The sequence below is a fragment of the Pseudomonas sp. RA_35y_Pfl2_P32 genome, assembly GCF_963970735.1.
In the GTDB taxonomy this organism is placed as follows: domain Bacteria; phylum Pseudomonadota; class Gammaproteobacteria; order Pseudomonadales; family Pseudomonadaceae; genus Aquipseudomonas.
The window spans coordinates 1-55,488 of sequence record NZ_CAXAQF010000028.1 but is presented as its reverse complement, the minus strand read 5'-3'; the positions used below and the strand labels follow the sequence as shown (position 1 = coordinate 55,488).

The 55,488-nt window shown below is 62.7% G+C and carries 55 protein-coding genes and 1 pseudogene (1 of these 56 only partly in view); 29 read left to right on the top strand and 27 right to left on the bottom strand.

The features are described 5' to 3' along the window. Window positions 1-675: the beginning of an autotransporter assembly complex protein TamA gene (locus AACY45_RS24130; protein WP_339547783.1), read on the bottom strand. It extends 1,053 nt beyond the left edge of the window; the window shows 675 of its 1,728 coding nt (coding positions 1-675); the start codon lies at window positions 673-675; the stop codon falls past the left edge of the window. A 65-nt stretch (window positions 676-740) separates the two neighbouring features. Further along, window positions 741-1,391 carry a GNAT family N-acetyltransferase gene (locus tag AACY45_RS24125; RefSeq protein ID WP_339547782.1) on the bottom strand — a complete coding sequence of 217 codons (651 nt, stop codon included), beginning with the start codon at window positions 1,389-1,391 and terminating at the stop codon, window positions 741-743. Window positions 1,392-1,566: 175 nt separating this feature from the next. Here AACY45_RS24125 and xthA point away from each other — a divergent pair, with 175 nt between their 5' ends. Together xthA and AACY45_RS24115 are read left to right on the top strand one after the other, a co-directional pair. Then, window positions 1,567-2,403, top strand: coding sequence for an exodeoxyribonuclease III (xthA, locus tag AACY45_RS24120; protein WP_339547781.1), 837 nt, complete (start codon window positions 1,567-1,569; stop codon window positions 2,401-2,403). A gap of 54 nt (window positions 2,404-2,457) precedes the next feature. Further along, a complete protein-coding gene (locus AACY45_RS24115; protein ID WP_339547779.1) occupies window positions 2,458-3,795 on the top strand; it encodes a phosphate ABC transporter substrate-binding/OmpA family protein in 1,338 nt (445 codons plus the stop codon). A gap of 22 nt (window positions 3,796-3,817) precedes the next feature. Here AACY45_RS24115 and cobF read toward each other — a convergent pair whose 3' ends face one another. After that, a complete protein-coding gene (gene cobF / locus AACY45_RS24110; protein WP_339547777.1) occupies window positions 3,818-4,576 on the bottom strand; it encodes a precorrin-6A synthase (deacetylating) in 759 nt (252 codons plus the stop codon). Further along, entirely contained in the window at window positions 4,573-5,160 is a 588-nt protein-coding gene (locus AACY45_RS24105) for a histidine phosphatase family protein (protein ID WP_339547775.1), read from the bottom strand. Before AACY45_RS24105 ends, cobF begins: the two co-directional genes overlap by 4 nt. A 195-nt stretch (window positions 5,161-5,355) precedes the next feature. On the opposite strand from AACY45_RS24105, the gene AACY45_RS24100 reads away from it, so the two are divergent. From AACY45_RS24100 to AACY45_RS24090, 3 genes and pseudogenes are all read left to right on the top strand, one after another. After that, a complete protein-coding gene (locus tag AACY45_RS24100; protein WP_339547773.1) occupies window positions 5,356-6,372 on the top strand; it encodes an arginine N-succinyltransferase in 1,017 nt (338 codons plus the stop codon). A 31-nt stretch (window positions 6,373-6,403) separates the two neighbouring features. Continuing rightward, a pseudogene (astA, locus tag AACY45_RS24095) lies at window positions 6,404-7,437 on the top strand (arginine N-succinyltransferase). A gap of 45 nt (window positions 7,438-7,482) precedes the next feature. Then, a complete protein-coding gene (locus AACY45_RS24090) occupies window positions 7,483-7,734 on the top strand; it encodes a helix-hairpin-helix domain-containing protein (RefSeq protein ID WP_339547771.1) in 252 nt (83 codons plus the stop codon). Between the two features lie 260 nt (window positions 7,735-7,994). On the opposite strand, the gene AACY45_RS24085 is transcribed toward AACY45_RS24090, so the two are convergent. Beyond that, a complete protein-coding gene (locus tag AACY45_RS24085) occupies window positions 7,995-8,879 on the bottom strand; it encodes a LysR family transcriptional regulator (RefSeq protein WP_166591917.1) in 885 nt (294 codons plus the stop codon). A 148-nt stretch (window positions 8,880-9,027) separates the two neighbouring features. Here AACY45_RS24085 and AACY45_RS24080 point away from each other — a divergent pair, with 148 nt between their 5' ends. Genes AACY45_RS24080 through AACY45_RS24070 form a run of 3 tightly spaced genes read left to right on the top strand, consistent with a single transcriptional unit; the run spans window position 9,028 to window position 11,632 of the window. Then, the gene (locus AACY45_RS24080) at window positions 9,028-9,726 is read left to right on the top strand and encodes a CoA transferase subunit A (protein WP_339547769.1); all 699 of its coding nucleotides are present in this window, start codon (window positions 9,028-9,030) and stop codon (window positions 9,724-9,726) included. Window positions 9,727-9,764: 38 nt separating this feature from the next. Further along, window positions 9,765-10,424: a CoA transferase subunit B gene (locus AACY45_RS24075; RefSeq protein WP_095169307.1), complete on the top strand. Its 660-nt coding sequence runs from the start codon at window positions 9,765-9,767 to the stop codon at window positions 10,422-10,424. 26 nt (window positions 10,425-10,450) lie between these two features. Then, complete coding sequence (locus AACY45_RS24070; RefSeq protein WP_339547765.1) at window positions 10,451-11,632, top strand: acetyl-CoA C-acetyltransferase; 1,182 nt, start codon at window positions 10,451-10,453, stop codon at window positions 11,630-11,632. Between the two features lie 207 nt (window positions 11,633-11,839). Here AACY45_RS24070 and AACY45_RS24065 read toward each other — a convergent pair whose 3' ends face one another. Further along, on the bottom strand, window positions 11,840-12,715 hold the full coding sequence (locus AACY45_RS24065) for a LysR family transcriptional regulator (RefSeq protein ID WP_339547764.1): 876 nt from the start codon (window positions 12,713-12,715) through the stop codon (window positions 11,840-11,842). Between the two features lie 133 nt (window positions 12,716-12,848). Between AACY45_RS24065 and AACY45_RS24060 the strand changes: the two genes are divergently transcribed. Beyond that, on the top strand, window positions 12,849-13,739 hold the full coding sequence (locus AACY45_RS24060) for a DMT family transporter (RefSeq protein WP_339547763.1): 891 nt from the start codon (window positions 12,849-12,851) through the stop codon (window positions 13,737-13,739). A gap of 28 nt (window positions 13,740-13,767) precedes the next feature. Here AACY45_RS24060 and AACY45_RS24055 read toward each other — a convergent pair whose 3' ends face one another. Further along, window positions 13,768-14,304, bottom strand: a complete 537-nt coding sequence (locus AACY45_RS24055) for a DUF4174 domain-containing protein (protein ID WP_339547762.1) — start codon at window positions 14,302-14,304, stop codon at window positions 13,768-13,770. A gap of 531 nt (window positions 14,305-14,835) precedes the next feature. On the opposite strand from AACY45_RS24055, the gene AACY45_RS24050 reads away from it, so the two are divergent. After that, complete coding sequence (locus AACY45_RS24050) at window positions 14,836-15,882, top strand: class I SAM-dependent methyltransferase (RefSeq protein WP_339547761.1); 1,047 nt, start codon at window positions 14,836-14,838, stop codon at window positions 15,880-15,882. 50 nt (window positions 15,883-15,932) lie between these two features. Here AACY45_RS24050 and AACY45_RS24045 read toward each other — a convergent pair whose 3' ends face one another. The 4 genes from AACY45_RS24045 to AACY45_RS24030 form a co-directional block, all read right to left on the bottom strand. Continuing rightward, the gene (locus tag AACY45_RS24045; RefSeq protein WP_339547760.1) at window positions 15,933-16,718 is read right to left on the bottom strand and encodes a sulfite exporter TauE/SafE family protein; all 786 of its coding nucleotides are present in this window, start codon (window positions 16,716-16,718) and stop codon (window positions 15,933-15,935) included. A gap of 234 nt (window positions 16,719-16,952) precedes the next feature. Then, the gene (locus AACY45_RS24040) at window positions 16,953-17,690 is read right to left on the bottom strand and encodes a tellurite resistance TerB family protein (protein ID WP_339547759.1); all 738 of its coding nucleotides are present in this window, start codon (window positions 17,688-17,690) and stop codon (window positions 16,953-16,955) included. A gap of 140 nt (window positions 17,691-17,830) precedes the next feature. Next, complete coding sequence (locus AACY45_RS24035) at window positions 17,831-18,142, bottom strand: AzlD domain-containing protein (protein ID WP_339547794.1); 312 nt, start codon at window positions 18,140-18,142, stop codon at window positions 17,831-17,833. Beyond that, the gene (locus AACY45_RS24030; RefSeq protein ID WP_339547758.1) at window positions 18,142-18,840 is read right to left on the bottom strand and encodes an AzlC family ABC transporter permease; all 699 of its coding nucleotides are present in this window, start codon (window positions 18,838-18,840) and stop codon (window positions 18,142-18,144) included. The genes AACY45_RS24035 and AACY45_RS24030 overlap by 1 nt, the downstream gene beginning before the upstream one ends. Before the next feature lie 249 nt (window positions 18,841-19,089). Between AACY45_RS24030 and pcsA the strand changes: the two genes are divergently transcribed. Beyond that, window positions 19,090-19,809: a phosphatidylcholine synthase gene (pcsA, locus tag AACY45_RS24025; RefSeq protein ID WP_339547757.1), complete on the top strand. Its 720-nt coding sequence runs from the start codon at window positions 19,090-19,092 to the stop codon at window positions 19,807-19,809. A gap of 18 nt (window positions 19,810-19,827) precedes the next feature. On the opposite strand, the gene AACY45_RS24020 is transcribed toward pcsA, so the two are convergent. After that, window positions 19,828-21,399 (bottom strand): L,D-transpeptidase family protein, encoded by a 1,572-nt coding sequence (locus AACY45_RS24020; RefSeq protein ID WP_339547756.1) that lies wholly within the window; start codon window positions 21,397-21,399, stop codon window positions 19,828-19,830. Between the two features lie 146 nt (window positions 21,400-21,545). Here AACY45_RS24020 and AACY45_RS24015 point away from each other — a divergent pair, with 146 nt between their 5' ends. Beyond that, complete coding sequence (locus tag AACY45_RS24015) at window positions 21,546-22,259, top strand: murein L,D-transpeptidase catalytic domain family protein (RefSeq protein WP_339547755.1); 714 nt, start codon at window positions 21,546-21,548, stop codon at window positions 22,257-22,259. Window positions 22,260-22,312: 53 nt separating this feature from the next. Next, window positions 22,313-22,714, top strand: a complete 402-nt coding sequence (locus AACY45_RS24010) for a hypothetical protein (RefSeq protein ID WP_166592355.1) — start codon at window positions 22,313-22,315, stop codon at window positions 22,712-22,714. Between the two features lie 3 nt (window positions 22,715-22,717). Here AACY45_RS24010 and AACY45_RS24005 read toward each other — a convergent pair whose 3' ends face one another. Together AACY45_RS24005 and AACY45_RS24000 are read right to left on the bottom strand one after the other, a co-directional pair. After that, the gene (locus AACY45_RS24005; protein WP_339547754.1) at window positions 22,718-23,818 is read right to left on the bottom strand and encodes a polyamine ABC transporter substrate-binding protein; all 1,101 of its coding nucleotides are present in this window, start codon (window positions 23,816-23,818) and stop codon (window positions 22,718-22,720) included. An 82-nt stretch (window positions 23,819-23,900) separates the two neighbouring features. Then, window positions 23,901-24,716, bottom strand: a complete 816-nt coding sequence (locus AACY45_RS24000) for a carbon-nitrogen hydrolase family protein (protein ID WP_339547753.1) — start codon at window positions 24,714-24,716, stop codon at window positions 23,901-23,903. 377 nt (window positions 24,717-25,093) lie between these two features. Here AACY45_RS24000 and ppnN point away from each other — a divergent pair, with 377 nt between their 5' ends. Beyond that, window positions 25,094-26,467: a nucleotide 5'-monophosphate nucleosidase PpnN gene (ppnN, locus tag AACY45_RS23995; protein WP_339547752.1), complete on the top strand. Its 1,374-nt coding sequence runs from the start codon at window positions 25,094-25,096 to the stop codon at window positions 26,465-26,467. Between the two features lie 32 nt (window positions 26,468-26,499). Here the strand turns inward: ppnN and thpR are convergent, their stop codons facing one another. From thpR to AACY45_RS23980, 3 genes are read right to left on the bottom strand one after another with little or no spacing between them, the layout of a single operon-like run. Next, a complete protein-coding gene (gene thpR, locus AACY45_RS23990; protein ID WP_339547751.1) occupies window positions 26,500-27,036 on the bottom strand; it encodes an RNA 2',3'-cyclic phosphodiesterase in 537 nt (178 codons plus the stop codon). Between the two features lie 15 nt (window positions 27,037-27,051). Beyond that, window positions 27,052-27,615 (bottom strand): YceI family protein, encoded by a 564-nt coding sequence (locus AACY45_RS23985; RefSeq protein WP_445261218.1) that lies wholly within the window; start codon window positions 27,613-27,615, stop codon window positions 27,052-27,054. Window positions 27,616-27,634: 19 nt separating this feature from the next. Beyond that, window positions 27,635-28,180 carry a cytochrome b gene (locus tag AACY45_RS23980; RefSeq protein WP_339547750.1) on the bottom strand — a complete coding sequence of 182 codons (546 nt, stop codon included), beginning with the start codon at window positions 28,178-28,180 and terminating at the stop codon, window positions 27,635-27,637. Between the two features lie 163 nt (window positions 28,181-28,343). On the opposite strand from AACY45_RS23980, the gene AACY45_RS23975 reads away from it, so the two are divergent. Beyond that, window positions 28,344-29,021, top strand: a complete 678-nt coding sequence (locus AACY45_RS23975) for a type 1 glutamine amidotransferase domain-containing protein (protein ID WP_339547749.1) — start codon at window positions 28,344-28,346, stop codon at window positions 29,019-29,021. Between the two features lie 96 nt (window positions 29,022-29,117). Continuing rightward, the gene (locus AACY45_RS23970; protein WP_339547748.1) at window positions 29,118-30,059 is read left to right on the top strand and encodes a class I SAM-dependent methyltransferase; all 942 of its coding nucleotides are present in this window, start codon (window positions 29,118-29,120) and stop codon (window positions 30,057-30,059) included. A gap of 18 nt (window positions 30,060-30,077) precedes the next feature. Here AACY45_RS23970 and AACY45_RS23965 read toward each other — a convergent pair whose 3' ends face one another. The 3 genes from AACY45_RS23965 to AACY45_RS23955 all read right to left on the bottom strand — a co-directional run bounded on the left by AACY45_RS23965 (window position 30,078) and on the right by AACY45_RS23955 (window position 34,357). Then, window positions 30,078-32,642, bottom strand: a complete 2,565-nt coding sequence (locus AACY45_RS23965) for an EAL domain-containing protein (RefSeq protein WP_339547747.1) — start codon at window positions 32,640-32,642, stop codon at window positions 30,078-30,080. A gap of 450 nt (window positions 32,643-33,092) precedes the next feature. Then, window positions 33,093-33,785: a GNAT family N-acetyltransferase gene (locus AACY45_RS23960; protein WP_339547746.1), complete on the bottom strand. Its 693-nt coding sequence runs from the start codon at window positions 33,783-33,785 to the stop codon at window positions 33,093-33,095. A gap of 47 nt (window positions 33,786-33,832) precedes the next feature. Continuing rightward, a complete protein-coding gene (locus tag AACY45_RS23955; protein ID WP_339547745.1) occupies window positions 33,833-34,357 on the bottom strand; it encodes a DUF3087 family protein in 525 nt (174 codons plus the stop codon). A gap of 189 nt (window positions 34,358-34,546) precedes the next feature. Between AACY45_RS23955 and AACY45_RS23950 the strand changes: the two genes are divergently transcribed. Then, entirely contained in the window at window positions 34,547-34,864 is a 318-nt protein-coding gene (locus AACY45_RS23950) for a DUF2388 domain-containing protein (RefSeq protein WP_339547743.1), read from the top strand. 31 nt (window positions 34,865-34,895) lie between these two features. On the opposite strand, the gene AACY45_RS23945 is transcribed toward AACY45_RS23950, so the two are convergent. The 5 genes from AACY45_RS23945 to AACY45_RS23925 all read right to left on the bottom strand — a co-directional run bounded on the left by AACY45_RS23945 (window position 34,896) and on the right by AACY45_RS23925 (window position 40,708). Then, window positions 34,896-35,609, bottom strand: a complete 714-nt coding sequence (locus AACY45_RS23945; RefSeq protein ID WP_339547741.1) for a tRNA (adenine(22)-N(1))-methyltransferase — start codon at window positions 35,607-35,609, stop codon at window positions 34,896-34,898. Window positions 35,610-35,626: 17 nt separating this feature from the next. Continuing rightward, a complete protein-coding gene (locus tag AACY45_RS23940) occupies window positions 35,627-36,175 on the bottom strand; it encodes a cupin domain-containing protein (RefSeq protein ID WP_339547739.1) in 549 nt (182 codons plus the stop codon). Between the two features lie 202 nt (window positions 36,176-36,377). Then, window positions 36,378-37,661, bottom strand: a complete 1,284-nt coding sequence (locus AACY45_RS23935; protein WP_339547791.1) for an NAD(P)/FAD-dependent oxidoreductase — start codon at window positions 37,659-37,661, stop codon at window positions 36,378-36,380. Between the two features lie 54 nt (window positions 37,662-37,715). Next, window positions 37,716-39,206 carry an aldehyde dehydrogenase gene (locus AACY45_RS23930; RefSeq protein WP_339547738.1) on the bottom strand — a complete coding sequence of 497 codons (1,491 nt, stop codon included), beginning with the start codon at window positions 39,204-39,206 and terminating at the stop codon, window positions 37,716-37,718. Window positions 39,207-39,331: 125 nt separating this feature from the next. Continuing rightward, a complete protein-coding gene (locus AACY45_RS23925; RefSeq protein WP_095171042.1) occupies window positions 39,332-40,708 on the bottom strand; it encodes a glutamine synthetase family protein in 1,377 nt (458 codons plus the stop codon). A gap of 281 nt (window positions 40,709-40,989) precedes the next feature. Here AACY45_RS23925 and AACY45_RS23920 point away from each other — a divergent pair, with 281 nt between their 5' ends. From AACY45_RS23920 to AACY45_RS23900, 5 genes are all read left to right on the top strand, one after another. After that, on the top strand, window positions 40,990-41,751 hold the full coding sequence (locus AACY45_RS23920; protein WP_339547736.1) for a gamma-glutamyl-gamma-aminobutyrate hydrolase family protein: 762 nt from the start codon (window positions 40,990-40,992) through the stop codon (window positions 41,749-41,751). Window positions 41,752-41,987: 236 nt separating this feature from the next. Beyond that, window positions 41,988-43,130, top strand: coding sequence for an ABC transporter ATP-binding protein (locus tag AACY45_RS23915; RefSeq protein WP_339547735.1), 1,143 nt, complete (start codon window positions 41,988-41,990; stop codon window positions 43,128-43,130). 29 nt (window positions 43,131-43,159) lie between these two features. Next, complete coding sequence (locus AACY45_RS23910; protein ID WP_339547790.1) at window positions 43,160-44,041, top strand: ABC transporter permease subunit; 882 nt, start codon at window positions 43,160-43,162, stop codon at window positions 44,039-44,041. Then, window positions 44,038-44,922, top strand: a complete 885-nt coding sequence (locus AACY45_RS23905) for an ABC transporter permease subunit (protein ID WP_339547734.1) — start codon at window positions 44,038-44,040, stop codon at window positions 44,920-44,922. Before AACY45_RS23910 ends, AACY45_RS23905 begins: the two co-directional genes overlap by 4 nt. Before the next feature lie 88 nt (window positions 44,923-45,010). Next, window positions 45,011-46,108: a polyamine ABC transporter substrate-binding protein gene (locus tag AACY45_RS23900; RefSeq protein WP_339547733.1), complete on the top strand. Its 1,098-nt coding sequence runs from the start codon at window positions 45,011-45,013 to the stop codon at window positions 46,106-46,108. A gap of 140 nt (window positions 46,109-46,248) precedes the next feature. Here AACY45_RS23900 and AACY45_RS23895 read toward each other — a convergent pair whose 3' ends face one another. Next, window positions 46,249-48,612 (bottom strand): DNA polymerase II, encoded by a 2,364-nt coding sequence (locus AACY45_RS23895; RefSeq protein ID WP_339547730.1) that lies wholly within the window; start codon window positions 48,610-48,612, stop codon window positions 46,249-46,251. A gap of 601 nt (window positions 48,613-49,213) precedes the next feature. Here AACY45_RS23895 and AACY45_RS23890 point away from each other — a divergent pair. From AACY45_RS23890 to AACY45_RS23865, 6 genes are all read left to right on the top strand, one after another. Next, window positions 49,214-49,543: a hypothetical protein gene (locus AACY45_RS23890; RefSeq protein WP_339547729.1), complete on the top strand. Its 330-nt coding sequence runs from the start codon at window positions 49,214-49,216 to the stop codon at window positions 49,541-49,543. 217 nt (window positions 49,544-49,760) lie between these two features. Continuing rightward, window positions 49,761-50,201, top strand: coding sequence for a CBS domain-containing protein (locus AACY45_RS23885; RefSeq protein ID WP_339547727.1), 441 nt, complete (start codon window positions 49,761-49,763; stop codon window positions 50,199-50,201). A 162-nt stretch (window positions 50,202-50,363) separates the two neighbouring features. Then, the gene (locus AACY45_RS23880) at window positions 50,364-50,960 is read left to right on the top strand and encodes a paraquat-inducible protein A (RefSeq protein WP_339547726.1); all 597 of its coding nucleotides are present in this window, start codon (window positions 50,364-50,366) and stop codon (window positions 50,958-50,960) included. Next, the gene (locus AACY45_RS23875; protein WP_339547724.1) at window positions 50,957-51,601 is read left to right on the top strand and encodes a paraquat-inducible protein A; all 645 of its coding nucleotides are present in this window, start codon (window positions 50,957-50,959) and stop codon (window positions 51,599-51,601) included. Before AACY45_RS23880 ends, AACY45_RS23875 begins: the two co-directional genes overlap by 4 nt. Then, window positions 51,582-53,237, top strand: a complete 1,656-nt coding sequence (locus AACY45_RS23870) for a PqiB family protein (RefSeq protein ID WP_339547723.1) — start codon at window positions 51,582-51,584, stop codon at window positions 53,235-53,237. The genes AACY45_RS23875 and AACY45_RS23870 overlap by 20 nt, the downstream gene beginning before the upstream one ends. A 16-nt stretch (window positions 53,238-53,253) precedes the next feature. After that, a complete protein-coding gene (locus AACY45_RS23865) occupies window positions 53,254-53,808 on the top strand; it encodes a PqiC family protein (RefSeq protein ID WP_339547722.1) in 555 nt (184 codons plus the stop codon). 9 nt (window positions 53,809-53,817) lie between these two features. Here the strand turns inward: AACY45_RS23865 and AACY45_RS23860 are convergent, their stop codons facing one another. After that, on the bottom strand, window positions 53,818-54,867 hold the full coding sequence (locus tag AACY45_RS23860) for a hypothetical protein (protein ID WP_339547720.1): 1,050 nt from the start codon (window positions 54,865-54,867) through the stop codon (window positions 53,818-53,820). A 132-nt stretch (window positions 54,868-54,999) separates the two neighbouring features. On the opposite strand from AACY45_RS23860, the gene AACY45_RS23855 reads away from it, so the two are divergent. Continuing rightward, on the top strand, window positions 55,000-55,353 hold the full coding sequence (locus AACY45_RS23855; protein WP_339547718.1) for a DUF2784 domain-containing protein: 354 nt from the start codon (window positions 55,000-55,002) through the stop codon (window positions 55,351-55,353). The last annotated feature ends 135 nt before the right edge of the window (window positions 55,354-55,488 follow it).

The window sequence follows — 55,488 nt, the reverse complement described above, 5'->3', positions numbered from 1 at the left end:
TTCGGCGATCAACTCGGAATCATAAGGGGCGCCACTTTTGAACGGCACCATGCGTTGCAGCAGGTCCTCGTCGAAGGGGGCATCGCCGGTGAAGCTGACCTTGCCCAAGGCGTAACGCGGGCCGCTGTCATAGACCAGCTCGATGTCGGCGACACCGGCCCGAGGGTCCACGGCGAGTTTCTGACTGGTAAAGCGGCCGCTGAAAAAACCGAACCGCGAGGCCTGGTTCTGGATCAGCCGCTTGGCGTCTTCGTAGTGGCCATGGTTGAGCACGGCACCGGGCTTGAGCACATCGCTCTGGGGCACACGAAAGGATTTGAGGGTGGCGGCCGGCCCCAGGATCTGAATGGTCACGTTGCGCAGGCGTACCGGCTCGCCGGGGTCGATGTTCAACACCAGTCGAGGCGACTTGCCGTCTTTGACTTCACTTTCGATCTGCGGCTGGTAGTAACCCAGGGCCTGGGCGGCCTTGCGCGCCTGCTCCTCAGCCCCGCGACTGAAGCGCAACAGGGCTTCTTCATCGCGGTCGCCGAGATCGCCGATATAGCCTTCGATGTTGGCCTTCAGCGCATCATTGGACGGTTTGATCCTGACGTCCAATTCACTTTGCGCCAGGGCGGCTGCACTGCTGATCAGCACGAGCACGCCACTGGTAAATCTTCCTGGAAACTTCATAGGCGCGGATGCTATCACGAGCGTGGGAGCGTGATAGAGCGAACATTCTGAACAAAAGTTCGACCTCAAGCTGTTGCGCTATGCAACACCTGGGGATTGGCGTGGAAAAACACGTGCTCAAGCACAGGTCCTACAGCCACCTCTCCAATTTCCTCATACCCCTGACGCTTATAGAACTCCAGATAACGCGGATTCCCCGTGTCCAGCACCACACCCTGGGAATGTTCGTCCACCGCGCACCAATTGTGCACGGCCAGCAGCAGTTGTTCGCCGAAATGCTGGCCCTGGAATTGCGGATGAATCCCCAGCAACGGCAGCACATGCACCGAGTCCGAGGGCACGCAGGCTGCGACAGCCGCGTGATACTCCAGATAACGCCGGGTGCAGCGAAAACCGGTGCTGAGCACCATGCGCAGGCGCCACGCCCAGCTTTCGGTAATGCCCAGGCGCCGTTGCGGCGGGGCGATGAGTGCAATGCCGATCAGGCGGTCATTGACCAGCAGGCCGATGGCCGGCAATTCCTGGAAAAAATGCTGCTTGACCAGTTCGCGCACCGTCGCCCGTACCCGTTGCTCATAACCGGGCCGTTCGGCCTCAAAGAGGAACTTGAAGGTGGGTTCGTGGCGGTAGGCCTGGTACAGCAACGAGCGCGCTTCGCGCGAATAGCCGCTGTCGAGCCGATGGATGTCCGCGATGGCGGTCGATGTTTCAGGCATGACGGTGTATCTCCCCTTGGCGCGGCGCAAATGACCTCGCTCCTGTAAGTACGAGCCCGGCACTGCAGTGATCGTTCCCACGCCCACAGACACTAGCAGCGCATAGGCACTACCGCCACGCTGGCTCCGATCCTACATGTCAGCTAGCATCGCAGTTTTGCCAGGACTGCCGACCATGAAGATCGTCTCGTTCAACATCAATGGCCTGCGCGCCCGCCCCCATCAATTGGCGGCACTGATCGAGAAGCACCAGCCGGACGTCATCGGCCTGCAGGAAACCAAAGTCCACGACGACCAGTTCCCACTCGCCGAAGTCCAGGCGCTGGGCTACCACGTGTATTACCACGGGCAGAAAGGCCACTATGGCGTCGCCCTGCTCTCGCGCCAGGAACCACTGGCGATCAACAAGGGTTTTGCCAGCGATGAAGAAGACGCCCAGCGCCGCTTCATCTGGGGCACCTTCGCCGATACCAACGGAACGCCAGTGACCATCATGAACGGCTATTTCCCACAAGGTGAAAGCCGCGACCACCCCACCAAGTTCCCGGCCAAGGCGCGGTTCTACAGCGACTTGCAGAGCCTGCTGGAAACCCAGTTCAGCAACGACCAACCGCTGGTGGTGATGGGTGACGTGAACATATCCCCGGAAGACTGCGACATCGGCATCGGCCCGGACAACATGAAACGCTGGCTGAAGACCGGCAAGTGCAGCTTCCTGCCGGAAGAGCGCGAGTGGATGGCCCGCCTGAAAAACTGGGGCCTGGTCGACAGCTTCCGTCACCTCAACCCCGACGTCGCCGACCGCTTCAGTTGGTTCGACTACCGCAGCCGCGGCTTTGAAGACGAACCCAAGCGTGGCCTGCGCATCGACCTGATCATGGCGTCCCAAGGCTTGCTGCCACGGATCAAGGCCGCAGGCGTGGACTACGACCTGCGCGGCATGGAAAAACCTTCGGATCACGCGCCGATCTGGCTGGAGCTGAGCGAGTCCACCCCTGTCACATCTGCGTAACCTGAATGTCTTAATGTCCCGGCACCTCCCTTGCCCGCCAAAGGTGCCGGCTCCATGTTGCGTGCCCTGTTAACGCTGCTGTTCTGCAGCCTGCTGTCCCCGTCCACCTTCGCCACCGCGCTGCCGATACCCGGCAACGGTGTGGTGTTGCGTATCCAGGGCTCCAACACCATCGGGGCGGCGCTGGGACCGGCACTGGCCAAGGGTTTGATGGAAGAACAAGGCTTGCTCAAGGTTCACCGCGAGCCCTCGGGCAACGCCAACGAACAGCGGCTAGTGGGCCAGACGGCCCAGGGGCAACGGGTCGTCATCGACATCGCCGCCCACGGTTCCAGCACCGGTTTCCTCGCCCTGCACAGCGCCAACGCCGATCTGGCGGCATCTTCGCGCCCGATCAAGGACAACGAACGGGTGGCACTGGCGGCCCTTGGCGACCTGAAAAGCCCCGCGGCCGAACAGGTGGTCGCCATCGACGGCCTGGCCATTATCCTGCACCCGCACAACCCGTTGAACCAGTTGAACACTGAGCAACTGGCGCGGATTTTCAGTGGCGAGATCCCCACCTGGGAAGCACTCGGCGGCGTCGGCGGCCCGATACAGCTCTACGCGCGCGATGATCAGTCGGGCACCTACGACACCTTCAAGGACCTGGTACTCAGTGGCCGTGGCAAAGCCCTGGCCGGCTCGGCAAGGCGTTTCGAATCCAGTGAACAGCTGTCCGACGCCGTCAGCCAGGACCCTCAGGGCATCGGTTTCATCGCCCTGCCCTACGTGCGCCAGGCCAAGGCCGTGGCGATCGTCGACGGTGCCTCGCAACCCATGCTGCCACTCACCAGCCTGATCGCCACCGAGGACTATCCGTTGTCACGGCGGCTGTACTTCTATCTGCCACCGACCACGCACAATCCCTGGGCCGCGGCACTGGTGCGCTTTGCCCAAAGTCGCCAGGGCCAGGCGCTGGTGGCCGCCAACGGATTTGTCGCGCAGACCGTGCAGGCCATGGATGTCACGGCCAGCCGGCAGATGCCCGAGGGTTATCAGGCGCTTGCTGCCAAGGCGCAACGGCTGACGGTCAACTTTCGTTTCGAGGAAGGCAGTGCCAGCCTGGACAACAAGGCGCGCCAGGACCTGTCCCGGGTACTCGACTACCTCAAGCTGCACGCCAAGCTGGACCGGCAGGTAACCCTGGTGGGTTTCGGTGACGCCAAGGCCGATCCGCAGCGCGCCGCCCTGCTCTCGAAACTGCGGGCCATGGCGGTGCGCCGTGAACTGGTGAAGGGCGGCGTGGTACTGCGCGACATCCGCGGTTTTGGTGCGCAAATGCCGGTGGCCGCCAACCGTGACGATGAAGGCCGGATCAAGAATCGCCGGGTCGAGGTCTGGGTCAACTGACGTCCTGGCCGGTTCACCGCCGCTACTCGGGTTTGCGGATCAGGTAGGTGTCCATGATCCAGCCATTGGCCTGTCGCGCCGCTTTTCTGACTCGCTCGATCTCGTCGGCGACGTCCTTGAGTTTCCCGGCAATGAGGATTTCATCTGCGGTGCCCAAGTAGGCCCCCCAGTAAATCTGCTGCTCCTGATCGGCCACCTGATGGTAGGCATCTTCCGCGTCCAGCATCACCACCAGGCTGTCGGCCTCACTCACGTGCCCCGCGGCCAGGCGCCGCCCGGTGGTGATCTCGATGGAGCGGCCGATGCGATTCAACGGCACCTTGTGCCGCGCGGCCAGGGCCTGGACGCTGCTGATGCCGGGGATCACCTCATAGTCGAAGGAGCAGCGACCCGCGGCGAGAATCGCCTGCAGGATCCGCAGGGTGCTGTCGTACAAGCCCGGATCGCCCCACACCAGAAACGCCGCGCATTCGTCGTCGGCCATTTGCTCGTTGATCAGCTGTTCGAAGGTCCGCTGTTTGTCGCGATTGAGCGCCTGCACACTGCGGGTGTAATCGAGATCGTCAAGCTTGCGTTGTGGGCTGTGGGCCTCGACAAAGCGGTACCCCGGCTGGCTGATATAGCGGGCACAGATTTCCCGCCGCAGGTCGATCAGGCTGTCCTTGCTCGGGCCCTTGTCCATCAGGAAAAACACATCGACCCGGTTCAATGCCTTGACCGCCTGCATCGTGAGGTAGTCAGGGTCGCCGGCACCCATGCCTATCACCAGGATCTGCTTCATGCCAGGGGTTCCTCGACGGGGGCGCCACTGTCCATCAGGCGTAGGCGCCAGCGGCCGTTGAAGCGCAGTTCAGTGGCGGACAAGGGTTCGACATCGATCATCTGGAAGGCAGCGGGCGGGCACTGCAGCACATGGATCAGCGCCGCGCGAATCACCCACGGGTGGGTAACGGCCAGGTAATGCCCGGGGCGACTGCCGAGGCTGTCGAGCCAGTGCCCGACCCGCTGGCACAGCTGCACCAGCGATTCGCCGCCATGGGGCGCCGAGTGCGGGTCGCCGAGCCAGGCCTGTAGCGCCAGCGGCTCGTGCTGTTGCAGGTGGTCGATGGACACGCCGCGCCAACGACCGAAATCACAGTCATCCAGCGCCGGCACATGTTGCAGGTCATTGCCGAACAACGCCGCGGTCTGCCGGACACGGGCCTCGCCACCGCCAAGTAACTGTGGGGCCCGCTTGAAGGCGCCGGCGCGACTGCCCCGGGCGGCCTGCCAGTCCATTTCCAGTGGTTCGTCCAGGGGCAATCGCGCCCGCTTCTGGGCGACGGTGCGAGCGTGGCAAATCAAGGTCAAACGGGTTACCGACACGCAGGTTCACTCGCAGGCAGGGACAGGAATAACTCGCCGAACGGCTAGCATAATGCTGCGCCACCTGGGGATGATCAACTAGTATGGCCCGCGGTCGACGGAGGTTGACCCAGCGCACTTGCAACGCGTGGAACCCGACAGTGATCGTCAAGCCTGGCACCCGCGGCCAGGTCGTTCTGAAACAGGAGTACATCCATGCTGGTCTTACGCCCAGTCGAGCCATCCGACCTGCCCCAGTTACAGCAACTGGCGCGCGACAGCCTGGTAGGGGTCACGTCCCTGCCCGACGACAGCCACTGCCTGCTGCAGAAAATCCTCGACTCCCAGCGCTCCTTTGCCAGCCCTGTGCAGAGCAATGGCCCGGAGAGCTACTGCTTCGTCCTGCAGGACCTCGATCACCCGCGTTTGCTCGGCTGCGCGGAAATCGTCGCCACCGCCGGCCACCAGCAACCGTTCTACAGCCTGCGCCACCGCCCCTACATCAGCGCCTCCCGGGAACTGAAGGTCCATCATGGCGTACCGGCGCTGTCGTTGTGCCAGGACCTCAGCCCCCACACCTTGCTGCGCGGCTTGCACATCGACCCCGACCTGCAGCACACGGCGTTCTGCGAACTGCTCTCGCGGGCCCGGCTGATGTTCATTGCCGCGCATCCGCAGCGCTTTGCCGAGGCGGTGATTACCGAGATCGTCGGTTACAGCGACGCGGTGGGCGAGTCACCCTTCTGGAATGCCCTGGGCAAACACTTCTTAAACCTGTCCTATGTCGAGGCCGAGCGCCTCTGTGGGTTGCAGGACCGCAGTTTTCTCGCCGAACTGATGCCCCATTACCCGATCTATGTACCGATGCTCACCCCAGACGCCCAGGCGTGCATTGGCCGGGCCCATCCCGCGGGCCAGGAGGCCTTCGACATCCTCGAGCGCGAGGGTTTCGAAACCAACAGCTACGTGGACCTGTTCGACGCGGGCCCGACACTGTTTGCACGCACCCCAAGCATCCGCTCCATTGCCCACAGCCGCACGGCGATCGCCCGCCGGGGCACGCCGGAGGTGGGCCAGACTGCCTACCTGATCTGCAATGACGCCCTGGACGGCTTTCGCGCGATGCTGGTCGAGCTGGATTGGAGTGCCGACGAACCGGTCACCCTCGACGCCGCCACGCTGGCGGCCTTGCATCTGACTGACGGCAGCCCGCTGCGGTTGGTCGCCCTATGAAGCTGACCTCCGCAGACCAGGGAGCCGGGCGATGATCGTGCGCCCGGTGCACAGCAGCGACCTGCCAGCCGTGCTGGCCCTGGCACATTGCGCGGGCCCGGGGTTCACCAGCCTGCCGGCCAATGAAGAGCGCCTGGCCCACCGGATCCGCTGGGCCCAACGCACCTTTGCCAGCCAGGTTGAACGGGCAGACGCCGATTACCTGTTTGTGCTCGAGGACGACGACCAGCAAGTGATCGGGGTCAGCGCGCTGGGCGGCGCCGTGGGCCTGCGCGAGCCCTGGTACAACTACCGCGTCGGGCTGACGGCCAATCGCTCGACCCGCCTGGGCATCGAACAACAGTTGCCGACCCTGTTTCTCAATAATGAAATGACCGGCCAATCGGAAGTCTGCTCGTTGTTCCTGCACCCGCTGCATCGCCAGGGCCACAACGGTCGCCTCCTGTCATTGGCACGCCTGTTGTTTGTCGCCGAGTACCCGCAGTTGTTCGGCGAAAAACTGATAGCCGAGTTGCGCGGCAGCGCCGACGCGCAGGGCGGCTCGCCGTTCTGGGACAGCCTGGGTCGACACTTTTCCAAAGGGATTTCAGGCATGCCGATCATCTGTCGGCGCTGGGCAACAAAGCGTACATCGCCGAATTGATCCCGCGTCAGCCGCTGTACACCTGCCTGCTCACCGAACAGGCCCGGGACGTCATCGGCAAGGCCCATGAAAACGCCGAGCCGGCCCGCAGAATCCTGGATGCCGAAGGGTTCGTCCATCAGGGTTATGTCGACCTCTTTGATGCGGGCCCCGTGATCGAAGCCCCGATCGGCGCTATCCGGGCGGTGCGCGATAGCCAGCCCCTGACCCTGGCGCTCGGACCACCCGATGACCAGGCGCCGGTCTGGTTGATCCACAACCGCCGCCTGGAAAACTGCCGCATCACCGTCGCCCGCGCGCGGCGCGAGGGCTGCAACCTGCTGGTGGATCGGCCGACCGCCCGCCGCCTGCAATTGCAACCGGGCAGCCAGGTGCGCGCGGTAGCCCTATACGCCGAACAGCAACAGCCCACCGCGGCATGAACCGGGTCGCGAGCCCACAGTGACACTCACCCAAAAGGAGCCAATATGGGATTTTCAACGCAAGAAAAACAAACACTGTTAAGCGTCAAGGGGGTTGGCCCGACGGTGGTCCAGCGCCTTGAACAACTGGGGTTCACTACCTTGCTGCAACTGAGCCAGGCCAATGCCCGCGAGATCGTGGTTCAGGCGTCGGCCGTGGTCGGCTCCACCTGCTGGAAGAACAGCCCGCAGGCCCGTGCCGCGATTGAAGCAGCGATCGACAAGGCACGACAAGCCAGTGAAGCAAGCCAGGCCTGAAGGCTGGCAGACTGACAACAAAAAGCCCGCGTCTGACGGGCTTTTTGTCTATGGGGTCAAATCCTTTTGTCTGATCAATCTGCACCTGCGAATGTCAGAATTTCGTGAAAAGTAACGCCATCGCTGAAAAAAAAGACAGACGGCCCTGCCCCTTTGACAACGGCTCGCGCAAGCGCCGAAGCGTATGGAGCGGGCCGTGGAAAAATCCGACTCGCCCTGGACGTTTCGAGCCCCATCCTGCAAGTGTCAGGACAAGAGGACTACAGGCGCACTTCGCCCTTGAGGATGTCAAACAGGGCCTGGGCGGCCGCCGACAGTTCGTGGCCGGGCTTGGTCAGGATGCCGATGGCGCGCTCGACCACCGGTTCCCCCAACGTAATGCAGTGGGCCCCCAGTTCGCGCATTTGCTCGGCACACAAGGCGGGCACGGCGCTGACCCCCAGACCGCTGGCGACCATGCGCCCGACCGTCGCCAGTTGGTGGCTTTCAAAGGCCACCGGGAGGCGGGTCTGGCGCGCCTGCAGGTGTTCTTCAAGCATCACCCGCACCGTGGACGGGCGCTGCAAGGTAATGAAGGGTTGCTCCAGCAGGGTGTTCCAGTCGATTTCGCTGAGGCCGGCCAGTGGCGAATCACTGGGCACCACCGCGACAAAGCGGTCGACGTAAAGCGCAGTGAACTGCAGTGAAGAACTCTGCATCGGCTCGAACGCCACGCCCAACTCCACCTGGCGGTCGCGCACCATCTCCAGCACCTGCTCGTTGATCACGTCGTTCACGGTCACATTGACTTTCGGGTAACGCGCGCGGAAGGTCTTGAGGATCGGCGGCAGCAGGTTGCCGGCGAACGAAGGCATCGCCGCCAGGGTCACCCGCCCGCGCTGCAGGGTGAAGCGCTGGCGCATTTCATCCTCGGCGTTGTCCCAATCGGCAATCAGGCGCCGGGCCAAGGGCAGCAGGGACTCGCCTTCGGGGGTCAGCGCGACGTTGCGCGTGGTGCGGCTGAACAGCCGTCCACCCAGGCTTTCTTCCAGGGCCTTGATGGTCAGGCTCAAGGCCGACTGCGACAGGTGCAGCCGCTCGCAGGCCACGGCAAAGCTCAAACTCTGGGCCACGGCCAGAAACGCGCGGATCTGCTTGACGGTCATCTGGGTTCCTTAATATGAAGCACGCCACGGATTAACGAGTTTTATCTATTAATCCACCTTAAAAATCAACTTATCAAATGAATCGGATGGCGCAACACTCAACCCCATACGGCTAGCCAGCCGCCCACAAAGAATAAAAGAGGTGCATATGGCAGGTTTCGACAAGCGCGTGAGTTCCTACGAAGAGGCCCTCGCCGGCCTTGAAGACGGCATGACCGTGATCGCTGGCGGCTTCGGCTTGTGCGGCATTCCGGAAAACCTGATTGCCGAAATCAAACGCAAGGGCACGCGCGACCTGACCGTGGTTTCCAACAACTGCGGCGTCGACGGTTTTGGCCTCGGCGTGCTGCTCGAAGACCGGCAGATCAGCAAGGTCGTGGCGTCCTACGTCGGTGAAAACGCCCTGTTCGAAAAGCAACTGCTGAGCGGCGAAATCGAAGTGGTGCTGACCCCTCAAGGCACCCTGGCGGAAAAAATGCGCGCCGGCGGTGCGGGCATTCCAGCGTTCTTCACCGCCACCGGGGTCGGCACGCCTGTGGCCGAAGGCAAGGAAGTACGCGAGTTCCACGGCCGCCCGTACCTGATGGAAGAGTCCATCACCGGTGACTTCGCCATCGTCAAAGGCTGGAAAGCCGACCACTTCGGCAACGTGATCTATCGCCACACCGCCCAGAACTTCAACCCGCTGGCCGCCACCGCCGGCAAGATCACCGTGGTCGAAGTCGAAGAGATCGTCGAGCCCGGCGAGCTGGACCCTGCGCACATCCATACCCCTGGCATCTACGTTGACCGGGTGATCTGCGGCACGTTCGAAAAACGCATCGAACAGCGCACCGTGCGCACGTGATCCACGCCCCCAGCCCGACGAACAACGGAGAATAAAAAATGGCTCTTACCCGCGAACAAATGGCTCAGCGCGTCGCCCGCGAAATGCAGGACGGCTACTACGTGAACCTGGGCATCGGCATTCCGACCCTGGTCGCCAACTACATTCCCGAAGGCATGGAAGTCATGCTGCAGTCGGAAAACGGCCTGCTCGGCATGGGCGCCTTCCCGACCGATGACCAGGTCGACGCCGACATGATCAACGCCGGCAAGCAAACGGTAACCGCGCGCATTGGCGCATCGATTTTCTCTTCCGCCGAATCCTTCGCGATGATCCGCGGCGGCCACATCGACCTGACCGTGCTCGGCGCGTTCGAAGTCGACGTACAAGGCAACATCGCCTCCTGGATGATCCCGGGCAAACTGGTCAAGGGCATGGGCGGCGCCATGGACCTGGTGGCCGGTGCCGACAACATCATCGTCACCATGACCCACGCCTCCAAGGACGGTGAGTCCAAGCTGCTGAGCCATTGCAGCCTGCCATTGACTGGCGCCAACTGCATCAAGCGGGTCCTGACCGACCTGGCCTACCTGGAAATCGAAAACGGCGCCTTCATCCTCAAGGAGCGCGCACCGGGTGTCAGCGTCGAGGAAATCGTCAGCAAGACCGCCGGTAAACTGATCGTTCCGGAGCACGTTCCAGAAATGCAGTTCGCCTGAACCCCATCCCCTTGAGGAGAAATTCGATGCAAGAAGTCGTGATTGTCGCCGCCACCCGGACTGCCATCGGCAGCTTCCAGGGTTCGCTGGCCAACATCCCGGCACCGGAACTCGGTGCCGCGGTGATTCGCCAGTTGCTGGCACAGACCGGTCTGGCCGCCGACCAGGTCGATGAAGTGATCCTGGGTCAGGTTCTGACCGCAGGCTCGGGCCAGAACCCGGCGCGCCAGGCCTCGATTCTCGCCGGCCTGCCTCACACGGTGCCGGCGCTGACCCTGAACAAGGTCTGCGGTTCGGGCCTCAAGGCCCTGCACCTGGGTGCCCAGGCCATCCGCTGCGGCGACGCCGACGTGATCATCGCCGGTGGCATGGAAAACATGAGCCTGGCGCCGTACGTATTGCCGGCCGCCCGCACCGGCCTGCGCATGGGTCACGCGAAGATGGTCGACAGCATGATCAGCGACGGCCTGTGGGATGCGTTCAACGATTACCACATGGGCATCACCGCCGAGAACCTGGTGGACAAGTACAACCTGAGCCGTGAGGAACAGGACGCCTTCGCCGCCGCGTCCCAGCTCAAGGCCACGGCCGCCATCGAAGCCGGGCGTTTTGCCGATGAGATCACCCCGATCCTGATTCCTCAGCGCAAAGGCGATCCAGTGTCCTTTGCGGTCGACGAACAACCGCGCGCCGAAACCACCGCCGCCTCCCTGGCCAAGCTCAAGCCGGCGTTCAAGAAGGATGGCAGCGTCACCGCCGGCAACGCCTCTTCGCTCAACGACGGCGCCGCCGCCGTGCTGCTGATGAGTGCGGAAAAAGCCAAGCAACTGGGCCTGCCCGTACTGGCGAAGATCGCCGCCTACGCCAATGCCGGTGTCGACCCGGCGATCATGGGCATCGGCCCGGTATCGGCCACCCGCCGCTGCCTGGACAAGGCCGGCTGGAACCTGGCGCAACTGGACCTGATCGAAGCCAACGAAGCATTCGCCGCGCAGTCCCTGGCGGTTGGCAAAGAGCTGCAGTGGGATGCGAGCAAGGTCAACGTCAACGGTGGCGCCATCGCCCTCGGCCACCCGATCGGCGCCTCGGGCTGCCGCGTGCTGGTGTCATTGCTGCACGAGATGATCAAGCGCGACGCCAAGAAAGGCCTGGCCACCCTGTGCATCGGTGGCGGCCAAGGCGTGGCATTGGCCATCGAACGAGACTGATTCACCCCGCACCTGAGGGAGCAGGCCGGCACATTCAACCTTGATGGCGCCTGACACACCGCCATCGCGAGCAAGCTCGCTCCCACCAAGGCCCGGCGGGTGATCGCACTGTGGGAGCGGGCGCCCGCTTGCGGCTTGCCTGCGATGAGGCCGGCCCATTCAACATCGAGGGCGCCTGATACATTGCCATCGCGAGCAGGCTCGCGCCTACACGCTGGCCGTGGCGAATTCTTCCTGCAGCATCGTGACGAACGCTTCCCGGGCCGGGTGGTGCCGGGAGTGTTCGTGCCAATAGAACAGGTTGTCGATGGCCGTCAGTTCCGGGAACTCGTAGCTGGCCCAACCAGCACCCGGGCCGTACTGTTCGAATATCCCCCGAGGCACCAGCGCCACACCGCCCCCCGCACTGACGCAGCCAACAATGCTGCCGTAACTGGCAATGCTGATGATCGGCAAGGCTTCCCCCTGCCCTTGCAACCAGCGCTCCAGCGCTGCCCGGTACGGACACCCCGAAGGCCACATGAAAATCGACTTGCCGCGCAGGTCGGCGGCCTCGCGCAAAGGCCCCAAGGAAGGCGAAGCGATCAGCACCAGGTCTTCGCGGTACATGAGCTTGCGCTTGAGCAGCGGTCGCTCGACGTCGACCGCCACAATCACCCCGTCGAGCTTGTGCAGGAGCGTGTCCTCGAGCAACTGTGCCCAGGGCCCGGTTGTCAGCTCCAGGGCAACCGCCGGATATCGCCCATGAAACCGGGCCAACAGCCTGGGCAGGCGGCCGCTGGCCGATGACTCGATCGCGCCAATGCGCAGCGGCCCGGACGGCGGCGCCCCGGGGTCTACGGCACGCTTGGCTTCCTCCGACAGCGCCAGGATCTGCGCAGCGTAGGTCAGGAAGATTTCGCCGGCCGGGCTGATCTGCAAACCCCGCCCCGCCCGGTAAAACAGCTCGACGCCCAGTTCGCTTTCCAGCGACTTGAGGCGCGCGGTGATGTTCGAGGGCACGCAATGCAGCGCCTGCGCGGCACGGGCAATGCTGCCGGTCTGGACAACCGTCTTGAACATGCGAATCTGCGCCAGCTCCATACATCACCCAAAGTGAACAATCAGCTCATGTTAAGTCAGTTGTAGTGAATAGGTAAGGCTCCAATACTCAACGGGCAGAAGCCGTCACCTCGTCACGGTCTTCGTTGCGCACCTGACCTGGCAGGCGTACCTCATGCCCACTCGCTCAACCCTGAACATCCTCCTTGCCATGCTGTTTGTGATCCTCTGCTGGGGTTACTCGCCGACGGGTATCCGCATCGCTTTGAGCGCCTATGACCCGGGGCACCTGGCGCTGCTGCGGTTTCTCGTGGCCTCGTTGTTGATGGCGGTGATCGCAGTCTGCAAGGGCATCGCGTTACCCCGTCTGCGCGACGTGCCCCTTCTGTTCTTGCTGGGTTTGTTTGCGGTGAGTCTGCACCACATTGCGCTCAACTTCGGCCAACGCGGGGTCAGTGCCGGCGCCGCCAGTGTGCTGGCGCAGTCGACACCGCTGTTCAGCGCGCTGCTGGCACATTTCATCTTCAACGACCGTGTCAGCGCCTGGCGTTGGGGGTGTGTGGTGTTGGGAATGTGTGGGGCCGGCATCGTGGTCGTCGGTGATCGCGGCCTGGGCCGTATCGACCCCCACGGCTTGTTGATCCTGCTGGCGGCGCTGTCCTGGAGCCTGTACTTCGCCCTGTACAAACGCCATTGCCAGCGTTACAGCGGCCTGACCATGGTCTGCTACACGGTGTGGTCCGGCACCCTGCTGTTGCTGGTGTTCCTGGCGGGCCTGGGCACTGCGGTGGCCAGGGCCCCGCTGCAGGTTCACGTGGCGGTGGCGATTCTCGGGGTGTTCCCCAGTGCCCTGGCCTATCTGGCCTGGGCCTTTGTATTGCGCCAGGTCGAGGCCAGCCGCGCTGCGATGGCGCTGTACCTTACGCCTCCCGCCGCCATGCTGATTGCCGCCTTGCTGGGAGAACGGCCGGGGATGATGGTGATGATGGGAGCGCTGGTGGTGCTGATCAGCGTGCTGGCGATGAACCTGGAGCAACGGTGGGGGGTGGCCTGGTCAAATCGCTGACCGACCTGGGGCCAGCCCCCCTGCGGTTTCAGTCATCCAGCGGCTTCGGTGGTTTCGCCGGCTTGGCAGGTTTGTCGGCCTTGCTGCCCTTGGCCGCAGGCGTTGCGGCGACCGGAGGTGCCGGTGGCGTCGCTTCTTTCTCGGCGGCAGGCAACTGGTCGACGGTCTCGAACAGCGTCTTGGCGTCTATCGGGCCCAGGTGTTCAAGCTTTTTCTCGCCGTCCTTGCCCACCAGGATGACTTTGGTCTCACCGCTGACCCCCAGTTTCAGTTCGCGAATCAGCGCCATGGTGGTTTGTGCATCCAGGTCCTTGCCATCGCGCTGGCCCATCAGTCTGACCACGGTGTAGAGCACCATGCTGCGGTCCTGGAAGGCTTTTTTGGTGGCTGGGTCGTCGAGGGATTTTTTCAGGTTGACCAGCGTCGGGTCGATGCTACTGGGAGCGATGACAATCAGCGGGCGGCTCTTGCCGCGTTCCTGGGCCAGTGGCGTGTCGTTGTCGGCGGCGAACAAAGGGCCCGCGACAGCCAGCAGAGTAGCGAGGGTCAGTGACCGAATGAGCATGCGCATCTCCTGTTGATTTCCACGCTTATGATTGCGCATCAAGGCGAAAGATCCAGTTTCGATGTCGGAAATTTCTATCGCCATGTTGCCAAGCTTAGGTCAGCAGGGTTAATCCGCCACTGACCGTCCTCACCGCATCCGCCCAATGAAACGGATGTTTTGTGCAAAGTACCAGGCAAGACCAACGGCCAGGCGCACCCCTACAGTGCGTACTACACTGATAGGGTTCCCAATAGGGGGACGTAGCCAAATCCGCGTCCGTCAGCAGCGTGCCTGCCCATTACCACGTTCATGACGCTGGAACCAATGGCCACTTCGTAAGCGTCCTGTGGGGCCCTGCCCCACAGCGACAACTCTGCAGGACGACGACTTCGCGTCCAACACGCCCGGGCATGGTCTATGCCCGGGCATTCGCGTGGCAGTTGGTTTGCCCACGGTCGTCCCGGTCATCCATCCGACCACCGCCTGACAGGCTGCAGTCGCTGCAGGATGTACCTGGTTCAGCGGCGGCCTTTTTCAGGAGGCGCGGTTATGGACGAAGGCAAACTGCAGGACTTCATGGGCAAGCTGGTCACCGACATGGGCGGTGCCGCGATGCTCGCCAATGTGATCGTCGGCGAAGAACTGGGCCTGTACCGGGCCATGGCGGACAGTCAGCCGGTGACTCCCGAGGTGCTGGCCAGCAAGACCGGCTGCAATGCCCGGCTGCTGCGTGAATGGCTCAGCGCCCATGCGGCCTCTGGCTACATGGAGCACGCCAACGGGCAGTTCCGCCTGCCGGAAGAACAGGCCATGGCGCTCGCTCACGAGGACTCGCCGGTGTATGTCGCCGGCGGTGCCGGGGTGATAGCCGCCCTGTACCACGACAAGGACAAGCTGCTGGCGGCCATGCGCGGCGATGGAGCGTTGGCCTGGGGCGATCACCACCCGTGCATGTTCAGTGGCACCGAACGCTTCTTCCGACCCGGCTACCGCGCCCACCTGGTGGATGAATGGCTGCCCGCCCTGGAAGGCGTGGTCGACAAGCTCAAAGCCGGCGCCAAGGTGGCGGATATCGGTTGCGGCCACGGGGCGTCCACCGTGGTCATGGCCAAGGCCTTCCCCGCCTCGACCTTCATCGGCTTCGACTACCACGCCCCCTCCATCACCACCGCCAACCAACGCGCCGAAGAAAGCGGCGTGGCCGACCGCGCGCAGTTCATCCAGGGCACGGCGAAAAACTACCCGGGCCACGACTATGACCTGGTCTGCTATTTCGACTGCCTGCACGACATGGGCGACCCGGTGGGCGCGGCCAAGCACGCCTATCGATCACTCAAGGCCGATGGCAGCGTGCTGTTGGTGGAGCCTTTTGCCAGCGATCAACTGGACCAGAACAACACCCCGGTAGGTCGCTTGTTCTACGCCGCCTCGACCTTCATTTGCACGCCCAATTCGCTGTCCCAGGAAGTGGGCCTGGGGCTGGGGGCGCAAGCAGGCGAGGCACGGTTGCGCGAGGTGTTCAGCGAGGCTGGGTTCCAGCACTTCCGCCGGGCGGCGCAAACCCCGTTCAACCTGATTCTGGAAGCGCGAAAATAACGGAGCAATGGCCAGGCACTGCGGCAACAGTGCCTGGCCAGGGCGCTGAATCAGAACGCCAGCTTGTAGCCGATGAACACCAGCATGGCCGCCAGGCAAGGACGCAGCACGCCGTCGGAGACTTTGCCGGTCAGGTGGCTGCCGATGTAGATCCCCGGCAGCGACCCCATCAACAGGAACCCCAGCAGGTGCCAGTCCATGTTGCCCATGCTCGCATGGCCAAGGCCGGCGACCAGGGTCAAGGGCACGGCGTGGGCGATTTCGGTGCCCACCAGGCGCTTGGTGACCAGGAACGGGTACAGCAGGAACAGCGCCACCGTGCCCAGGGCACCGGCGCCAATGGACGTCAGCGCCACCATCACCCCGAGCAATGCACCGGTGCCGATAGTCAGCAAATTGAGCTTGCGGTCGCTCAGGTGGTAGTGGTCGCCCGCGTGTTTATGGGCAAAGGCCAGCAACTGCTTCTTGAAGAAAATCGCCAGCGCGGTCAGCAGTAGCACAAACCCCAGGGCCTGCTTGATGATCGCGTTGGTCGCCTGGGCATCGTTGTTGAAGTAGGTGAGAAACAGCAGGGTCAGGGCCACGGCCGGGACACTGCCAGCGGTCAGCCAGCCGGTGATTTTCCAGTCGATGTTCTTGTTCTTCTGATGAACCAGCACGCCACCGGACTTGGTGATTGCCGCGTACAGCAGGTCAGTGCCGACGGCGGTGGCCGGGTTGATACCGAACCACAGCAGAATCGGAGTCATCAACGAGCCGCCACCAATACCGGTCATACCGACAATGAATCCGACAACCAAGCCTGCAACTACAAAACCCCAATTACCGAAATCCATTGCCATACCTTACCGAACCAGCGTGACGTGCAAAAACTGGCAGGCAGCATAGCGATTTTTCTTATAACCACTTATATCAATGTGATCTGACTTTATAACCACGGGTTCCGACCCTACGCCCATCCCGGTGGGAGCGAGCCTGCTCGCGAAGGCCTCGAGAACGCCGCATTCATCCTGAATGCGCGCGTCATCGTTGACGTTCTTCGCGAGCTCGCTCCTACAGGGGGCTCGTGTTCAGACGCCGGCCTGGCGTTCCAACTGCACCTGCAATTGCGGATCAAGGTTCAGCGCTGCGGCCAACTCATCGAGGTAGGCGCGCTCGGCGTCCTGCTGGTGATCGACCAGCAACACGCTGGCCAGGTACATTTCCGCGGCGATGGCCGGATCGGTGGCCGATTGGGCGACGTCGCGGGCGTCCAGCGGCTTGGCGACTTCGTCATCGAGCCACTGTTGCAGGTCGGGGTCATTGGTGTGCCGGCCGATCTCGGTGCTGATCATCTGCTTCTCTTTGTCGTCGATACGCCCGTCGGCCTTGGCGGCGGCGATCAGTGCCCGTAACACTGCATGGCTATGGGCTTCGATCTGCGGCCCGGCGAGCAACTGGTCAACGGTCTGTGGCGCCTGTTGCGGGGCCGAGGCCTGACTGCGTTGCCAGGCTTGATAGGCCTGGAAGGCCATCATCCCCAGGGACGCGAGCGCGGCGTAGTTGGTGCCGCTGGAGCGACCCTGGGTCGTTCCGCCGCCGGCCCCCGCCCCACCCAACAATCCCCCCAGCCCGCCCAGCAGGCCACCCAAGCCACCGAGGCCGCCCGCACCGGCGGCGGCGCCACCACCGCCTGCGCCCAACAGACCGCCGAGCAGCCCACCCAGATCACCCAGGCCGCCTTGCCCACCGGGGACACTACGGCCCTGTTGGCCCTGCGCGCCCTGGCCGGCGCGCAGCAATTGTTCAAGCAGATCGCTGGTATTCATGGCATTGCCCTCTTTTGTGGCAGGAGTTCAGTCAGGCAACTCTAGTCCCGGGACGCCATTGCGCCATGACCGTCTGGCTGACATTGAACACCCGTGATGAGCCACCTGCACATTCCCGGCAGCAGCAAACCTGGCAAACCCTAGAGCCACCAGCGCAGCAGGAAAAAGAACGCCATGCTCAGCAGCATGCTGATCAGGGTGCTGCGGGTGTAGAGCACCAGACCGATGGCGACCAGGGAGCTGAGCAGGTAGGGGTTATTCCACTGCAGGTTCAGTTGCTGCTCGGGCATGAACACGATCGGCCCGCAGATAGCGGTGAGCATGCCGGGCACGGCAAAGCCGAGGAACTGTCGCGCGTTGCTGCTCAGGCGCACCGGCAGACGGGGTTCGAGGAACAGGTAGCGGTTGAGAAACACCAGCAGGCCCATGCCGACTATGACTGCCCAGACCATCATGTGCGTGCTCCCTGGAACTTGTTGCAGACAAAACCGGCAGTCATCCCCAGCAACCCGGCGAGCACCAGCGCCGAGCCCACTTGCCAATAGGCGAACAGCACCGAACAGAACAGCGAGACGGCCACGCAGACCACGGTGGGCACATTGCGCACCACCGGGGTGATCAAGGCGATGAAGGTGGCAGCGATCGAGAAGTCCAGCCCCAGGTGTTCAAGCCCCGGGATGCTGCTGCCCAGCACGATGCCAGCCAGGGTGAACAGGTTCCAGGCGATGTAAAACGTCAGCCCCACCCCAAGCGCGTACCAGCGATTGAACTGCTGGCGGTCAAACTGGCTGGTCAGGGCGAACAACTCATCGGTCAGCAAAAAGCCCAGGCCGACCCGCCAGCGCGCCGGCAAGGGTGCCACCACTGGCCGCAAGCTCATGCCATACAGCAGGTGTTGCGACGTCAGCAGCAAGGTGGTCAGCAGAATCGAGAAAATCCCCGCACCGCCCTTGAGCATGCCGATCGCCACCAGTTGCGCGGCGCCGGCAAAGACGATGCTCGACAGACCCTGGCCTTGCAGGGGGGTGAGGTTGGCCTCGATGGCCATGGAACCGGCCAGCAGCCCCCACGGTGCCGTCGCCAGGGACAACGGCATCACGGCCGCGGCACCGCGCAGGAAAGCACTGCGCGGCAAAAGAGTGTCAGACATAGCGCTCTACAACAAAAAGAGGGGATTTGAATGTGCCAGCCGAACGCTGGGGTGTCTTGAACAATCTTGCGCAATTAGCCGCGCAGCACCCGGTGATGCCATTCGCGGGCAAGCCTTGCTCCTAGGGTCTCGGGGAGACAATGGACTGTGTGGGAGCAACGCTTGCTCGCGATGCAGGCGGTGAACCTTCTTGCCCGGCGCTCGGTCGATAAGTGCACGCTACTTTGCTTGATTTGCTGGAGAACGCCCTTGATCCCGACTCAACACCTGGCCACGCTCAAAGCCTGGGGCGCCCACGGCTTTACGGCCACCGGCGTGGTCACCGCGTTCCTTGCCACCCTCGCGCTGTTCGACAACCAGCCCAAAGCCTGCCTGCTGTGGCTGGGCCTGGCGTTGATTGTCGATGGGGTGGACGGTTCACTGGCGCGCAAGGTCAAGGTACAGACAGTGCTGCCGCAATTCGACGGCTCAGTGCTGGACCTGGTGATCGACTACCTGACCTATGTGTTCATTCCGGCGCTGTTCATCTATCGCTACATCGACCTGCCCGCCTACACCCCGCTGCTACTGACGTCGGTGATCCTGGTGTCGTCGCTGTACTGCTTTTGCAACGTCAACATGAAAAGCCAGGACAACTACTTCCAGGGCTTCCCCGCCGCCTGGAACGTGGTCGCGCTGTGTCTCTACATCATCGCCCCGCCTCCCTGGATCACCCTGTTCGGGATCATCGTCCTGGCGCTGCTCACCGTGACCCGGATGAAGTTCCTGCACCCGTTCCGGGTACGTCGCTTCATGCCGCTGAACATCACCGTCACCGCCATCTGGCTGCTGTGCAGCCTGGCGCTGGTGCTCGGCCACCCCGAACTCAGCACCTGGGTGATGGGGCTGTGGCTGGCGATGTCGGGGTACTTCCTGGGGATCTGCATCTGGCGCACGGCCGTGGACTGGGTCGACCGCCACCCTCATTGAGCGAGGGTGGCCGCCGGTCTACAGGGTCACGCCCAGCGCGTTCAACAGCACCGGGTCGCGACTGTAGATGTCCGGTGCGTACAACAGACGGCCATGGCTGTCGGCCTGCACCGTCCAGTACGTCAGCAGAATCGGCACCGGCGTCGACAGCCTGAACTCATGGGTCACGCCGGTGGCCAGCAACTCGTTGGTGCGCAAGCGCTCCGCCGGGCTGAGCAGCATGTCGCGCAACTGCAAGGCATGCTCGACCCGCACGCAGCCTGAACTGAATGCCCGTGGGCCCTTCTGGAACAGGGCCTGGCTCGGGGTGTCGTGCAGGTACACCGAGAACGGATTGGGGAAGCGCACCGCCATCTGCCCCAGGGGGTTTCGCGGGCCGGCGCTCTGGCGCAGGAGGATATTGCCCGGGTTGTCCCAGTCGATCTCGTCCACCGCCAGGGGGTTGCCGTTGCGGTCCAGCACCTGCAGGTCCTGGCGGCGGAGGAACGACTGGTCACGGCGGATCTGCGGCAACTTGTCCTCGCGCATGATGGTCGGTGGCACCGTCCAGGTGGGGTTCAGGGTCAGCCGCGTGACCCGGGACTTCAACAACGGGGTTTGCCGTTCGGCGCGGCCGACCTGGGTGCGCGTCTGCCACACCGGCACCCCGCCCTGGAACAGGGTCAACTGGGCCGCGGCAATGTTCACCAGCAGGCTGTCGGGCTCCATGTCCTGGGCCAGCCAGCGAAAACGTTCGAGGTTGATCCGCAGTTGCTCACGGCGCAGTGCCGGACTAATGTTGAGCTCCGCCAGGGTGCCGGCGCCGATGACCCCATCGGCCTGCAGCGAATGGTCGAGCTGGAAGTTTTTCACCGCACTGGCCAACTGCGCGCTGTAGTCGGTGCCGACAGGGGCCGGCACGCTGGGCAGGTAGCCCTCGCTGACCAGGCGCTGGGCCAAGCCGGGCACTCTTGGGTCCTGCATGCCCGGGCGCAACAAGGGGCCGGTGGGCAATTGCGGCCAGCGCGGCAGCGGCTGTAGACGCTGGGCGGCGTACACCTGGCGTAGGCTGCGGTACTGCTCAAGTACCGGGCGGGCAGCCTCGAAGGCGGCACCCAGGTCATGCAGGCCCGGCCCGGCAATCGCCAGCAACTGGGCCGTGCGGTCATCCGCTGGCGGCTGCGCATGCCACAGCGGTTCGAAGCGGCTTTGCTGCAGGCGCCCGTAATGCAGCTCACGCAGGGCCTGCAGGTAACGCAGGCTGATGCCGATGTCGGTGCACAACGGGCCACCGATCACGTCCGCCGGCGGCAGGCTGTAGCGATTGGGGTCCAGGCCATCATCGACCAGCAACTGGAACTGTGCCAGCAAGGCCGAGACCCGGGCCTCGTCGGTCCACACGGGAAGATAGTCCTGCTGTTGGTAGAAGGCCTGCAGCAATGCCTGCGCCGCGGTGTCCGGGCGCAGCTTCAGGCCCGGACAATCCACCGGCACCTGGGTCACGGCCAATTGCATCGGCCCGGGGTGGTCTGCCAACTCGTTCTGGGCAGTCGCGACCAATGGCACAACGAGCAGGCAAAGGCTCAAGTAAGATGCGTGCTTTTTGAACAACTGCTTTACTCCAATCCATGGCCGTCACGATTTGACGGTCGACCTTTGCAGCAGGTGCGGCAAGCAATCAGGCGAGCCCAACATGGGCCTGCCAGGGTCACGACAGGAAGTCGGGAGCCAACAATAGCATTGAGGACTCTCTTCGCATGTTTACCCTTTTGCGCCGGCTTGGCCTGGCACTGATTACCCTGGGCGCCATCAGTACTCCGGCGCTCGCCGCCAACACCTCTCAACAGGCGTTATACAACAGCCTCGCCCACGCCGCCCCGGAACTCAATCCCCAAGCGCTAAAAGGCGCCCTGAGTGCCATGCACTGTGCAGTCAACAGCGGTGCCGATCGCGCCGAACACCTGGCCGTGATCGACTATTCCCAACCTTCGACCGCACGGCGCCTGTGGATATTCGACCTGCGCAAAAAATCCCTGGTGCTGCGCGACCTGGTGGCCCATGGGCAGATGTCCGGGGAAAACTTTGCCACCCAGTTCTCCAACCGCATGGGCAGCTACCAGTCGAGCCTGGGCCTGTTCCGTACCCAGGAAAGCTATCAGGGCGCCCACGGTTATTCGTTGCGCATGGATGGCCTGGAGCCAGGTTTCAACGACCTGGCCCGGGATCGCGCGATCGTGATCCATGCCGCCGACTACGTGAATCCATTGTGGAGTGAGCGTCAGGGACGGATTGGTCGCAGTCAGGGTTGCCCGGCGGTACGTCCGCAGGTGGCGCGCCAGGTGATCGACAAACTCAAGGATGGCCAGTTCATGTTTTCCTGGTACCCGGACCAGCGCTGGCTGAAGTCATCGCCCTACCTCAACTGCCAGCCGCGCCAGGTGGCCAGCATCCTGAGTGCCAACAAGGGGTAGCCGGTCACTGCCAGGACAAGCAAAAGCACGCGCATCTGGCTATGCTGCAAGCCATGACAGCCTCATTGCCGATTCGCCAACCCTGCCCTCCCGGCGCCTGCGATTGCGGGCGCGAGGCCTTGCTCGACCTGCCCGGCGCCGACCCGCGCATCCTCTACCTGACCCGCCAGGAGGAAAAACGCCTGCTCGAGCGCCTGGAAAACCTCAAGAGCCTGGCGGACCTTGAGCATCTGCAGCAACGGATGTTCGAGCAGTTGGGCATCGGTGTGGAAATCAGTCCCAGCTTCCACGAGGTGCGCAGCATGCGCGGCATCGGCATTCGCCTGCGGGACCAGCCGGGGCTGTGCCGCAAGACCCGGCAGGCGATCCCGGCGGCGATTCGCCGGGGCCTGGAGAACCATCCGCAAATCGCCTACGAACTGCTCAACGCCAACGACCTGCTGCGTGATGCCTGAGGCTCAACTGCCCGTCTTGACCTTGCTCCAGACCCGGGTACGCACCCGTTCCAGCTTCAGCGGCAAGGGCTCCAGCGGGTACAAGGTGGCCATGGTCTGTGGGCTGGGGTAGACACCCGGGTTGTCGCGCACCTTCTGCTCCACCAGGGCCGTGGCGTCCTTGTTGGCATTCGGGTAGCCCAGGTAGTTGGAGGTTGCCGCGATCACGTCGGGGCGCAGCATGTAATTGATGAAGCTCAGGCCCTGTTGCGGGTGCGGCGCGTCGTTGAGCAGCACCAGGTTCTCGACCCAGACCGGCGCGCCCTCACGGGGGATGCGGTACACCAGGTTGCGCCCATTGCCGGCCTTGGCCGACGCCAGCTGCGCGTCATATACCCCGCCCGACCAACCAAGCACCACGCAGACATTGCCATTGGCCAGGTCGGAGATGAAACGCGAAGAGTCGAAGTAACGAATGTGCGGCCGGATCTTCAGCAATAGCGCCTCGGCCTTGCGGTAATCCTCGGGGTTCTGGCTGTTGTAGGGCAGCCCGAGGTAATGCAGGGCAATCGGGATGATCTCGCCGGGCGAGTCGAGCATGGCCACCCCGCACTGGCTGAGTTTGGCGATGTTCTCCGGCTTGAAGATCAGGTCCCAGGAATCCACCGGGGCCTCGGCCCCCAGCAGCGCCTTGACCTTGTCCGCATCGTAGCCTATCCCGGTGGTGCCCCACAGGTAGGGCGCGGCGTAACGGTTGCCTGGGTCATTGTGCTGGACCTTGGCGAGGATCTCCGGGTCCAGGTGGGGCAGGTTGGGCAACTGGCTGCGATCCAGTTCCTGGAGCACCCCGGCCTTGATCAGGTTGGGCAGCAGCTCGCTGCTGGCTACCACCACGTCATACCCGCTGCGCCCGGCCATGAGTTTGCTCTGCATCACATCACCGTTGTCGAACACGTCGTAGACGGTGGCGACCCCGGTTTCCTGCTGGAAGTTTTTTGTCGCATCGGGGGCGATGTAGTCGTACCAGTTGTAGATCGAGACGCTGGGTTCGGCGGCGTTGACGCCGCTGACTGCCAGGCTGAGCACGGCGGCCGCGGCCAGTTGCAGACTGCACAGAGGTTTCATCGCAAGACTCCAGAACAACGGCATGCGGACGCTGCCGGTGAAGGGTGAGGAACGCGCCGTCGGCGGCGCTGATGCAAAAGACTCAGTCAATCAGCAATTCGTGGCGCCCGTCGGCGTGGTCGATTTGCCGGCAGGCCAGCGGTAAACGCCGATCCTTGAGGTAGTCGTAGTCCTTGCGTGAGCGCTGCAACTCGCTGAAGTCCAGTTCCACCACCTGCCGGCATTCCTCGCGCCCGGCTTCGAACAGCAGCCGCCCCGAGGGGTCGACCACCGAACTGGCACCGGCGAAGACCAGGTCGCCATCGCCAGCCCCACAGCGATTGACCAACACCGCAAACGCCTGGTTTTCCTGGGCTCGGGCGAGGATCGCGGTGCGGTGCACCGGGCCGAAGGGGTCCATGTTGGCGTTGCAGATCAGCATCAGGTCGACCCCCAGTTGTGCCAGCGCACGGGCCGGCTCGGGGAACTCGATGTCGTAGCAGATCAGCAGCCCGACCCGCACGCCTTTGTACAGGGTCGTGGCAAAACGATCGCCGGGTTGTACCACGCCACGCTCCGACGGCCACAGGTGGGTCTTGCGGTAGCGCAAGGCGATCCCCTGGGGAGTCAGCAGCAACGAGGTGTTGTAGAAATCGTCGCCATCACGCTCGGCGATGCCCACTACCGCCGCCACATCCCACTCACGCAAGGCCTGCAGCACCGCCTGCACACTAGGCCCATCGGCTGCCTCGGCCACCTCCCCCAGTTGCGCTGCGCTGGCAAAGCCCATCAATTGGGTTTCAGGGAAGACCAGCAAGTCGGTGTCCGGGGCGCAGGTGGCAATGGCGTGCAGCGTGCGTTGCAGGTTATACGCCGTGTCGCCATCGCGACCGGCCAGTTGTACCAGTTCAATCTTCATGGGTTGTCCTTCGACCTATCCGACCAGGGAGCCTGTTTTCAGGCGGTGGCCGAGTATGGGGCGCCAACCCGCGCCGGCGTAATCCCGTCGATGGGGTACCCCTGAAGGGGTAGAGGCCGTTTCAGCGCGGCATTGGCAAGCGGCAAACAGCACCTTGCCTTCGGGCAACCGCGAAGAGGCAACCACTGTGAGTCAGGTGCGGGAAATCTGCGCCAGCGCTATCCGACAAATTGCGATCACATGCACCAAAGCCCATCGATATTTGCATTCACCGGCGCTCGCCTAGAAGATGACGGCAGCACGATCGCTTCGGCGCTGACTATCCTGATGTAATTGAGCCCGTCGGGCTCGCGACCATCGTTCTCAGGGAATCCAGAATGACAGCAAGACAAGTAATCAATGCATCGGTGAGCCCAAAAGGCAGCCTGGAAACACTGTCCCAACGCGAAGTACAACAACTGAGCGCCGCGGGTACAGGCAGCATCTACTCTCTCTTTCGCCAGTGCGCCCTGGCCATCCTCAATACCGGCGCCCATGTCGACAACGCCAAGACCATTCTCGAAGCCTACCGCGACTTCGAGATCCGCATTCACCAGCAGGACCGCGGCGTGCGCCTGGAACTGCTCAACGCCCCGGCCGATGCCTTCGTCGACGGTGAGATGATCGCCAGCACCCGCGAGATGCTGTTCAGCGCCCTGCGCGATATCGTCTACACCGAGAACGAGCTGGACAGCCAGCGCATCGACCTCAGTTCCTCGCAAGGCATCAGCGACTACGTCTTCCACCTGCTGCGCAACGCCCGCACCCTGCGCCCCGGCGTCGAGCCGAAGATCGTCGTGTGCTGGGGTGGTCACTCCATCAGCACCGAGGAATACCAGTACACCAAGAAGGTCGGCCACGAACTGGGCCTGCGCAGCCTGGATGTCTGCACCGGTTGCGGTCCGGGCGTGATGAAAGGCCCGATGAAGGGCGCGACCATTTCCCACGCCAAACAGCGAATTACCAACAGCCGCTACCTGGGCCTGACGGAGCCGGGGATCATTGCCGCCGAGGCACCGAACCCGATCGTCAACGAGTTGGTGATCCTGCCGGACATCGAGAAACGCCTGGAAGCCTTCGTCCGCGTGGGCCACGGCATCATCATTTTCCCCGGCGGTGCCGGCACGGCCGAGGAGTTCTTGTACCTGCTCGGGATCCTGATGCACCCGGACAACCGCGACCTGCCCTTCCCGGTGATCCTGACGGGCCCGCGCAGTGCCGAGCCGTACTTCCAGCAACTGCATGCCTTCATCGGCGCCACCCTGGGCGAAGAAGCGCAAAGCCACTACGAAATCATCATCGACGACCCGGCCCAGGTGGCCCGGCAAATGGTCCAGGGGCTCAAGGCAGTCAAGCAGTTCCGCCGCGAGCGCAACGACGCCTTCCACTTCAACTGGCTGCTGAAGATCGACGAAGGTTTCCAGCGTCCGTTCGACCCGACCCACGAGAACATGGCCAGTCTGCAACTGCGCCTCGACCTGCCCGCCCATGAACGGGCGGCCAACCTGCGCCGGGCGTTCTCCGGGATCGTAGCCGGCAACGTCAAGGACAAGGGTATTCGCCTGATCGAGGAACATGGCCCTTACGAGATCCATGGCGATGCGGCGATCATGCAACCGCTGGACAAACTGCTGCAGGCCTTTGTCGCCCAGCACCGGATGAAGCTGCCCGGCGGCGCCGCGTACGTGCCGTGCTATCGGGTCATCAGCTAGCAACCCTGCATAACCGCTGGCGCAGATGATGCTCAAGACTCAAGCGACCACTGCGCCAACGGTCGGTAACGCCCCTTGTGGGATTCGAACAGCACGAAGTGCCGGGCATCGGGGGTAAAGTCCGGGGCGCTGTCGGCTTCGGGCACCGGGGCGCGGAAGTCGCGGACCAGGCTCAAGTGCGCCCGGTACTCCCGAGGTGCATCGACAAAACCCAGCGCCAGCATTGCCTGGTGCAGGGCATACACCAGTTGCAACAAGGCTGGCACAGGCTCTGTGGGCACCAGCAACAGCATCCCGGCGCGGTGCCAGGCCTGCAATTGGTCGAGCCTGACCCGCAACGCTTCACCGGGCACGCGCACCTGAGCGGCGGCCGCGTAAAGGCCGGGGAGCTGGGTCACGGCCACGTCGCCCAGAAACATCAGGGTCAAGTGCAAGTTCTGCGCGGCAATCGGCCGCCCCTCCAGGTGCCCCAGGGTACTGCGCCATTGGACAATGGCCCGACTCTGCGCGGGCTCACAGGGCAAGGCGAAAAACAGCCGTTTGCTGGGTAGGTCCGGTTGCTTGTGCATCGTCCACCTCGGCACTTACTGCTCGGGCGCCACCACCCGAAAACGGATGTTGATTTCGTTGGAGACCACGCCGTAGTCCGCCCACTCGCCATCGCCAATATTGAAGTCGCCGCGCTTGAGAATGAAGGTGCCGTCAAAAATGCCGATGCCGCTTTCCGGCTTCAGGGCGATCCGTGCGCCGACCTCACGCGTCAGGCCCTTGAGCGTCAGTTGGCCGTCGACCTGATACAGGTTATCGCCCAGGGCCCTGACGCTGTGGGATTCGAACCGGGCCTGGGGATAGACCGCCGTGTCGAACCAGCCGGGCTTTTGCAGTTCGCTGTTGGCGTCGGGGTTGCCGGCGTCGATGCTGGACAGTTCGATGATGAGCCCGGCACGGGCCGCCGTGGGGTTGGCCGAGTCAAAATCGAGGGTCGCCTCGAACCGGCTGAAGGTGCCGTAGACCCGGGCGCCCATCTGGTTGTAGGTGAAGCTGATCTGGCTGGCGCTCGGGTTGACCTGCCGATACTGCGCCGCACTCGGCGAGCCGCACGCCAGCATGGCGAGCACCAGGGTAACGGCGGCTGATCGATGGCTCATGACAGGCTCCAGCCGGCAGTCAGGGATGAGGTTTTTGCCGGAACGCCAGCATGCGTCGCAGCACCTGATCGCGGTCGATGAAGTGGTGCTTGAGCGCCGCGCCGGTATGCAGCAGCACCAGCGCCAGCAGGCTGTAATTCAGGCTTTGGTGCAGCGTCAGCAGACGCTCGCCCAGGGCCTCGTCCTTGGCCAGCAGGTCCGGCAGGGACAAGACACCGAACCAGGCGGTCTGGAAACCCATGGCCGAACTCATCAACCAGCCGCTCAAGGGGATGACCAGCATCAATCCATACATCAAGCCGTGGGTGAGCCGCGAAACCCGTCGCAGCAACACCGGCACGCTGGCTGGCAGCGGTGGCGCGGCATGACTCAGGCGCCAGCCGAGGCGAATCAACACCAGCACGAACAGGCTGACTCCAGCCCACTTGTGCCACGAATACAGCTTGAGCTTGGTCGGCGACAAGGCCAGGTCCGGCATGTAGAGACCCAGGGCAAAGGTGCCGACCAGCCCCAGCGCCACCAGCCAGTGCAGGTAAACCGCGGTGCGAGTGTAACTGTCGTTCATGGGTGCTCCGTGCCGATCGCTACAGTGTTGATCCACCCTGGCACTTGTGCAAATGCGCGTACGACCCTTGGTCCTGTTGTGCTGGCATTCCTGGCGCTGGCGACCATAGTTAAACGTCCAGGCTGGCTGGCCTGGGGCTCATCCACGGCAATCAGAGGTCACGATGAACATCCTGATGGTACTGACTTCCCACGACCAACTCGGCAATACCGGGGAGAAGACCGGGTTCTGGCTGGAAGAATTCGCCGCGCCCTACTACGTGTTCAAGGACGCCGGGGTCAATGTGACCCTGGCCTCGCCCAAGGGCGGGCAACCGCCGCTCGACCCGAAGAGCGACGCCCCCGACGCACAGACCGAGGCCACCCGGCGCTTTCGCGAGGACCCGGTGGCCTACCAGGCACTGGCCCACACCGAACCGCTGGCACAGATCAAGGCAAGCGACTTTGACGCGGTGTTCTACCCAGGCGGTCATGGCCCGCTGTGGGACCTGGCCGAAGATCGGCACTCCATCGCCCTGATCGAAGCCCTGTATGGCGCTGGCAAACCAGTGGCCGCGGTGTGCCATGCCCCGGGAGTGCTGCGCCACACCCAGGCCCAGGGGCAGCCCCTGGTCAAAGGCAAATCGGTGACCGGTTTTACCAATTCCGAGGAAGCGGCCGTCGGCCTGACCAAGGTGGTGCCGTTCCTCGTGGAGGACACGCTCAAGGCCCACGGCGCGCACTACTCCAAGGGCGAGGACTGGCAGTCCTATGTGGTGGCCGACGGCAACCTGATCACCGGGCAGAACCCGGCGTCATCGGCAGCGACGGCCGAGGCCACCTTGCACCACCTGGGCCTGTGAGCCTCATTGCCGGCGGGATTTGTGGCCAATGCTGCGAGTCCCTGAGGTCCGTTTATGTATAAAATGCCGCCCCTTTGACTTGCCGGCCCCTGCTTGATGACCCCTGACGCCCTCGCCACCCTGCATGACCACCTGCTGACCGCCCTGGCAACCCCACCGGAGGAAACCCGTCGCCTGTTTCACGGGCGCGGGCGTTGCTGGCCGGGCCTGGAGCAACTGACGGTGGACTGGCTGCAGGGCATCGTACTGGTCGCGCTGTTCAAGGAGCCCGAGCCGCAGCAGTTGCAGGCCCTGCAGCAGATGCTGCTGCAGATCAGCCAGACGCCCCAGTGGCAGGCAAGCAATGCGCACACGCTGCTGTTGCAACACCGCTACCTGCCGCAAAGCACCACTGAGTGGTTGCTGGGTCCGGAAATCGACGAGTGGACGCTGACCGAAGGCGGCCTGCGCTATCGCATCGACCTGGGCAAGAAGCAGAATGCCGGCCTGTTCCTCGACATGCGCTACGGGCGCGACTGGGTCAAGACCCATGCCCAGGGCAAACGGGTATTGAACCTGTTCGCCTACACCTGCGGCTTCTCGGTGGCGGCCATCGAGGGCGGCGCCGAGCACGTGGTCAACCTCGACATGTCCCGTGCCGCCTTGAGCCGCGGACGCGACAACCACCGCCTGAACGGGCACGACCTGAGCCAGGTGAGCTTCCTCGGCCACGACCTGTTCAAGTCCTGGGGCAAGGTCATCAACAACGGGCCCTACGACCTGGTGATCATCGACCCGCCGTCGTTCCAGAAAGGCAGCTTCCTGCTGACCAAGGACTATCAACGGGTGCTGCGCCGCCTGCCGGAACTGCTCGCCCCACAAGGCACGGTGCTGGCCTGCATGAACGACCCGGCCTTCGGCGCGGACTTCCTGATCGACGGCGTCACCCGTGAAGCCCCGAGCCTGCGCTTCGTCGAACGCCTGGACAACCCGCCGGAGTTTCCGGATATCGATGTGCAGAGCGGCTTGAAGGCGTTGGTGTTCACCCTGGCGGACTGAGCAGCGGATCGCGGGGAACTACTCCAGCGCCGCCAACGGGCTCTCGTGGCTCACGGGCGGCGCCAAGCCCTGGCACGCCAGCAACCATTGCCGGAACGCCCCGGCCGGTAGCGGTACCGAGAAGAAGTAGCCCTGCCCGACTTCGTAGCCTTGTGCCTTGAGGATGTCACGCTGGGCCGCGTGTTCGATGCCTTCGGCCACCACCAGCAAGGACAGGCCCCTGCCGATGCCAATCACCGACTCGCTGAGGGCACGGCAGGAGGCATCGCGCTCCAGGTCATCGACAAAACTCTTGTCCAGCTTCAGCTCACTGATGGGCAGGTGACGCAAGTAACCCAGGCTGGAATACCCGGTGCCAAAGTCATCGATAGCCAGGCGCACTCCCAGGGCATGCAGTTCCTTGAGGGTTTGCTCGGTACCGGGGGTGTTGGACAGCAACACCCCCTCGGTGAGCTCCACGCACAAGTCTGCCGCCTGCAACTCGTAGCGTTGCAACTGTTGGGTAATCTGCGCCGCCAGATTGAGGTTGTGAAAGTTGATCGGTGACAGGTTGATCGACAGCGACGGCACCGTCAGGCCCTGCTCGCGCCACTGTGCCAGTTGCCCGCACGCGGTGTGCAGCACCCACTGGCTGAGTTCATTGATCAGCCCGCACTCCTCGGCCAGGGGGATGAAGCGTTCCGGCGAGATGGTGCCCAGGGTCGGATGTTCCCAGCGCGCCAACGCCTCCACCCCCACCAGGTTCCCACTGTGCAGATTGATCTGCGGCTGATACACCAGTTCCAGGCCATCGCCGGCCAGGGCCATGCGCAGCGCCGTTTCCAGAATCAAGCGACTCTGGGCGATGCGGTTCATTTCTTCGAGGAAAAAGCTGAAGCTGCCGCGTTCGGCGCGCTTGGCCTGGTACATCGCGATGTCGGCGCACTGCAGCAGGCTTTCCATGTCCTGGCCGTCACCGGGAAACAAGCTGATGCCGATGCTGGCCGACAGCACCACCGAGGTCCCGGCAATGCTCGCCGGAAAACTCAGGACGCGCTTGAGCCGTTCCAGAAATCCCGCGACCTGGGTCGCGTTGCGCCGCGGCAGGACCAGGACGAACTCATCCCCGGACAAGCGCCCGACGATGTCCGACTCACGCAGCACACTGGCAAGGCGCTGGGCCATGACTTGCAACAGTTCGTCGCCGGCTGCATGGCCGAGGGCATCATTGACCTGCTTGAAGCGATCCAGGTCGACAAACAACACCGCCAGTTCAGCCTGCTCCCTGGCCACTTCGGCAATGGTGCGTTGTGCCTTGGCCAGGAGCAGGTTGCGATTGGGCAAGCCGGTCAAGCCATCGTAATAGGCCATCCGGCGAATGGCCTGGCGCGCCTCCTCACGCTCCAGCGCCAGCATGCACAGGTGTGTGCCGGCGGTGACCAGGTGCGCATGCAAGGTGTCGGGGCCGCGGCACTCACGAAAATACAGGGCGAACGTCGCCGCCACCCGGCCGTCGCTGTTGCGCACTGGAATCGACCAGCACGCGCGCAAACCCGCCTTCTCGGCCAGCGCCTTGTAGTCCGCCCACAGCGGGTCGTGATTGATGTCCGTGACCAGCACCGGTTTGCCCCGGTAGGCCGCCGTGCCGCAGGAACCGGCAATCGGCCCGATCGACAAGCCTTCGATCGCCCGCGAGTACTCCACTGGCAAGCCAGGACTGGCCAGTGGGTGCAGGATGCCGTTGGGATCGACGCTTAGGATCGAGACGATAACTTCCGGGGCGATGCGTTCGATTTCCTGGCACATCAGGGTCAGCACGCTTTCCAGCGACGCCTCCTTGAGCAGCGCGCCGACCACTTTGTCCTGCAACACCTCATGCAATTTGACGCGGGTGATGTCGGTGAGCACGATCACCGTGTTGTCGACCTGCCCCTGGGCATCGAGCACCGGGGTCGAGGACACATGCACCCACAGCCGTTGGCCGCTGCGCTTGCTGATCAAGGCGCTGACTTCATGGGGATCGCCGCCGAACATCCGTTGCAGTTCAGGTAACACCGGCGCGTCGACCTCGGTGTCGACGACAAAGAACATCAGTGGTGACTGCCCCAGGACTTCTTCGCGGCTGTAGCCGAGCAGTTGCACCAGGCCGTCATTGACGTAGACCAGGCACGCAGCGGCATCGACGATGCAGGTGGCCGAGCGGGTGGCATTGACCGACAGTGACAGCAGGCGGTGTTCGATGTCTTTGAGACGGCTCTGGGTAATGTCCTTGAGAAAGGCCGCATAGAGGGTGCGGCCTTGCAGGGTGATCCTGGTAACGGACAGCGCTCCCCAGCGCACCTGCCCATCCTTGCCCAGGATGCTCAGGTCATGGCTGGAGCCGGCATCATCGGCCGTGCGCAGGGTCTCGGGAAACAGTGTGTCGACGTGACTGCCCAACACGTCCTGTCGGGGACAACTCCAGAACCGTTCGGCAGCGGCATTAAAAAACATCACCCGGCTCTGGTCGTCGATGACCACCACCGCATCGACCCATTGCTCCAGGGTCTGCACAAAGAAGTCCTGCGCATCACTGCGCCTGGCCCGCCTGACGCTCGTGTCCATTGCAGTCACTTGTCCACTGCCACCACCGCCCAGCCTCCTGGCCGCGCGTGGGGCGCCCTAAGAACCCTCGGAACCGGAAGGAACCTATCTTCGGCAACGCTACATGTTCTTGTTTGATCGTGAATGACGGCGGTTATTCACTTTAGTGCGGCAAGGACTGCGCAACGCTCGCTGCTTGAAATCACAGGATAGACGCGAAGTGACGCCCCCATGGGAAGCCGCCTGCCACAGGCGACTAGTGGTACTTGAGCGCACCCTGCCACCTTCCTACGATGAAACTACAGCGCGGCTTGTCTACTGCGGCTGCGGTGTGAGTGGCGAGTGCTCTGAACCCCAATCAAGCTCGCCACTGGCTCTACGTGCAACTTGAGCCTCGGGGCTCTACTTTTTCCCCATCAAAGCGCTTTGAGGCTCTTTTTTCACCCAATCGAAACGGGGTCAGGCGGTTCGCTAGCCGATGTCGTGACCCAATCGCTCCTGCACAAACACCCGCGCCCTGGCCGTCATTTGATCGAGATGGCGGTCGCGCTGTTTTTCCGCGTCGAGCATCGCCCGCTTGCCGTTCTTCTGCAGCAGGTAGGTGTGGATCTGCCGCACTTCGGTGGAGCGGTAGATGGGGGCGACATCCAGTACTGCGATCAGGCCGTCTGTCACTCGGTCGTGGGTGTTCATCAGCACCTGCGGTCCGCGCACGCCCAGCACCTGGAAACCCATTGCCTCGAAATACGGCACCTTGGCCACGGCACAGGTCAGTTCTGCGTGGGGGTAGCGGCCAAGCATGTCCTGGAGCATGGCGCGGGCGATGCCATGACGACGGTGGCTGGCGTGCACGGCCATGAAGGCCACGCCGCACGCATGGGGATCATCCTTGACGGGCAGGTACAGCAAAAAGCCGACGACCTTGGCGGGGTCCTCGGCGTCCAGCGCCACGATCAATTCGACGGCAATGCCCTGGGTGCCACTGAGGGCCTGCAGGTAGAGGTGGACCTCGTAGCCCACGGCGTACTGATAGATGGCAAACAGCGGGTTGCTCGGCGCCAAGGCGACACTGCTGATGTCGGTCAGGTTGTCGACCACCAACTGCAGGATCTGGTCAGTCACATGCTCGGAGCACGGGGTATCGAAGTGGCTAAGGGTAAACATCAATCTGTGGCTCCGAGGGAAAATTCCTGGAAAAAGGCGGGTATTGATCAGGCCTGGGTTTTCAGCGCCGCCAGCCACTCGGGGTGCAGGCGGGTCTGTTCGGTCTCCAGCCTCAGCGCCTCCATGGCAGCCTTGTGCTGGTCCATTTCACGCACCAGTTGGGCGTGGCTGCTGGAGTTGGCGTCCAGCTCGTGCATCTGCGCCAGCCCCAGGTGGTAAAAGCGCAGCAGCTTCATCGCGCTCGGGTTGCCGGCTGCAACCGCATCGGTGACCTGGTGCATGACGTTGGTGATGCGCATCAGGCTGCGCTTGAGCTGCCAGCCGTAGACGGCGGCAGCCATCCAGGGTTGCGACCAGAACGTGAGTTTCATCAGTGCCGCGCTGACCACCACCGCCGCAATCACCCCACCGAGGTTGTAGCGAAAGTTATCGCCACCCGGTTCGCCCAGCACCATCACCGCCAGCGTCGACAGGGCCATCGCCAGCACAATGAACAGCACGGCGATGATCAGGGTGCTGCGGCGCGTCTGCTGGCGAAAGGTTTCGGGGTTCCACGGCTTGATCTCAAACATCAGGGGCAGCGCTCTTTGGCAAGGTTGAACAGAAGATTGCCCGGCATTATCGCCCGTAGCGCCGGGAACAGACACGATTAATCCACCTCGCCGCCCTGGCCTTGCTTGATCTGCGGAACTCCTGGGTCGCACCGCGCATCATATGGGTATGTGACACACCCTTTGGCTTCACGCTTTGGAGGACTCACCATGCGCCGCCTACTGCTCGTTCCAACGCTTGCGCTCTGCCTGCCCTTCGGATCGGCCATGGCCGATGTCGACGCCAAGGATGTCGCCACCTCAGCGGGGGTCTCTGCGTCGCTGTACTCGACCTTCAAGGACGACAAAATTATCGTCCCGGCCCGCGATGATCTCTCCAGCTTTGTCGCCAGCGGCGGCACCATCCGCGGCGCCTACCTGGAGTCCGTGCTCAAACAGATGCGCCAGGACCACCCCGGCCTCGATGCCACGGATGAAGAACTGGCCCAGGCGCTGCTGACGCAGACCCCGCCTTCTCCCGGTCAATAATCTCGACCCTCTCGACAGCTGCTACGGGCTGCTACAGGGGAATGACGGGGCAGGCCAGCAGGTGGTTGATCCAGCGTACCTGGCGGGTGATGTCCTGGACTTTTTCCGCGGGCACCGCCGAGCCGGCCTGGGTGAAGTGGGCCAGGGTCTGCTGTTTGTGACGCAGCAGGCGCTGCCACTTGAGCAGGAAGGCCGGAGTGCGTGCCTGCAGTTGCAGGGGGCCGAAGTACAGTTGCTCGGCGCTGTAGCTCACCGGACCGGCGCGCTCGGCGACGATGATTTCGTAATCGAAGCGGTTCTCGCGCAGCACGTCCTCACTGACGATGGAATAACCATTGTCCATCAGCCACTGCCGCAGGGGTTGCTCGCCGCCGTTGGGTTGCAGGATCAGTCGCTCCTGGCCACTGAGGCGCGTCTTGCCACTGTCGAGAATGTCGCGAATGGTCTCGCCGCCCATGCCACAGATAGTCAGCGCGTCAATCTCGTCAGTGGGCTCGATCGCCGCCAGGCCATTGGCCAGGCGCACGCTGATGCACGCCTCCAGACCGTTGTCGCGCACGGTGCGCTGGGCCGAGTGGAACGGCGTCGCCGCCAGTTCGCCGGCCACCGCCGCCGCGATGGCGCCACGGCGCATCAACGCCACCGGCAAGTAGCCGTGGTCCGAGCCGATATCGGCCAGGCGCGCACCGGCTGGCACATGGGCCGCCACGCGCTCCAGGCGCATGGACAAGGTGTGTTCGTTCACTGTTCGGCGCCTTGCGATCAGAAGTTGGCGGGCGTGTTCGCACTGATGATTTCCGCCTCGTCCGCGCCGATGTTGCGAAACCGGTGCGCCAGTGTGGTCGGAAAGTAGTAGCCATCCCCGGCATTCAACACGCTGACCTGACCATCCACGGTGAGCTCCACGGTGCCCCGCGTCACCAACCCGCACTCCTCGCCTTCGGCGTGCACGATCGGTTCTTCGCCCGAGCTGGCACCCGGTGCGTACTGCTCGCGCAGCAGGCGCATCTGGCGGCTGGGCACCGAGGCGCCAATCAGCAGCAGGCGCAGGCCATGGCGACCGAGGTCGGGCTGTTCGTTGGCGCGGAAGATGTATTGGTGTTCGCGGGGTGGCTGGTCGAAGGTAAAGAAGTCCGCCAGGGACATGGGGATGCCCTCCAGCAGTTTTTTCAGCGAGCTGACGGAAGGACTGACCCGATTCTGTTCGATCAGGGAGATGGTGGCATTGGTGACGCCGCTACGCCGGGCCAGCTCGCGCTGGGACAGCTTGTAGCTTTCGCGTACTAATTTGAGTCGAGAGCCCGTGTCCATGACAGCCTTATGTGAGAAAAACTTAAGGGTAGTGTGGGCGGGATGGCGGGCGACTTGTGTCGCGAAAATCGCCGTTCCTCTGTCCCGAAGACGTGAAAGGCGGCTATTAAATCACGTTTTCCCCCTACCGCTCAGCAGCTTGGATAAAGGCCGGATAAAAAACCGACGACCTTCCTCAAGACGGCCGTCGGCGAGCGTCAACCTAGATGCCGAAACGGTCACGCATCGCGTAGTACACCGCGCCCATGGCCGTCAGCGGGGCCTGGAAGGTGCGGCCACCGAACATCGGCATGTGTGGCAGGGAGGCAAAGGCGTCGAAACGTTCGGCGTCGCCGCGGATCATTTCCGCGATCAACTTGCCGGCCAGGTGTGAGCAGGTCACACCGTGGCCGCTGTAGCCCTGCATGTAGTAGGCGTTTTTCTCGATGCGGCCGAATTGCGGCATGCGTGACATGGTCAGCAGGAAGTTGCCGGTCCAGCGGTAGTCGATCTTCACGTCCTTGAGTTGGGGAAAGGTCTTGAGGATTTTCGGGCGGATCAGTTGTTCGATGTCGTCCGGTTCGCGCGCACCGTAGACCACCCCGCCACCGTAGAGCAGGCGGTTGTCAGCGGTGAGGCGGTAATAGTCGAGCAGGTAGTTGCAGTCTTCGACGCAGTAGTTGTTGCTGATCAGGCTCCGGGCGACTTTTTCCGACAGGGGCTCGGTGACCACAATCTGCGAACCGCAGGGCATGCTCTTGCGGGTGACACGGTTGTCGAGGTCTTGCGGCAGGTAGGCGTTGCCGGCGATCAGCAGGTACTTGGCGCGCACCACGCCCTTGGCCGTGCGCACGACTATGGGTTCGCCGTAGGTGATTTCCAGCGCTGCCGACTGTTCGAAGATTTTTCCGCCAAGGCTGAGGATGGCGGCCGCTTCACCCAGGGCCAGGTTCAGCGGATGAACGTGGCCACCCTGCATGTCCAACAGGCCGCCGACGTAGTTGCCGGTCCCGACTTCCTTGGCGATCTCTTGCGCGTCGAGCATCCGCAGGTTGGGGTTGCCGTAGCGCTCCCAACCGCGCTTCTGTTCGGCCAGGCCCTTGAGTTGTTTCTTGTTCAGCGCGGCGAAAATGCCACCGGATTTGTAGTCGCACTGAATGTCGTATTGCTTGATGCGCGAGCGGATGATGTCCGCGCCTTCGAAGATCATGCTGCCCAGCACCTGGGCGGTCTTTTCGCCGTAGCGCTGCTCGATCACATCGACGTCGCGGCTGTAGGAGTTGACCAGTTGCCCGCCGTTGCGCCCGCTGGCGCCGTAGCCGACTTTAGCGGCTTCAAGCACGGTGACGCTGTAGCCCGCTTCGCTGAGGAACAGCGCCGAGGACAGGCCGGTGTAGCCGGCGCCGATCACACAGACGTCGCACTCCACCAACTCTTCGAGCACCGGGAAATCGATGACCTCGTTGCGGGTGGCGGCGTAGTAGCTGTTTACGTGTTTTTGCATGATTGAGTTCCCGCGCGGTGACACGCCAAAGGCCCGTCACCGCGACTGTCTAATAGGTCAGAGCTTGATCCAGGTGGCTTTGAGCTCGGTGTACTTATCGAAGGCGTGCAGGGATTTGTCGCGACCGTTGCCCGACTGCTTGAACCCACCGAAGGGCGCGGTCATGTCACCGCCGTCGTACTGGTTGACCCACACGCTGCCGGCGCGCAGGCCCCGGGCGAAGGTGTGGGCCTTGCTCAGGTCGCGGGTCCAGACTCCGGCGGCGAGGCCGAAGAGGCTGTCGTTGGCGATCTGCAACGCTTGTTCTGCGGTGTCGAAGGTGATCAGCGACAGCACCGGGCCGAAGATTTCCTCCTGGGCGATGGTCATGGCGTTGCTCACGCCGTCGAAAATCGTCGGCTCCACGTACTGGCCACCGCTTTCCTCGAGGGTGCGGTTGCCGCCAGCGATCAGTTCGGCACCTTGCTCGCGGCCAATGGCGATGTAACGCAGGATGTTTTCCAGTTGACGTTGATCGACCACCGCGCCGACCCGGGTTGCCGGGTCCAGCGCGTGCCCGGGTTGCCAGGCTTGCAGGGCCTCAAGCAGCAGCGGGATGAACGGATGACGAATCGAGCGTTCCACCAGCAGGCGTGAGCCGGCAGTGCAGACTTCGCCCTGGTTGAAGGCAATGGCACTGGCCGCCGCCTGGGCCGCCGCGCGCAAATCCGGCGCATCGGCAAACACCACGTTCGGGCTCTTGCCGCCGGCTTCGAGCCAGACGCGCTTGAGGTTGCTTTGCCCGGCGTAGATCAGCAACTGCTTGGCCACCGCGGTGGAACCGGTGAAGGCCAGGACGTCCACATCCATGTGCAGCGCCAGCGCCTTGCCGACGGTGTGGCCGTAGCCCGGCAGGACGTTGAACACGCCCTTGGGGATGCCAGCCTCCAGCGCCAGCTGGGCGATGCGGATGGCCGTCAGCGGGGATTTTTCCGAAGGCTTGAGGATGAACGAGTTACCCGCCGCCAGGGCCGGGGCGAACTTCCAGCTGGCCATGATCAACGGGAAGTTCCACGGCACGATGGCCGCGACCACGCCGCACGGCTCGCGGGTCACCAGGCCCAGTTGATCGTGGGGCGTGGCGGCGACTTCGTCGTAGCGCTTGTCGATGGCTTCGGCGCTCCAGCGGATCGCGTTGGCGGTCGCTGGAATGTCGATGGCCATGGCGTCGCTGATGGGCTTGCCCATGTCCAGGGTTTCCAGCAGCGCCAGTTCTTCCTGGTGGGCCAGAATCAAGTCGGCAAAGCGGATCAGGGTGCGCTTGCGCTCAGCGGGGGCCAGCGTGCACCAGACCCCGGATTCGAACGCCTGGCGGGCAACGAGTACGGCGGCATGGGCGTCGGCTTCATCGGTGCTGGCGACGTTGGCCAGGAAGCGCCCGTCAACCGGACTGATGCATTCGAAGGTGGCGCCGCTGAGTGCCGGACGGTATTGACCATCGATGAAGGCGCGGCCTTCGATGCTTAAGGACTGGAAGCGTTGCTCCCAGTCGCTGCGAGTGTTTGTCATGGTTGTGACTCGACGCAGGGGAATAGGCGGTGATCGGACTGAATGCCAGTCTCTTGGGGATGTGCCATGCAATCCCTGTGGGAGCGGGCTCGCCCGCGATTGCGATATCGCGGGCACGCCAACCCTCAGACCGTATGCAGGTACCAGTTGTACTCGAGGTCGGAGATGGAGTTCTCGAACTCGGCCAGCTCGCTTTCCTTGCACGCCACGAAGACATCGATGTACAGCGGGTCGATGTACTTGGCCATGACTTCGCTGTCGTCCAGCTCGCGCAAGGCATCGCGCAGGTTGTTCGGCAGGCTCTGCTCGTTCTGCTCGTAGCTGTTGCCTTCCACCGGTGCGCCCGGCTCGATCTGGTTGGTCAGGCCGTGGTGAATACCGGCCAGCACCGAAGCCATCAGCAGGTACGGGTTGGCGTCGGCACCGGCCACCCGGTGTTCGATGCGCACGGCGTCCGGCGAACCGGTCGGTACGCGCACGGCCACGGTGCGGTTGTCGATGCCCCAGCTCGGCGAGTTCGGCACGTAGAACTGTGCGCCGAACCGGCGGTAGGAGTTGACGTTCGGGCAGAGGAAGGCCATCTGCGCGGGCAGGGTCTCCAGCACACCGCCGATGGCGTGGCGCAATGCGGCGTTCTGCTCGGGATCCTCGCTGGCGAAGATGTTGTTGCCGGCCTTGTCGAGGATCGAGATGTGCACGTGCAGGCCGTTGCCCGCCTGGCCCGGATACGGCTTGGCCATGAAGGTGGTGTCCATCTCATGGTCGTAGGCGATGTTCTTCACCAGACGCTTGAGCAGGACTGCGTAGTCGCACGCCTTGATCGGGTCGGACACGTGATGCAGGTTGACTTCGAATTGCGCCGGGGCGCTTTCCTTGACGATGGCGTCAGCCGGGATGCCCTGCTCTTTCGCGCCTTCGAGGATGTCCTGCAGGCAGTCGACGTATTCGTCGAGGTCGTCGATCAGGTAGACCTGGGTCGACACCGGGCGCTTGCCGGAAACCGGGGAACGTGGCGACTGCGGACGGCCGTTCACGTTGTCCTGGTCGATCAGGTAGAACTCCAGTTCAAACGCCGCGCAAATGGTCAGGCCGAGGTCGTCGAACTTGCGCACCACGTTGGCCAGCACTTCACGGGGGTCAGCGAAGAACGGCTGGCCTTCGATCTCGTGCATGGTCATTAACAGTTGTGCGGTTGGGCGCTTCTGCCACGGCTCGATGCTCAGGGTGCCGGGAATCGGGTAGCAGATGCGGTCGGCGTCGCCGATGTCCAGACCCAGGCCGGTGCTTTCCACCGTGGAACCATTGATGTCGAGGGCGAACAGCGAGGCCGGCAGGTTGATGCCTTTTTCGTAGACCTTATGAAGACTGGTGCGCTCGATGCGCTTGCCGCGCACCACACCGTTCATATCCGCAATCAGAAGGTCGACGTACAAAACCTCAGGATATTTCTTAAGGAATGCGTTTGCTTCGTTGAGTTGAACGGTACGCAGGGGGACCGACATGATGCACCTATTAGCTGTTAATTATTATGTTCACTGCAGTTTCGCGACCTCAGTCAATCCGAAAGACAAAGTGAAGTCAATAGCGGGCCAAGGGGCTTTTTTGTTGATTTTATTGGTCATTACAGCCAACCACCACCCAGCAATCACTCGCAAACCCTCAGCCAATCTGAGTTTCAGCGATCCAGCCGTTTAGAATTATTTACATGAGAGTTGTTAAATAAAATCAACGAGGCTAAGCTCTGGAAAAGCTCGTTCAAGTGTGAAACTTCGAGGTGATAAAAATGGCATTCAAGCCATTGATCGGCGTTACTGCGTGCGTCAAACAGATTGGCCTGCACCCCTACCACGTCAGCGGTGACAAGTACTTGCGTGCTGTCAGCGTCGCGGCGCTGGGGCTACCCGTGGTCATTCCTTCCCTGGGCAACCTGACTGAAATCGACGACCTGCTCGGTCAACTCGACGGCCTGTTGCTGACCGGCTCACCGTCGAACGTGGAGCCTTTGCACTATCAAGGCCCGGCCAGCGCTCCCGGCACGGATCACGATCCGGCGCGGGACGCCACCACCCTTCCTCTATTGCGTGCAGCCATCGCGGCGGGCATTCCGGTGCTCGGTATTTGCCGCGGCTTCCAGGAAATGAACGTGGCGTTCGGCGGCAGCCTGCACCAGAAGGTGCATGAGTTGCCGGGCGTGCTCGATCACCGCGAAGCGGATCACCCGGACCTGGCGGTGCAGTACGCCCCGGCCCACGCGGTCAGCGTGCAGCCGGGCGGTGTATTCGAGGCGCTGGAGTTGCCCGCAACGTTCCAGGTCAACTCGATTCACAGCCAGGGCATCGACCGGCTGGCACCAGGCCTGTGTGCCGAGGCCATCGCGCCGGACGGCCTGATCGAGGCGATTTCGGTGGCGCACAGCAAGGCCTTCGCTCTCGGCGTGCAATGGCACCCGGAGTGGCAAGTACTGGATAACCCTGCGTACCTGACGATTTTCCAGGCGTTCGGTGCGGCTTGCCGGCAACGGGCGGCGCTGCGTCACGCACGCTGAGCTGAACCACAACCCTCCATTTCTACCCCCGCGAGTCTGGCCGGCGTACCTTCGCGCGCCCGTTTCTCGCGACAGCCACGCACCGCAATAACAACAAGCACGACCCGGCAGCCAGGACGGCGGTGCCGAACAAGCCGAATCGCCATGAGCACCTCCAGGTGGCACCTGGCGATTGGCAATCAACTATTAAGTCAGGCCGCGTTGGCCCGGCGACTGAAACCTGTTGGGAGTTTCACATGGCAAACGCCTCCAGCATTTACAGGAAGGCTCTTGAGGGTCATCAGCAACCGAAAAAGGTGCTGGTACGAGTCGATCGTGTCACCAAGAAGTTCGACGAAACCACGGCGGTGGACGATGTGTCCCTGGACATCCATCAAGGCGAAATCTTCGCCCTGCTCGGTGGCTCCGGGTCCGGCAAGTCGACCCTGTTGCGCATGCTCGCTGGATTCGAGCGCCCCACCGAAGGACGGATCCTGCTCGACGGCGTCGACATCACTGACATGCCGCCCTACGAGCGGCCGATCAACATGATGTTCCAGTCCTACGCGCTGTTCCCGCACATGACGGTGGCACAGAACATCGCCTTTGGCCTCAAGCAGGACCGTTTGCCCGCCAGCGAGATCGACGCCCGTGTCGAGGAGATGCTGCGCCTGGTGCACATGACCCAGTACGCCAAGCGTAAGCCACACCAACTGTCCGGTGGCCAGCGCCAGCGTGTCGCCCTGGCCCGCTCCCTGGCCAAGCGGCCCAAGCTGTTGCTGCTCGATGAGCCGATGGGCGCGCTGGATAAAAAACTGCGCTCGCAGATGCAGCTGGAACTGGTGGAAATCATCGAGCGGGTCGGCGTGACCTGCGTGATGGTGACCCACGACCAGGAAGAGGCCATGACCATGGCCGAACGCATTGCCATCATGCACCTGGGCTGGATCGCGCAGATCGGCAGCCCGGTGGACATCTATGAAGCCCCGGTGAGCCGCATGGTCTGCGAGTTCATCGGCAACGTGAATGCCTTCGACGGCACGGTGGTGGAGGACCTGGAGGGCCACGCGATCATTCACTGCCCAGACCTGGAGCAGCAGATCTATGTCGGCCATGGCGTCAGCACCTCGGTGCAGGACAAGTCGATCACCTACGCCATCCGCCCGGAAAAAATGCTGGTCAGCACCACAAAACCCGAGAGCCGCTACAACTGGTCCCGGGGCAAGGTGCAGGACATTGCCTACCTCGGCGGGCACTCGGTGTTCTATGTCGAGTTGCCTGGCGGCAAGGTCGTCCAGTCGTTCATGGCCAATGCCGAGCGCCGCGGCGCCCGACCGACTTGGGACGATCAGGTCTACGTCTGGTGGGAAGACGACAGCGGCGTGGTACTGCGCGCATGAACACACTCACTCAGCAGTTCCAGCGGTTTCTGCCCAGTGGGCGCAAAGTCGTGATCGGCCTGCCTTTCGTGTGGCTATTCCTGTTCTTCATGCTGCCGTTCTTCCTGGTGTTGAAGATCAGTTTTTCCGAAGCCGCGCTGGCCATTCCGCCCTACTCCGAGATCTACAGCTTCGCCGAGCAGAAGTTCGAACTGATGCTCAACCTGGGCAACTACACGATGCTCGCCGCCGATGAGTTGTATCTCTCGGCGTACCTGGGTTCGTTGAAGGTCGCCTTGCTCAGTACCCTGATGTGCCTGGTGCTCGGCTTCCCGATGGCCTACGCGATTTCCAAGGCCAGCAAGGAAGCGCAGAACGTCCTGTTGCTGCTGATCATGATGCCGACCTGGACGGCGATCCTGATCCGGGTCTATGCGTGGATGGGCATCCTCAGCAACAACGGCCTGCTCAATGGCTTCCTGATGTGGACCGGCCTGACCTCGCACCCGATCGAAATCCTCAACACCAACACCGCGGTGTACATCGGCGTGGTCTACGCCTACCTGCCGTTCATGGTGCTGCCGCTGTACGCCAACCTGGTCAAGCATGACCAGAGCCTGCTGGAGGCGGCGTCCGACCTGGGTTCGAGCACCTTCAACAGCTTCTGGAAGATCACCGTGCCGCTGGCCAGGAACGGCATCATCGCCGGCTGCATGCTGGTGTTCATCCCGGTGGTGGGCGAGTTCGTGATTCCGGAACTGCTGGGTGGCCCGGAAACCCTGATGATCGGTCGCGTGCTGTGGCAAGAGTTCTTCAACAACCGTGACTGGCCGGTGGCATCCGCCCTGGCGGTGGTGATGCTGGCGATCCTGATCGTGCCGATCATTCTGTTCAACCGCAGCCAGGCCAAAGCGATGGAGGGACGAGCATGAAGCGTTTCGGATTTTCCCGTTTGATGCTGGTACTGGGCCTGGCGTTCATCTACCTGCCCATGCTGATTCTGGTGATTTACTCGTTCAACGCCTCGAAGCTGGTAACGGTCTGGGGTGGCTGGTCGGTGAAGTGGTACGTCGGCCTGCTGGACAACAGCCAACTGATGGGCTCGGTGGGGCGCTCCCTGGAAATCGCCTGCTACACCGCGATTGCCGCGGTGGCGCTGGGCACCCTGGCGGCGTTTGTGTTGACCCGGGTCACCCGCTTCAAGGGTCGCACCCTGTTTGGCGGCCTGGTCACCGCACCGCTGGTGATGCCGGAGGTGATCACCGGCCTGTCGTTGCTGCTGCTGTTCGTGGCCATGGCACAGATGATCGGCTGGCCGATGGAACGTGGCATCGTCACCATCTGGATCGCTCACACCACATTTTGTGCCGCCTATGTGGCAGTGGTAGTCTCCGCGCGCTTGCGCGAACTGGACCTGTCGATCGAAGAAGCGGCCATGGACTTGGGGGCACGGCCGTTCAAGGTGTTTTTCCTGATCACCATCCCGATGATCGCGCCCTCGCTGGCGGCGGGCGGCATGATGTCGTTCGCCCTGTCGCTGGATGACCTGGTGCTGGCCAGCTTCGTCTCGGGCCCGGGCTCCACGACCCTGCCGATGGAAGTGTTCTCGGCGGTGCGTCTTGGGGTCAAACCCGAGATCAACGCGGTGGCCAGCCTGATCCTGTTGGCGGTGTCGCTGGTGACCTTCCTGGTCTGGTACTTCAGCCGCAAGGCCGAGGCCAATCGCAGACGGGCGATCCAGGACGCCATGGACCAGACCGCCAGTGAATCCTGGCAGCCCGCCGCCAAGCCCATGGCCGGCGCAACGGCCTGATGTCCGCTGGCGAGGGCACACGCTTGCTCGCCAGCGGTTTTTCCAACGCTTTACGTCATTCGTATAAAAAGAAAATGGAGTTGTACCGATGAAAATGTTTGGCAGGACGCTGCTGACACTGTCCTTATTGGGCGCGATCGCCACGGGCGCCCAGGCCAATGACAAGGTTCTGCGCGTCTACAACTGGTCCGACTACATTGCCCCGGACACCGTCAGGAAGTTCGAAGACGAGACCGGCATCAGCGTGACCTACGACGTCTTCGACAGCAACGAAACCCTTGAGGCACGCCTGCTGGCGGGTAAATCCGGGTACGACATCGTGGTGCCGTCCAACAGTTTCCTGGCCAAGCAGATCAAGGCTGGGGTGTACCAGGCGCTGGACAAGTCAAAACTGTCGAACTGGAAAAACCTCAACCCGGTGCTGCTGAACAACGCATCGGCCAGCGATCCGGACAACGGCCACGCATTCCCCTACATGTGGGGCTCGATCGGTATTGGCTTCAACCCGGAGAAGGTTCGGGAAGTACTGGGCGCCGACGCGCCGGTGAATTCCTGGGACCTGCTGTTCAAGCCCGAGAACGCGGCCAAGCTCAAGGCCTGCGGCATCAGTTTCCTCGATTCGCCCACGGAAATGCTCCCGGCCGCCCTGCACTACCTGGGCTACCCGGTGAACACCCAGGACAAGCAGCAGATCAGCGAGGCTGAAGCGCTGTTCATGAAGATTCGCCCGTCGGTGGCGTACTTCCATTCGTCCAAGTACATCTCCGACCTGGCCAACGGCAACATCTGCGTGGCGGTCGGTTACTCCGGCGACGTGCTGCAAGCCAAGGCCCGCGCCGAGGAGGCCGGGGGCAAGGTCCAGGTCGACTACAGCATTCCCAAAGAAGGCGCCGGCAGCTTCTACGACATGGTGGCCATCCCGCGGGATGCGGCCAACGTCGACAATGCCTACCTGTTCATGAACTTCCTGATGCGCCCGGATATCATGGCCGAGATCACCAACAGCGTCGGCTACAGCAACGCCAACGCGGCCGCGACCCCGTTGGTGGACGAAGGGATTCGTAACGACCCGGGCTCGTACCCGTCGCAAGCGGTGATGGCGACCCTGTATGCCGTGCCGGACATGCCCATCGCCACGCAACGGATCATGACCCGCGGCTGGACCCGGGTAAAACTCGGCAAGTAAGCCCCTGTGGGGGCCTGCTCGCGAAGGTAATCTGTCAGGCATCATCGATGTTGGCTGTGCCGGCGTCATCGCGAGCAAGCGCGCTCCCACAGGGATTGGAGTTCGCTTGACTGATCTGCATCACTGCCAAGGCCCGAGGCCTAGAACAAGCCCAACTGCCCGCCAATCAGGGTGCTGAAGTCGTCGTCGACAAACGGCAGGATCGCATCCGCCACCGGCTGCAGCTGGCGACTGACGTAGTGTTCATAGTCGATCGGCGCACTGCGGGTTTCCAGGGGTTCGGGACCGGCGACGGTGATCAGGTAGCTGATCCATCCACCCCGCTGGTACTGGCGCGGTCGCCCCTGCTGGGCGTTGTACTCGTCGGCGATGCGCGCCGCCCGCACATGGGGCGGCACGTTGCGCTCGTAGTCGTCCAGGGGGCGACGCAGGCGCTTGCGGTAGATCAGCAGTTGATCCTGCTCACCGGCCACGGTGGCGCGGACGAACTCGCGCACATAGTCCTGGTAGGGCCGGCGGTGGAAGATGCGCGAGTAGAGTTCCTGCTGGAACTGCCGAGCCAACGGTGACCAATCGGTGCGCACCGTCTCCAGGCCTTTGTAGACCATTTGCTCGCTGCCGTCGGCATGCATCACCAAGCCGGCGTAGCGCTTCTTGCTGCCCTCCTCGGCTCCCCGGATGGTCGGCATCAGGAAGCGCCGGAAATGGGTTTCGTATTGCAACTCCAGCACACTGTGCAAGCCGAACTCGGCCAACAGGTGTTCACGCCACCACTGGTTGACGTGGGCCACCAGGGCGTGACCGATCTGCGCCGCTTCTTCCTGGCCATGGGCCCGGCGCAGCCAGACGAACGTGGAGTCGGTGTCACCGTAGATCACCGCATGGCCCTGGGCTTCGATCAGTTGCCGGGTACGCTGCATGATCTCGTGTCCGCGCAGGGTGATCGAGGACGCCAGGCGGGTGTCGAAAAACCGACAGCCGCTGGAACCCAGCACGCCGTAGAAGGCGTTCATGATGATCTTCAGTGCCTGGGACAGCGGTGCGTTGCGTTCGCGCTTGGCCACTTCCCGGCCTTCGGACACGCGGGCGACGATGGCAGGCAGGCAATGTCGGGTCCGCGAGAAACGCGCCCCCCGAAAGCCCGGTACCGACTCACGGTCGTCCGGGTGGCGCAGGCCTTCGATCAGGCCCACGGGGTCGATCAGGAAGGTGCGGATGATCGAGGGGTACAGGCTCTTGTAGTCGAGCACCAGTACCGACTCGTACAGGCCTGGCTGCGAGTCCATGACAAAGCCGCCGGGGCTGGCCTGGGGTGGGCGCTCGCCCTGGTTCGGCGCAACAAACCCCTGACGGTGCATCAGCGGCATGTACAGGTGGGTGAAGGCCGCCACCGAGCCGCCACTGCGGTCGGCGGGCAGCCCCGTGACACTGGCTCGCTCCAGCAGGAAGGTCAACAGTTCGGTCTTGGCGAAGATGCGTGTCACCAGCTCGCAGTCCTTGAGGTTGTAGCGTGCCAGGGCCGGCTTGTCCTCGGCGAACATGCGGTTGATTTCGTCCATGCGCTGGTAGGGGTTGTCGATGGACTTGCCCTCACCGAGCAGGGTCTGGGCGACGTTCTCCAGACTGAACGAGGGGAAACTCCAGGTGGCTGAACGCAGGGACTCGATGCCGTCGATGATCAGCCGGCCCGCCGCAGCGGCAAAATAGTGATTGTTGCCCGAGCCGTGTTCACGCCATTGCATCTCTTCGCCACCACGCCCCAGGCGCAACGGCACCGCCAGGCGCCGGGCATGCTCGTGCAGTACCCGCAGGTCAAACTGCACCAGGTTCCAACCAATGATCGCGTCGGGGTCGTGCTGGGCGAACCATTGGTTGAGTTTCTTCAGCAGCGTGGCCCGCGAGTCGCAGTACTCCAGGTCGAAGTCGACGGCGCTGGTGTCACCATTGGGCGCGCCGAGCATGTAGACCTGGCGCTGCCCGCAACCTTCCAGGGCAATCGAGTACAACTCGGCTTGCTCGGTGGTCTCGATGTCCAGCGACACCAGCTTCAGGCGTGGACGGTAATCCGGCGCCGGTTTGAGGTGGGTTTCGAGCAACAGGTCACCTTCGCCGGCCATGCCGCTGAACGACACGGGGGCGGTGATGAAGCGCTCCATCAGGTAGCGCTCCGGCGGGCGGATGTCCGCTTCGAAGACCTCAACCCCGGCCCGCCGCAGTACCGACTCCCAGTGCATCAACTGGCGGTGTTGCGCGCAGTACAGGCCGAACACTTGGCGGTGGTGGAAGTCCTGCAACCCCAGAGGCCGCAGTTCCACGCCCGGCTCGTCGCGCACCAGCTCCTGGGTACGTTCACGGTACAGCTCAGGGATAAAGGCGACTGAGGTCTGCACGGGCAGGCGCACCTGACGCGGCCCGGCATCGGTCGCCAGCCAGAACTCCACGTGGGTGCCCGTCGGGGTGTCGCGCCAATGCCGGGTCAGGACGAAGCCCTGCTGTAAATCCACCGCAACAACCTCGAAGATGATTGGCCTTCGATTCTACGCGTCATTGCTGCTTCACGTGACCTTTGCATGTGTGACGCAAGGGATTGTAGGACAAGGTTAAATCCCTCCCCACGAGCGCTTCGGTTATTTTTGTAGTGAATGAAATATTTCACTACAAACCCGTTGACGAGGGGTTATTCCCCTTGCATGATGCAGACGTCTCCCCGATCGGGAGCACAGGCAAAAGTGTTGTGAAAAGGCTCGACTGACCGCCGAGCTGTTCCCGGATGTGTACTGCCCACAAGGCAGATTGATGAAGCTGACCTGGCATGTGCGTCCACTACACGGACGAGAAACGCTGGCGATCAATCCTCAAGATGCTTGTGGCCGAGTGAGTGGTATCGGTAGCAACTTCTCAGGCAATCGTCGTTTCTCCCCCGCTGTGCCGCAAGTGCGTAGCAGTTTCTCGGCAAGACTACATGCATCCCGCTCAAGGCCCTGCCGATATTCGGCAGACAACCACTGTCGCCCTGGTTTCGGTACCAGATATCAACTTACCGAAGTAGAGAAGTGAATTAGCGAATCAACTAGACAGATCAAACATTGGTCAAGGGGCTTTAACATGAATCTGAACAATCAACCGACTATTGATGAACTGGCTCGTATGTTCGCAGCGCACAAAGACAGCCACGACAGCCATATCCTGTGGATTGCCAAATCTGGCCAGGTGCATATCGACTGCCTGTCGCCCCACGCCCATGAAGACGAGTTCGACAAGAACAACCATGACTTGCGTGCCCGACTGAAGATGTACCGTCGCGGCCAGGGTTATGTCGGCAAGAAAGCCGCCGCCGACAAAGATTATGTCGGTCGCGTTCTGGCCACACTGACCCAGGAGTGGCAGCACCTGCAGGCCAAACCTGAAGTGTGTGTCATCGACCGCTACTGCTAAGTTGTTCTGCACAGCCGCTGATGACCTTAAGACGTTGTCAGCGGCTTTTTTGTCGCTGTTTTTCGCCACCCAACGCGGATGCCGCAGTTCGATGACGCAGATAGAGCAGGTAAATGCCGCTTTGCCTACTTGCTCCACGGGCTGGCGTCTATGATTCTGTAAGGGTGTCCGGGCGCAAGGCGCCTGCCAACCATTTCCACCTCGCAGAGGCTCCTCCATGAAGACAGTCGCGCAACTGCTCAAGCTCAAGGCCCAGCAGAACCAGCAGGTCCATACCATCAATTCCGATCAGATGGTGCTGGAAGCGCTGATGGTGATGGCGGCGAAAAACGTCGGCGCCCTACCCGTGCTCCAGGACGGCAACATTGTCGGAGTCATCAGTGAGCGGGACTATGCGCGCAAGTTGGTGCTCAAGGGACGATCCTCGGTCGGCACTCCGGTCAGCGAGATCATGAACTCGCCGGTGATCACCGTGGACTCCCACCAAAGCGTGCAGACCTGCATGAACATCATGACCGACAAGCACCTGCGCCACTTGCCGGTGGTCGAAGGCGGCCAGTTGCTGGGCTTGCTGTCCATCGGCGACCTGGTCAAGGAAGCCATTGCCGAACAGGCCGAACTGATCCAGCAGCTGGAGCAGTACATTCGCGGCGAGTGACTCCCCTTCTCTTACTGACTGCGCGTCCTCCTGGCGAGGGCACGCCGTTTTACCTTTCAGTCACGATCCAGCCTCAGCCAACTTTATATTTGCTCTATCGCAAGGCACTTCTATATTCACTTAACGCCCCTGAAGCTTTTTGCCTCCCCTTGAGTGCTAACCATGGCCAGGACTGACGCACTGATCATCTGTGAGCACTGCGATGGTGTGTATGAGAAAGTTACGCTCGCCAAACACCAGACTGCCCTGTGCCAGCGCTGTGGCGGTGTGCTGCAGCGCTACAACGGCCTGTCGGTGCAACAGCGCCTGGCGCTGACCCTGACGGCGGCGGTGCTGTGGGTGTTCGCCAACTTCTATCCGGTGATGAGCATCAGCCTGAAGGGCCTGAAGAACAGTGCCACGCTTTGGGACTCGGTGGTGGCCCTGAGCGACGGCCCGATTACCTTTATCGCCCTGGTGGCGGCCATCTCCATCATCATTGCCCCGATATTCCAGTTGTTGCTGTTGATCTGGGTCTTGAGTTTTGCCCTGGCGTCCCGGCGCTCCCCGGCGTTCAAACTGTGTATGCGCTGGCTGGAAACCCTGCGGCCGTGGAGCATGCTCGAAGTCTGCCTGCTGGGGGCGATGGTAGCGGTGTTCAAACTCGCCGGTCTGCTGGATGTGGTGCCCGGTCTTGGCCTGTTTGCCCTGGCACTACTGAGCCTGCTGCTGATCCGCATTGCCGGGCGTGATGTGCGCGAGCTGTGGGATAACCTATGAACACCCCGCCCGAGGCACGCGACCTCAACCTGTGCCTGTGTCACAGCTGTGGCCTGGCGTGCGACATGAGCGACGAACCCCAGACGTGTGAGCGCTGTGATGCGCCGCTGCACCGACGCAAGACCAACTCCCTCGCCCGCACCTGGGCCTTTCTGCTGGCGGCCCTGGTGTTCTATATCCCGGCCAACCTGCTGCCCGTGATGAACACCAGCATGTTCGGCAGCGGTGCCGACAGCACCATCATCGGCGGGGTGCTGGAATTTTGGGAACACGGCGCCTGGGACATTGCGCTGATTATTTTCATTGCCAGTATCGCCGTGCCGGGGGTCAAGTTTGTCGCCCTCAGCCTGCTCCTGGTGACGGCGCAGCGTGGCAGTCTCTGGGCGCGCAAAGAACGCTCGCAGCTGTACCGTTTCGTCGAACTGATCGGCTACTGGTCTATGCTCGACGTGATCGTCGTGGCACTGGTGGCCGCGCTGGTGAAATTCCAGGCGCTGGGGGATATCGAGCCACGGGCCGGTATTCTGTTCTTTGGCATGGTGGTGGTGTTCACCATGCTGTCGGCCATGAGCTTTGACCCGCGCCTGATTTGGGACAACCGACAATCCGAGGAGGTCATGGATGCAATCGCCAGCCACTGAGGGGCAGCAAGCGCCCGGCACAGCTAACATCAAGACCCGACGCTGGAGTGTTTCGCTGGTGTGGATTGTGCCGATCGTGGCGGTATTGGTGGGGATCTCCCTGGTGATCCACAACGTGATGCAACAAGGGCCGGTGATCATCCTCAACTTCAAGACCGGGCAAGGCCTGACCGCCAACAAGACCGAGGTCAAATACCGCAACGTGGTGATTGGCCATGTCTCGGAGGTCGAGCTCAGTGCCGACCAGAAGAGTGTCAATGCCACGGTGAAACTGGCCAAGCAGGCCGAGTCGTTCACCCGCAAGGATTCCAAGTTCTGGGTGGTACGCCCGCGTATCGGCGCTGGCGGAGTGTCGGGTATCGACACCTTGCTGTCCGGCGACTTTATCGGCGCCGACGCCGGTCAGTCGAACGACCGCGCCAAGACCTTTATCGGCCTCGAAGCGCCGCCCCCCATTACCTATGACGAACCCGGCAAGCGCTTTATGCTGCACACCCGAGACCTCGGCTCGCTGGATATCGGCTCGCCGGTCTACTACCGCAAGATTCCCGTGGGGCAAGTGGTGGCCTACGCCCTGGACGCCGACGGCAAAGGCGTGAACATCGAGGTCTTCGTCGCCTCGCCGAACGATGCCTATGTCACCCACAACACCCGTTTCTGGAACGCCAGCGGCATCGATGTCGAAGTCGGCGCCAATGGCTTCGCGGTCAAGACCGAGTCACTCTCGGCCCTGTTGTTGGGGGGAATTACCTTCCGTGCACCCGACTACAGCCCCGATGACAAACCGGCCGCCGAAGGCACCAGCTACGAGCTGTTCGAGGACCAGAAAACCGCACTCGCCCCGCCCAATGGCAAGCCGCAATTCCTCGCCCTGCGTTTCGACCAGACGTTGCGTGGACTGAAGGTCGATGCGCCCGTTGAATTCCAGGGACTGGAAATTGGCAAGGTGGTGGCGATCAACCTGGATTTCGATGAGAAGACCCGCAGCTTTCCGATCAATGTCGGCATCGTCATCTATCCGCAACGCCTGGGCCGCGCCCATCTGAAAATGCTCGCGGCGCTCAAGCACGATCCCAATGACGAACAGGCCGGGATCCGGCTCATGGGGACCTTCGTCGAGAACGGCCTGCGTGCCCAGGCCCGTAGCGGCAACCTGTTGACTGGACAGCTGTACATCGCCCTGGAGTTCTTCCCCAAAGCACCAAAAGTGGCCTTCGATGTCAATGCGCGTCCGGTGATGATCCCAACCATACCGGCCAGTCTCGAGCAACTGCAGGAGCAACTGCAGTCCATGGTGGAGAAGATCAACAGGCTGCCAATCGAGCGCATCGCCAACAACCTGGACGACAACCTGACGGAGATGCGCAAAGGCATCAAGCAGTTCAGCGGTCGGACTCTGCCTGGAGTGCAGACCACCTTGCAAGAGGTGAGCAAGACCCTGCAATCGGCGAACTCGACCCTTGCCGAAGACTCGCCACAACGTGAGCAATTGACCCAGACCCTGGATGAACTGGGACGGATGTCACGCTCGCTGCGTGAGTTGTCCGACTACTTGAGCAGAAATCCGGAATCCTTGCTGCGCGGCCGTCCGAAAGACGCCCCGGCGCGCAATCTGCAACCATCTTCGAGCCGCTGAGCACAGGAGCAGGTCCATGTCTTTGTCGTTGAAAGTGTCGTTGCTCGGTGCACTGTTGCTGCTGGCGGCGTGCCGCAGTGACCCGATTCATTATCACACGCTGCTCCCGGCGCAACCGGCCCCGGGGGCCCATGGGGCGGCGAACATCCAGTTCGAGCAGATCAGCGTGCCGCCCCAGGTCGACCGCCCGCAGATGGTCATACGCCAGGGCAGTAGCGGCCTGGCGATCCTGGAGACCGAATGGTGGGGCGCGAGCCTGGTGGACGAGTTGCGCAATGCCCTGGTCGACCAGTTGTCCAGCCCCGCCATCGGGGGCAAGTTGTCGTTGCGCCTGGACGTGCAGCGCTTCGATTCAGTCCCTGGAGAGTACGCGCTGATTGATGCGCAATGGCGCCTGCGCACGGCGGAGGGGGAAAGCGGCAAGGCCTTCCTGAATTGCCGCACCACCGTGCGGACGCCGTCTGGGCCGAGTATCGACGACCTGGTGGTGGCCCATCAGAACAACGTGAAACGCCTGGCCGCGGCCATCAACCTGACCGCCAAGACTGATCGTTGCCCCGCATCCCCATGAGCGACCCGCTCACTGCACTCCGCTGCCGAGGGCATCAGGGGTGAACACATCCCCCTGTTCGGGCGCTACCAGGGGACCCGCCCTCAGGCCGCCTTCGATTTGCCGGGAGATGTAGTTAACCCCGGCCATCACCCCGTTAGTCTCGTTTTCCATCAAGCCGAGCCATGCCTTGTCGAAGGCGGCATTCAGACTTTTACGCATTTGCGCTTGCGCCTCGGGGCGGTCGCTTTCATTGGACATGGCACCGATGCCCAGCGAGACCACCGATATCACCGCGCCTGCGACCCGACCGACGGCCGCCGCCACCGCGCTGGCGACGCTGCGCGAGGCAATCTGCGCCTCGAGCCGCTCACTGGCGCGCTTGGCCACTGATGAGATCCCGGCGTCCGACAACCCGGCGCCGGCCCCGCTGTTGGAGCCGCGCACCTGTTCGATCAAGGCCAGGTAAGCCGGCATCCGGTTGACCGGTTCGGCGTGGACGATCTGATACAGCGAAGCATTGCGCGCAGGCGGCGGTGCCAGGGTGATGGCAGGTATCCGGTTGAGGCGCTGGTCGAATTGGTCCTGGGACACGGCGTGATGCTCCTGGATCTCCCCCAGATGAGCACTGAGCATCTGCAGGTACAGGGTCACGGCGTCGCCCATGATCACGTTGGGGTCAGTGACCTTGGCCACCGGATCCAGCACGCGTTCGTGGTATTGCTCCTGCAGGTACAGGGTCAGGCGATTGACCACCGAGTCCTTCTCATCTTTGGCGCTGAGCTTGTACCAACCCACCTTCATGCCCAGCCATTGCTGGGTCCAGTAGCCGGTGAACCAGGGAATGAAGTCGCTCTCGGTGCGCTGGAACACTTGCTCGCGCCACCGCTCCATGGCTTTGCGCGTGTACCGGCGAACCGTTTCCCTGGAGGACAATGAGGCGGCTTCGATGTCTTTATCAATCTGCTGCCAGGTCGCGTCCGTGATCACCACCTGCACCGCCGGCTCGACGCGGCGCGCGGTCGAGCATCCAGCCAGTAACATGACCAGCAAGGCAAGAAACAGGACACGCCGATTCAAGATCGCAGTCCCCCGCAAATGACACGACAGCCGTAGCCACGCATCAATGCGAATCGAACGCCTGGCGTTTTGGGTCACGGTACAGTGAGTATAGGTGGTGAAGTACCGGATCAATCACCGAGAGGAGGCGACATGCTCTATCGACTGACGGCTGACGGGCTGTTGCTCGTGCATCTGCTGTTCATTCTATTCGTACTGTTCGGCGCCCTGCTCGCGTTCAAATGGCGCTCAGTGATCGGGTGGCACCTGCCAGCGGCACTGTGGGGTACCCTGGTTGAGGTCTGCCACTGGAACTGCCCACTGACCCGCTGGGAGAACCTCATGCGGCACAGTGCCGGCCAGGCCGGGTATGAGGAAAGCTTCATCGAACATTACCTGTGGCCCCTGATCTACCCCGCCGGGCTGACGCCCACCATCCAGTTAGGCCTCGGTGGCCTGGTGGTGTTGATCAATGGCCTGATTTACCTACGCCTGGCTAGGCGCTGAGTTTTCCGCGGACAAAAACAAAACCCCTACCTGCATACGCAGATAGGGGTTTCGGAATTTAATCTTGACGATGACCTACTCTCACATGGGGAAACCCCACACTACCATCGGCGATGCATCGTTTCACTGCTGAGT

What these genes read in the sequence shown, in the direction of transcription:
- AACY45_RS24125 (WP_339547782.1), bottom strand. Translation starts at nt 1,391, where the DNA reads ATGCCTGAAACATCGACCGCCATCGCGGACATCCATCGGCTCGACAGC.
- xthA (WP_339547781.1), top strand. Translation starts at nt 1,567, where the DNA reads ATGAAGATCGTCTCGTTCAACATCAATGGCCTGCGCGCCCGCCCCCAT.
- AACY45_RS24115 (WP_339547779.1), top strand. Translation starts at nt 2,458, where the DNA reads ATGTTGCGTGCCCTGTTAACGCTGCTGTTCTGCAGCCTGCTGTCCCCG.
- cobF (WP_339547777.1), bottom strand. Translation starts at nt 4,576, where the DNA reads ATGAAGCAGATCCTGGTGATAGGCATGGGTGCCGGCGACCCTGACTAC.
- AACY45_RS24100 (WP_339547773.1), top strand. Translation starts at nt 5,356, where the DNA reads ATGCTGGTCTTACGCCCAGTCGAGCCATCCGACCTGCCCCAGTTACAG.
- AACY45_RS24090 (WP_339547771.1), top strand. Translation starts at nt 7,483, where the DNA reads ATGGGATTTTCAACGCAAGAAAAACAAACACTGTTAAGCGTCAAGGGG.
- AACY45_RS24085 (WP_166591917.1), bottom strand. Translation starts at nt 8,879, where the DNA reads ATGACCGTCAAGCAGATCCGCGCGTTTCTGGCCGTGGCCCAGAGTTTG.
- AACY45_RS24080 (WP_339547769.1), top strand. Translation starts at nt 9,028, where the DNA reads ATGGCAGGTTTCGACAAGCGCGTGAGTTCCTACGAAGAGGCCCTCGCC.
- AACY45_RS24075 (WP_095169307.1), top strand. Translation starts at nt 9,765, where the DNA reads ATGGCTCTTACCCGCGAACAAATGGCTCAGCGCGTCGCCCGCGAAATG.
- AACY45_RS24070 (WP_339547765.1), top strand. Translation starts at nt 10,451, where the DNA reads ATGCAAGAAGTCGTGATTGTCGCCGCCACCCGGACTGCCATCGGCAGC.
- AACY45_RS24065 (WP_339547764.1), bottom strand. Translation starts at nt 12,715, where the DNA reads ATGGAGCTGGCGCAGATTCGCATGTTCAAGACGGTTGTCCAGACCGGC.
- AACY45_RS24060 (WP_339547763.1), top strand. Translation starts at nt 12,849, where the DNA reads ATGCCCACTCGCTCAACCCTGAACATCCTCCTTGCCATGCTGTTTGTG.
- AACY45_RS24055 (WP_339547762.1), bottom strand. Translation starts at nt 14,304, where the DNA reads ATGCTCATTCGGTCACTGACCCTCGCTACTCTGCTGGCTGTCGCGGGC.
- AACY45_RS24050 (WP_339547761.1), top strand. Translation starts at nt 14,836, where the DNA reads ATGGACGAAGGCAAACTGCAGGACTTCATGGGCAAGCTGGTCACCGAC.
- AACY45_RS24045 (WP_339547760.1), bottom strand. Translation starts at nt 16,718, where the DNA reads ATGGATTTCGGTAATTGGGGTTTTGTAGTTGCAGGCTTGGTTGTCGGA.
- AACY45_RS24040 (WP_339547759.1), bottom strand. Translation starts at nt 17,690, where the DNA reads ATGAATACCAGCGATCTGCTTGAACAATTGCTGCGCGCCGGCCAGGGC.
- AACY45_RS24035 (WP_339547794.1), bottom strand. Translation starts at nt 18,142, where the DNA reads ATGGTCTGGGCAGTCATAGTCGGCATGGGCCTGCTGGTGTTTCTCAAC.
- AACY45_RS24030 (WP_339547758.1), bottom strand. Translation starts at nt 18,840, where the DNA reads ATGTCTGACACTCTTTTGCCGCGCAGTGCTTTCCTGCGCGGTGCCGCG.
- AACY45_RS24015 (WP_339547755.1), top strand. Translation starts at nt 21,546, where the DNA reads ATGTTTACCCTTTTGCGCCGGCTTGGCCTGGCACTGATTACCCTGGGC.
- AACY45_RS24010 (WP_166592355.1), top strand. Translation starts at nt 22,313, where the DNA reads ATGACAGCCTCATTGCCGATTCGCCAACCCTGCCCTCCCGGCGCCTGC.
- AACY45_RS24005 (WP_339547754.1), bottom strand. Translation starts at nt 23,818, where the DNA reads ATGAAACCTCTGTGCAGTCTGCAACTGGCCGCGGCCGCCGTGCTCAGC.
- AACY45_RS24000 (WP_339547753.1), bottom strand. Translation starts at nt 24,716, where the DNA reads ATGAAGATTGAACTGGTACAACTGGCCGGTCGCGATGGCGACACGGCG.
- ppnN (WP_339547752.1), top strand. Translation starts at nt 25,094, where the DNA reads ATGACAGCAAGACAAGTAATCAATGCATCGGTGAGCCCAAAAGGCAGC.
- thpR (WP_339547751.1), bottom strand. Translation starts at nt 27,036, where the DNA reads ATGCACAAGCAACCGGACCTACCCAGCAAACGGCTGTTTTTCGCCTTG.
- AACY45_RS23985 (WP_445261218.1), bottom strand. Translation starts at nt 27,615, where the DNA reads ATGAGCCATCGATCAGCCGCCGTTACCCTGGTGCTCGCCATGCTGGCG.
- AACY45_RS23980 (WP_339547750.1), bottom strand. Translation starts at nt 28,180, where the DNA reads ATGAACGACAGTTACACTCGCACCGCGGTTTACCTGCACTGGCTGGTG.
- AACY45_RS23975 (WP_339547749.1), top strand. Translation starts at nt 28,344, where the DNA reads ATGAACATCCTGATGGTACTGACTTCCCACGACCAACTCGGCAATACC.
- AACY45_RS23970 (WP_339547748.1), top strand. Translation starts at nt 29,118, where the DNA reads ATGACCCCTGACGCCCTCGCCACCCTGCATGACCACCTGCTGACCGCC.
- AACY45_RS23965 (WP_339547747.1), bottom strand. Translation starts at nt 32,642, where the DNA reads ATGGACACGAGCGTCAGGCGGGCCAGGCGCAGTGATGCGCAGGACTTC.
- AACY45_RS23960 (WP_339547746.1), bottom strand. Translation starts at nt 33,785, where the DNA reads ATGTTTACCCTTAGCCACTTCGATACCCCGTGCTCCGAGCATGTGACT.
- AACY45_RS23955 (WP_339547745.1), bottom strand. Translation starts at nt 34,357, where the DNA reads ATGTTTGAGATCAAGCCGTGGAACCCCGAAACCTTTCGCCAGCAGACG.
- AACY45_RS23950 (WP_339547743.1), top strand. Translation starts at nt 34,547, where the DNA reads ATGCGCCGCCTACTGCTCGTTCCAACGCTTGCGCTCTGCCTGCCCTTC.
- AACY45_RS23940 (WP_339547739.1), bottom strand. Translation starts at nt 36,175, where the DNA reads ATGGACACGGGCTCTCGACTCAAATTAGTACGCGAAAGCTACAAGCTG.
- AACY45_RS23930 (WP_339547738.1), bottom strand. Translation starts at nt 39,206, where the DNA reads ATGACAAACACTCGCAGCGACTGGGAGCAACGCTTCCAGTCCTTAAGC.
- AACY45_RS23925 (WP_095171042.1), bottom strand. Translation starts at nt 40,708, where the DNA reads ATGTCGGTCCCCCTGCGTACCGTTCAACTCAACGAAGCAAACGCATTC.
- AACY45_RS23920 (WP_339547736.1), top strand. Translation starts at nt 40,990, where the DNA reads ATGGCATTCAAGCCATTGATCGGCGTTACTGCGTGCGTCAAACAGATT.
- AACY45_RS23915 (WP_339547735.1), top strand. Translation starts at nt 41,988, where the DNA reads ATGGCAAACGCCTCCAGCATTTACAGGAAGGCTCTTGAGGGTCATCAG.
- AACY45_RS23905 (WP_339547734.1), top strand. Translation starts at nt 44,038, where the DNA reads ATGAAGCGTTTCGGATTTTCCCGTTTGATGCTGGTACTGGGCCTGGCG.
- AACY45_RS23900 (WP_339547733.1), top strand. Translation starts at nt 45,011, where the DNA reads ATGAAAATGTTTGGCAGGACGCTGCTGACACTGTCCTTATTGGGCGCG.
- AACY45_RS23890 (WP_339547729.1), top strand. Translation starts at nt 49,214, where the DNA reads ATGAATCTGAACAATCAACCGACTATTGATGAACTGGCTCGTATGTTC.
- AACY45_RS23885 (WP_339547727.1), top strand. Translation starts at nt 49,761, where the DNA reads ATGAAGACAGTCGCGCAACTGCTCAAGCTCAAGGCCCAGCAGAACCAG.
- AACY45_RS23880 (WP_339547726.1), top strand. Translation starts at nt 50,364, where the DNA reads ATGGCCAGGACTGACGCACTGATCATCTGTGAGCACTGCGATGGTGTG.
- AACY45_RS23875 (WP_339547724.1), top strand. Translation starts at nt 50,957, where the DNA reads ATGAACACCCCGCCCGAGGCACGCGACCTCAACCTGTGCCTGTGTCAC.
- AACY45_RS23870 (WP_339547723.1), top strand. Translation starts at nt 51,582, where the DNA reads ATGCAATCGCCAGCCACTGAGGGGCAGCAAGCGCCCGGCACAGCTAAC.
- AACY45_RS23865 (WP_339547722.1), top strand. Translation starts at nt 53,254, where the DNA reads ATGTCTTTGTCGTTGAAAGTGTCGTTGCTCGGTGCACTGTTGCTGCTG.
- AACY45_RS23855 (WP_339547718.1), top strand. Translation starts at nt 55,000, where the DNA reads ATGCTCTATCGACTGACGGCTGACGGGCTGTTGCTCGTGCATCTGCTG.